The 57671-nt window shown below is 45.0% G+C and carries 51 protein-coding genes (1 of these 51 running past the window's edge); 11 read left to right on the forward strand and 40 right to left on the reverse strand.

Features of this window, described 5'->3' with window-relative positions; all coding sequences use genetic code 11:
- Positions 1–241, forward strand: a 241-nt coding sequence (locus GJU40_RS20810; RefSeq protein WP_212029782.1) for a hypothetical protein, incomplete at its 5' end; no start/stop codon positions are given.
- Between the two features lie 27 nt (positions 242–268).
- Here GJU40_RS20810 and GJU40_RS02670 read toward each other — a convergent pair.
- The 9 genes from GJU40_RS02670 to GJU40_RS02710 form a co-directional block, all read right to left on the reverse strand.
- Positions 269–679, reverse strand: coding sequence for a hypothetical protein (locus GJU40_RS02670; RefSeq protein WP_154306208.1), 411 nt, complete (start codon positions 677–679; stop codon positions 269–271).
- A gap of 30 nt (positions 680–709) precedes the next feature.
- Positions 710–2596 carry a hypothetical protein gene (locus GJU40_RS02675; RefSeq protein ID WP_170289308.1) on the reverse strand — a complete coding sequence of 629 codons (1887 nt, stop codon included), beginning with the start codon at positions 2594–2596 and terminating at the stop codon, positions 710–712.
- A 76-nt stretch (positions 2597–2672) separates the two neighbouring features.
- The gene (gene upp, locus GJU40_RS02680; protein ID WP_154306210.1) at positions 2673–3302 is read right to left on the reverse strand and encodes a uracil phosphoribosyltransferase; all 630 of its coding nucleotides are present in this window, start codon (positions 3300–3302) and stop codon (positions 2673–2675) included.
- Between the two features lie 152 nt (positions 3303–3454).
- Positions 3455–3655: a hypothetical protein gene (locus GJU40_RS02685; protein WP_154306211.1), complete on the reverse strand. Its 201-nt coding sequence runs from the start codon at positions 3653–3655 to the stop codon at positions 3455–3457.
- A 53-nt stretch (positions 3656–3708) separates the two neighbouring features.
- Positions 3709–4956: a serine hydroxymethyltransferase gene (locus tag GJU40_RS02690; protein ID WP_154306212.1), complete on the reverse strand. Its 1248-nt coding sequence runs from the start codon at positions 4954–4956 to the stop codon at positions 3709–3711.
- A gap of 118 nt (positions 4957–5074) precedes the next feature.
- Positions 5075–5653: a TIGR01440 family protein gene (locus GJU40_RS02695; RefSeq protein ID WP_154306213.1), complete on the reverse strand. Its 579-nt coding sequence runs from the start codon at positions 5651–5653 to the stop codon at positions 5075–5077.
- On the reverse strand, positions 5646–6092 hold the full coding sequence (gene rpiB / locus GJU40_RS02700; protein WP_154306214.1) for a ribose 5-phosphate isomerase B: 447 nt from the start codon (positions 6090–6092) through the stop codon (positions 5646–5648). Before rpiB ends, GJU40_RS02695 begins: the two co-directional genes overlap by 8 nt.
- 18 nt (positions 6093–6110) lie before the next feature.
- The gene (locus GJU40_RS02705) at positions 6111–6563 is read right to left on the reverse strand and encodes a low molecular weight protein arginine phosphatase (protein ID WP_343031374.1); all 453 of its coding nucleotides are present in this window, start codon (positions 6561–6563) and stop codon (positions 6111–6113) included.
- Positions 6564–6723: 160 nt separating this feature from the next.
- Positions 6724–7284 (reverse strand): manganese efflux pump MntP, encoded by a 561-nt coding sequence (locus tag GJU40_RS02710; protein WP_154306215.1) that lies wholly within the window; start codon positions 7282–7284, stop codon positions 6724–6726.
- Between the two features lie 181 nt (positions 7285–7465).
- On the opposite strand from GJU40_RS02710, the gene lepB reads away from it, so the two are divergent.
- Positions 7466–8053: a signal peptidase I gene (gene lepB, locus GJU40_RS02715; RefSeq protein WP_154306216.1), complete on the forward strand. Its 588-nt coding sequence runs from the start codon at positions 7466–7468 to the stop codon at positions 8051–8053.
- A gap of 1329 nt (positions 8054–9382) precedes the next feature.
- Here the strand turns inward: lepB and GJU40_RS02725 are convergent.
- The 4 genes from GJU40_RS02725 to spoIIR all read right to left on the reverse strand — a co-directional run bounded on the left by GJU40_RS02725 (position 9383) and on the right by spoIIR (position 14076).
- Positions 9383–10825, reverse strand: a complete 1443-nt coding sequence (locus tag GJU40_RS02725) for an LVIVD repeat-containing protein (protein ID WP_154306218.1) — start codon at positions 10823–10825, stop codon at positions 9383–9385.
- 884 nt (positions 10826–11709) lie between these two features.
- The gene (locus GJU40_RS02735) at positions 11710–12768 is read right to left on the reverse strand and encodes an L-threonylcarbamoyladenylate synthase (protein WP_154306220.1); all 1059 of its coding nucleotides are present in this window, start codon (positions 12766–12768) and stop codon (positions 11710–11712) included.
- A gap of 126 nt (positions 12769–12894) precedes the next feature.
- Positions 12895–13362 carry a hypothetical protein gene (locus GJU40_RS02740; protein ID WP_154306221.1) on the reverse strand — a complete coding sequence of 156 codons (468 nt, stop codon included), beginning with the start codon at positions 13360–13362 and terminating at the stop codon, positions 12895–12897.
- A gap of 75 nt (positions 13363–13437) precedes the next feature.
- Positions 13438–14076: a stage II sporulation protein R gene (spoIIR, locus tag GJU40_RS02745; protein ID WP_154306222.1), complete on the reverse strand. Its 639-nt coding sequence runs from the start codon at positions 14074–14076 to the stop codon at positions 13438–13440.
- A gap of 148 nt (positions 14077–14224) precedes the next feature.
- Between spoIIR and GJU40_RS02750 the strand changes: the two genes are divergently transcribed.
- Positions 14225–14470, forward strand: a complete 246-nt coding sequence (locus GJU40_RS02750; protein WP_154306223.1) for a hypothetical protein — start codon at positions 14225–14227, stop codon at positions 14468–14470.
- A gap of 62 nt (positions 14471–14532) precedes the next feature.
- Here GJU40_RS02750 and prmC read toward each other — a convergent pair whose 3' ends face one another.
- A complete protein-coding gene (gene prmC / locus GJU40_RS02755; RefSeq protein WP_154306224.1) occupies positions 14533–15387 on the reverse strand; it encodes a peptide chain release factor N(5)-glutamine methyltransferase in 855 nt (284 codons plus the stop codon).
- A 1-nt stretch (position 15388) separates the two neighbouring features.
- Positions 15389–16459: a peptide chain release factor 1 gene (gene prfA / locus GJU40_RS02760; protein WP_343031355.1), complete on the reverse strand. Its 1071-nt coding sequence runs from the start codon at positions 16457–16459 to the stop codon at positions 15389–15391.
- 93 nt (positions 16460–16552) lie between these two features.
- On the opposite strand from prfA, the gene gloA2 reads away from it, so the two are divergent.
- The gene (gloA2, locus tag GJU40_RS02765; RefSeq protein ID WP_154306225.1) at positions 16553–16939 is read left to right on the forward strand and encodes an SMU1112c/YaeR family gloxylase I-like metalloprotein; all 387 of its coding nucleotides are present in this window, start codon (positions 16553–16555) and stop codon (positions 16937–16939) included.
- A gap of 128 nt (positions 16940–17067) precedes the next feature.
- Positions 17068–17589 carry a MerR family transcriptional regulator gene (locus GJU40_RS02770; RefSeq protein ID WP_154306226.1) on the forward strand — a complete coding sequence of 174 codons (522 nt, stop codon included), beginning with the start codon at positions 17068–17070 and terminating at the stop codon, positions 17587–17589.
- A 397-nt stretch (positions 17590–17986) separates the two neighbouring features.
- Here the strand turns inward: GJU40_RS02770 and GJU40_RS02775 are convergent, their stop codons facing one another.
- The 9 genes from GJU40_RS02775 to GJU40_RS02815 all read right to left on the reverse strand — a co-directional run bounded on the left by GJU40_RS02775 (position 17987) and on the right by GJU40_RS02815 (position 25959).
- Entirely contained in the window at positions 17987–18205 is a 219-nt protein-coding gene (locus GJU40_RS02775) for a superinfection immunity protein (protein WP_343031357.1), read from the reverse strand.
- A gap of 219 nt (positions 18206–18424) precedes the next feature.
- Complete coding sequence (locus tag GJU40_RS02780; RefSeq protein ID WP_154306227.1) at positions 18425–19015, reverse strand: thymidine kinase; 591 nt, start codon at positions 19013–19015, stop codon at positions 18425–18427.
- 210 nt (positions 19016–19225) lie between these two features.
- Positions 19226–19426, reverse strand: a complete 201-nt coding sequence (rpmE, locus tag GJU40_RS02785) for a 50S ribosomal protein L31 (protein WP_154306228.1) — start codon at positions 19424–19426, stop codon at positions 19226–19228.
- 133 nt (positions 19427–19559) lie between these two features.
- The gene (gene rho, locus GJU40_RS02790; protein WP_154306229.1) at positions 19560–20849 is read right to left on the reverse strand and encodes a transcription termination factor Rho; all 1290 of its coding nucleotides are present in this window, start codon (positions 20847–20849) and stop codon (positions 19560–19562) included.
- Between the two features lie 298 nt (positions 20850–21147).
- On the reverse strand, positions 21148–22110 hold the full coding sequence (gene glpX, locus GJU40_RS02795; protein WP_154306230.1) for a class II fructose-bisphosphatase: 963 nt from the start codon (positions 22108–22110) through the stop codon (positions 21148–21150).
- A 78-nt stretch (positions 22111–22188) separates the two neighbouring features.
- A complete protein-coding gene (locus GJU40_RS02800) occupies positions 22189–23478 on the reverse strand; it encodes a UDP-N-acetylglucosamine 1-carboxyvinyltransferase (protein ID WP_154306231.1) in 1290 nt (429 codons plus the stop codon).
- Between the two features lie 312 nt (positions 23479–23790).
- Positions 23791–24438: a fructose-6-phosphate aldolase gene (gene fsa, locus GJU40_RS02805; RefSeq protein ID WP_154306232.1), complete on the reverse strand. Its 648-nt coding sequence runs from the start codon at positions 24436–24438 to the stop codon at positions 23791–23793.
- 106 nt (positions 24439–24544) lie between these two features.
- Positions 24545–25402, reverse strand: a complete 858-nt coding sequence (locus GJU40_RS02810) for a class II fructose-bisphosphate aldolase (protein ID WP_154306233.1) — start codon at positions 25400–25402, stop codon at positions 24545–24547.
- A 185-nt stretch (positions 25403–25587) separates the two neighbouring features.
- On the reverse strand, positions 25588–25959 hold the full coding sequence (locus GJU40_RS02815) for a response regulator (protein WP_154306234.1): 372 nt from the start codon (positions 25957–25959) through the stop codon (positions 25588–25590).
- 152 nt (positions 25960–26111) lie between these two features.
- On the opposite strand from GJU40_RS02815, the gene GJU40_RS02820 reads away from it, so the two are divergent.
- Positions 26112–26648, forward strand: coding sequence for a DUF2529 domain-containing protein (locus GJU40_RS02820; protein ID WP_154306235.1), 537 nt, complete (start codon positions 26112–26114; stop codon positions 26646–26648).
- Positions 26649–27713: 1065 nt separating this feature from the next.
- Here GJU40_RS02820 and pyrG read toward each other — a convergent pair.
- From pyrG to GJU40_RS02835, 3 genes are all read right to left on the reverse strand, one after another.
- Positions 27714–29321 (reverse strand): CTP synthase, encoded by a 1608-nt coding sequence (gene pyrG / locus GJU40_RS02825; RefSeq protein WP_154306236.1) that lies wholly within the window; start codon positions 29319–29321, stop codon positions 27714–27716.
- A 476-nt stretch (positions 29322–29797) separates the two neighbouring features.
- A complete protein-coding gene (gene rpoE, locus GJU40_RS02830) occupies positions 29798–30355 on the reverse strand; it encodes a DNA-directed RNA polymerase subunit delta (RefSeq protein WP_154306237.1) in 558 nt (185 codons plus the stop codon).
- A 251-nt stretch (positions 30356–30606) separates the two neighbouring features.
- Positions 30607–32211 carry a YceG family protein gene (locus tag GJU40_RS02835; RefSeq protein ID WP_246188262.1) on the reverse strand — a complete coding sequence of 535 codons (1605 nt, stop codon included), beginning with the start codon at positions 32209–32211 and terminating at the stop codon, positions 30607–30609.
- Between the two features lie 107 nt (positions 32212–32318).
- Here GJU40_RS02835 and GJU40_RS02840 point away from each other — a divergent pair, with 107 nt between their 5' ends.
- Positions 32319–32555, forward strand: coding sequence for a hypothetical protein (locus GJU40_RS02840; protein ID WP_154306239.1), 237 nt, complete (start codon positions 32319–32321; stop codon positions 32553–32555).
- 637 nt (positions 32556–33192) lie between these two features.
- Here the strand turns inward: GJU40_RS02840 and icmF are convergent.
- The 7 genes from icmF to GJU40_RS02875 all read right to left on the reverse strand — a co-directional run bounded on the left by icmF (position 33193) and on the right by GJU40_RS02875 (position 43840).
- Positions 33193–36447, reverse strand: coding sequence for a fused isobutyryl-CoA mutase/GTPase IcmF (gene icmF, locus GJU40_RS02845; RefSeq protein WP_154306240.1), 3255 nt, complete (start codon positions 36445–36447; stop codon positions 33193–33195).
- Positions 36448–36487: 40 nt separating this feature from the next.
- Positions 36488–37114: a TetR/AcrR family transcriptional regulator gene (locus GJU40_RS02850; RefSeq protein ID WP_154306241.1), complete on the reverse strand. Its 627-nt coding sequence runs from the start codon at positions 37112–37114 to the stop codon at positions 36488–36490.
- Positions 37115–37159: 45 nt separating this feature from the next.
- Positions 37160–38299 carry an acyl-CoA dehydrogenase gene (locus GJU40_RS02855; protein ID WP_154306242.1) on the reverse strand — a complete coding sequence of 380 codons (1140 nt, stop codon included), beginning with the start codon at positions 38297–38299 and terminating at the stop codon, positions 37160–37162.
- Positions 38300–38313: 14 nt separating this feature from the next.
- Complete coding sequence (locus GJU40_RS02860; RefSeq protein ID WP_154306243.1) at positions 38314–39459, reverse strand: acyl-CoA dehydrogenase; 1146 nt, start codon at positions 39457–39459, stop codon at positions 38314–38316.
- A gap of 30 nt (positions 39460–39489) precedes the next feature.
- The gene (locus GJU40_RS02865; RefSeq protein WP_154306244.1) at positions 39490–40344 is read right to left on the reverse strand and encodes a 3-hydroxybutyryl-CoA dehydrogenase; all 855 of its coding nucleotides are present in this window, start codon (positions 40342–40344) and stop codon (positions 39490–39492) included.
- A gap of 24 nt (positions 40345–40368) precedes the next feature.
- On the reverse strand, positions 40369–41553 hold the full coding sequence (locus GJU40_RS02870) for an acetyl-CoA C-acetyltransferase (RefSeq protein WP_154306401.1): 1185 nt from the start codon (positions 41551–41553) through the stop codon (positions 40369–40371).
- 172 nt (positions 41554–41725) lie between these two features.
- Complete coding sequence (locus GJU40_RS02875; RefSeq protein ID WP_343031360.1) at positions 41726–43840, reverse strand: (Fe-S)-binding protein; 2115 nt, start codon at positions 43838–43840, stop codon at positions 41726–41728.
- Between the two features lie 206 nt (positions 43841–44046).
- Here GJU40_RS02875 and cls point away from each other — a divergent pair, with 206 nt between their 5' ends.
- From cls to uvsE, 3 genes are all read left to right on the forward strand, one after another.
- Positions 44047–45252 (forward strand): cardiolipin synthase, encoded by a 1206-nt coding sequence (cls, locus tag GJU40_RS02880; protein ID WP_154306402.1) that lies wholly within the window; start codon positions 44047–44049, stop codon positions 45250–45252.
- Positions 45253–45793: 541 nt separating this feature from the next.
- Complete coding sequence (locus tag GJU40_RS02885) at positions 45794–46960, forward strand: IS256 family transposase (protein WP_154306403.1); 1167 nt, start codon at positions 45794–45796, stop codon at positions 46958–46960.
- Positions 46961–47280: 320 nt separating this feature from the next.
- Entirely contained in the window at positions 47281–48237 is a 957-nt protein-coding gene (uvsE, locus tag GJU40_RS02890; RefSeq protein WP_154306246.1) for a UV DNA damage repair endonuclease UvsE, read from the forward strand.
- Positions 48238–48245: 8 nt separating this feature from the next.
- Here the strand turns inward: uvsE and GJU40_RS02895 are convergent, their stop codons facing one another.
- The 5 genes from GJU40_RS02895 to speE all read right to left on the reverse strand — a co-directional run bounded on the left by GJU40_RS02895 (position 48246) and on the right by speE (position 53706).
- Positions 48246–49157 carry a DMT family transporter gene (locus GJU40_RS02895; RefSeq protein WP_154306247.1) on the reverse strand — a complete coding sequence of 304 codons (912 nt, stop codon included), beginning with the start codon at positions 49155–49157 and terminating at the stop codon, positions 48246–48248.
- A gap of 559 nt (positions 49158–49716) precedes the next feature.
- Positions 49717–51387, reverse strand: a complete 1671-nt coding sequence (gene argS, locus GJU40_RS02900) for an arginine--tRNA ligase (RefSeq protein WP_154306248.1) — start codon at positions 51385–51387, stop codon at positions 49717–49719.
- Positions 51387–51815 carry a YwiB family protein gene (locus GJU40_RS02905; RefSeq protein ID WP_343031361.1) on the reverse strand — a complete coding sequence of 143 codons (429 nt, stop codon included), beginning with the start codon at positions 51813–51815 and terminating at the stop codon, positions 51387–51389. The genes argS and GJU40_RS02905 overlap by 1 nt, the downstream gene beginning before the upstream one ends.
- Before the next feature lie 160 nt (positions 51816–51975).
- On the reverse strand, positions 51976–52857 hold the full coding sequence (gene speB / locus GJU40_RS02910) for an agmatinase (RefSeq protein ID WP_154306249.1): 882 nt from the start codon (positions 52855–52857) through the stop codon (positions 51976–51978).
- Positions 52858–52875: 18 nt separating this feature from the next.
- Positions 52876–53706 carry a spermidine synthase gene (gene speE, locus GJU40_RS02915; protein WP_154306250.1) on the reverse strand — a complete coding sequence of 277 codons (831 nt, stop codon included), beginning with the start codon at positions 53704–53706 and terminating at the stop codon, positions 52876–52878.
- A gap of 231 nt (positions 53707–53937) precedes the next feature.
- Here speE and GJU40_RS02920 point away from each other — a divergent pair, with 231 nt between their 5' ends.
- Positions 53938–56028, forward strand: a complete 2091-nt coding sequence (locus GJU40_RS02920) for a transglycosylase domain-containing protein (protein WP_154306251.1) — start codon at positions 53938–53940, stop codon at positions 56026–56028.
- 927 nt (positions 56029–56955) lie between these two features.
- Here the strand turns inward: GJU40_RS02920 and GJU40_RS02925 are convergent.
- A protein-coding gene (locus tag GJU40_RS02925) for a methyl-accepting chemotaxis protein (RefSeq protein ID WP_170289309.1) crosses the window boundary here: on the reverse strand, positions 56956–57671 show its 3' end. The gene runs 988 nt beyond the window's last position; 716 of the gene's 1704 nt are visible here — the last part of the coding sequence; its start codon lies beyond the right edge, outside the window; it ends in the stop codon at positions 56956–56958.

Genomic DNA, 57671 nt, shown 5'->3' on the forward strand with positions numbered 1-57671 from the left:
CAAATATAATTCTTTTGTGGCACAAGAATCAAACCAATTTTCATTCCTGGCGGTGACCAGTAGGTCATGTTTGATTCTTCCGCTTATCTCGTCCCATATAAAACCCCATTTTGAATACAACCGGAAATCTTCCGCTTATCTCGAACCAATGGGGGAGCTTAACCGGAATACGTCTGCATATCTTCGCACAGCTGCTCCAGCACCCACCTCCAAAAAACCAAAAAAACACCCAGAAGTGTAACATTCCTGGGCGTTTTCCTTCTCTCCTCTAGGAGTAGAGCTCTTTATATGCAACTACTTTTAGTGCAAGCAGTTCATCTTCAGTTAAGTTGTTTTCCAGGGTACTCACGATTTCCTGCTGTGAGAGGGTTCCCTGCTGCGCTCTGTTTTGGATGTCCATCAGCTTTGCGGGGCCGAGCTTGCGGATGAGCAGCCCCGTTGCTTCTTCCTTTGATGAGAAGGGAAGCTGACTCCTGTCGGCGTTTTTTGCCTCAGCAAGATACGCGCTCAGCTGTGGGTCATTTTCTATATAATCTTTGATTGCGCCTGTTTGTCCTGTTTCCATTGGAACAGCTTCCGTCATCTTTTCAGCGGCAAGGTTTGTTCCAAACATATACAGCGCATATCCGCCTATGGCCAGAATCAGTGTAAGGACTGTTAGAAATTTAATGATTTTCATATAATCCTCCTTATCCAGCAGTGTGCTGATCTACAGCTTTTGGTGGAAGCGGTTATACTGATCAAACATCATCGTTTCTATTATAACATGTCCGTCATTTTGCACGGGCAGGCTTACTTCTGTTTCAGTTATTTTGCCGTTGGCTTCTACAGCTTTAATCACAACGCTGTACTGTCCTTTTCCAAGCAGAATTGTTCTTGATTGATCTTTCATGGAATAAAGCTCAACTGGCGGTACATTGTCATCAAGTTTATGAATGTTAATAGATACTGCATGTAGACTTTCGCCGATTGCCCGGATAGAGACTTTTCCGCCAGAAAGATTTTCCGCATACAACTGCGGCGGCAGCTGATTTTGCACGATCAGCCTATCATTTAACATAGTTCTTGGAACAGATTGATAGGAGTACCATCTTTCAAGCATGTATTTGCCGTCACGGGGAAATCTTTCTTCCGCATAGCGCAGCCAGTCCTTTACCGCTGCATCACTAATACCGGCAGAGTAAAAAGGCAGAACTCTGGCAATCAAATTGAAATTTTCATAGCGGGCCACTCTGAAGTTCGGAAAATCTTCCGGCGTATTCCATGGGCGCTCTTTTGAATACTCCCTGAACAGCCAATGTCCGATGTCGTTGGTCGCCTTCATCCAGCTTTTACTGCCCCACACCTGGGCAAGATGGTAGAGCATATTGGCTGAGTAACCGCCATAGTTGGTATCTTCAACGAGCGGCAGTTCCTGGCGGACAGGCAGTGAGCCATTTTTCTTCTGCAGTGTTAGTACCGCTTCTGTTTCATGCATGACAATTTCTTTTATCAGCGGATTTTTATAAAACTTGGAAGCAGGCTCCCAATATAAATGAGAAAACAGGGATGCAACCTGAATATTCTGGTTGGGATTGATTTCAGCAGAGCCTATCAAATTACCGGCATTTGAAATACCATACGGATATACTTTATAACCCTGATTGCTGAATCTTGGAACACTATTAATCCAGAGATCAGCCTGCTGGTCAACGAGTGACAGCAGTTCAGGCAAATTTGTATATTTATAAGCTTCATAGATTAATCTATTATCTCTGGCGAACTGATCACGGTACCACCAGCCCAGATCTCTTGAAATAGGTGCCTGCAGCTTTTGATCAGTCATATAATATTTTTGATATAGAGGAATTATTTCTTTCACAATTGTGCGGTATGCTTCATCATTGGTTTGATGATAGAGAAAACCGAGATGCATTGGAAGATAGCCGATATACTTTGCATCAGCAGCCAGATTCCAGCCATCTTTCTGAATGAGGTTCTTTTTTTGCTGCTCTGTTAATTTTGGCCAGCTGTTCTTCAAGTCAACTAGTTTTGGAAAAACATTCTCCGGCTTGTTTGGATCTGTCGCATGAAGCTGATTGCTGTATAGATTCTTAACGTCAGCATGCCTGTTTTTCAAAAATACGTTTATTTTGGCAGGAATGGCTTTGTAGCTCCCCGCTTCTTTTATGGCAATTGCTCTTTTTTCAAGCCGCCCCATAACCGGAAGCTCTGCAGCTGCGGAGGCCAGTCTGCCTTCATGTATAATTCCCTCGATCTTATTCAGCAGCCGGTACTGGGAAATTTCATAAATCACCCGCTCTTTTTCAATTTTGGCAGGTTTTACGAAAGTTTCATTCAGCTTTTTACGATTATCCGGGCCTGCTACTCTGCCAATCTTTAATTCTGTTTGTCTAATCGTTTTTGTAAAATCGTCATATTGAGAGTGTAAGAGATGAATGTCGCCTTGAATGATGAGCTGCTGATATTGGAGGGTCTTTTTCTTTAGTATATCGCCTTGAAGAGTTGCTTCTCGCTGGGCTGGTGTCATAGCATTTGCTTCAGGAAAAAGGAGCATTAGAAATGAGAGTACTAGCAGAATGCGAAGTGTTTTCAATAGTGGTATGATCCTTTCTACATGTCATTTTTCAAAAAAGTGCCTTCTGCCCTGGCCGGCAGAAGGCTTGTCCTGCTTATTTCGTGCCAAACATACGGTCGCCGGCATCTCCCAATCCTGGGATGATGTAGCCTTTTTCGTTCAGCTTTTCATCGAGTGCTGCAATATAAATATCTACGTCAGGATGAGCTGTTTTGATTTCTTCTACCCCTTCAGGAGCAGCAATCAGGCACATGAATTTGATGCTTACAGCGCCGCGCTTTTTTATGCTGTTGATGGCTTCCACTGCGGAACCGCCAGTTGCAAGCATCGGATCAACTACAATAAAATCACGCTCTTCAACATCAGATGGCAATTTTACATAATACTCTACAGGCTTTAATGTTTCTGGATCGCGGTACAAGCCGACATGGCCGACCTTTGCAGCTGGAATCAGTTTTAAAATGCCGTCTACCATGCCAAGTCCTGCACGCAGGATCGGAACGATTCCAAGCTTTTTGCCTGCTAGTGCTTTCGCAGTCGCCGGGCATACCGGTGTTTCAATCTGAACCTCTTGAAGAGGCAGATCGCGCGTTATTTCAAAAGCCATTAAAGAAGCCACTTCGTCAACAAGTTCCCGAAATTCTTTTGTACCGGTATTTTTGTCACGAATATATGTAAGCTTGTGCTGAATTAATGGGTGATCAAATACATACACTTTTCCCAAAGAAGCTCATCTCCTTTTTATCACACTTCAATAGATTCTACAGAAAAAACAACCCTGTTTCAAGGCTAAATACCTCTTTAAGAGGTCTGACTTCTCCAAAATATGATTTTATATGTGAAAACTCGACAATTATCGAGTATCAGCCGGGAAGTTTACCGGATTTTGAACAGAATTGCAGCAGCGACCGCAGAAAGTCCTGCAACTATGCTTAATGAAAGAGCCCGCGGCTGCATCACCTCTGGTATATAATCTGCTTGAAACACAGCAATCAGGCTGATTGATGAGAAAATGAGTACAGATACCACCGCCACTTTTGCTGCCACTTCCAGCCATCCGTTGATTTCCTGGAGCATCTTCTTTCCCCTTTCCCCTTCAAAAAACGCCCCCGAAAAGGAGGCGCAGCAGATTATGAATTCAGTTCTTTATAAAGCTCAAAACCGGCAGTCAGCTTTTCTACTCTGTCTGCAGCTTCCTTCAGCTTTTCTTCATTATCATGGTTTTTCAAAGCGAAAGCCATGATAGATGCGATTTCATCCATTTCTTTCTCGGCAAAGCCGCGGCTTGTCACTGCAGCCGTACCAATACGGATGCCGCTCGTCACAAATGGACTTTCAGGATCAAAAGGAATAGTGTTTTTATTCACGGTAATGCCGATATCATCAAGCACCTTTTCAGCAATTTTACCTGTCAGCTCCAAGCTGCGGGTGTCAATTAGAATCAGATGGTTGTCCGTGCCGCCCGATACAAGCGTCAGCCCTTCATTTGAAAGTGCTTCAGCCAGGCGTTTGGCATTGCTTATAATATTTTGGGCATATTGTTTAAAATCATCCTGTAGAGCTTCGCCAAATGCTACAGCTTTAGCTGCAATCACATGCATAAGCGGCCCGCCCTGAATGCCGGGGAAAATGGCTTTATCGATTTTCTTGGCAAACTCTTCTTTGCACAAAATCATTCCGCCGCGAGGCCCGCGAAGTGTTTTGTGCGTGGTTGTTGTAACAAAGTCTGCATAAGGAACAGGGTTTGAATGCAGTCCTGCTGCCACGAGGCCGGCAATATGCGCCATGTCCACCATAAAGTAAGCCCCAACTTCATCGGCAATTTCTCTGAATCTCTTAAAATCAATTTCACGGGGATACGCACTGGCTCCCGCTACAATTAGTTTCGGTTTGTGTTCACGCGCTTTTTCAAGAACATCATCATAGTTGATTATATGGTTTTCAGCGTCGACTCCGTATTCAACAAAGTTGTACTGAATTCCACTGAAGTTTACGGAGCTTCCGTGAGTCAAATGTCCGCCATGGGACAAATTCATACCAAGCACGGTGTCGCCCTGCTCAAGAATCGTAAAATATACAGCCATGTTTGCCTGTGCTCCGGAGTGCGGCTGCACGTTGGCATGCTCAGCTCCAAAGATTTCCTTGGCTCGGTCTCTTGCGATATCTTCCACTACATCCACATGCTCACACCCGCCATAATATCTGCGGCCCGGATATCCTTCAGCATATTTATTGGTCAGCACAGAGCCTTGCGCTTCCATGACTGCCTCACTGACAAAGTTTTCAGATGCAATCAATTCAATCTTTGTTTGCTGGCGTTTCAGTTCATCCTGAATTGCAGAAAAGACACGTTCATCCTGATTTGGTAAATGCTTCATTTTTTTGTCCCCCTTCAGCCACTATCAACTTTTTTGAGTTCTCTTTCACTCCTATATTGTACACATTTTCAGCGCCTATGGGAAAAGAAAAAAAATAACTGTCCCATGCTGGGGACAGTTATGTGCATGCTCTATTTTCAGAATTGTCTTCATACACAGCCCGGCTTCCGCCGATCAGCTTCGGCCTGGTTTTGGCAAGGGTCACATGGGCATTTCCGATGGAAGAAAGAGACGCTCTTACCGGTACGGCAACATGCTTTAAATGCATGCCGATAAAGGTATCTCCAATATCAATTCCATAATCTGCGCTGATATGTTCAACGACTGCCGGGTTTTTCATTCTGCTGTAAGCCATGGTTGCCATGGAACCGCCGGCCTGGCGGACAGGAATGACAGAAACGTGTTCAAGTCCGCGTTTATCCGCTGTTTCTGATTCTACGACGAGCGCCCTGTTCAAGTGCTCGCAGCATTGAAAAGCCAGCTCCACATCATGCTTTTGCTGAAATTGAAGAAGTTCTTGGTAAATTGCTTCCGCTATATCCAGCGTGCCTGAGGTTCCAATGACTTGCCCGGCTACCTCACTTGTGCTGCAGCCGACTACGAGCATCTGCCCGCTGCGAATGTCAGCCTGCTTTTCAAAATCACCCAGAATGGTCCCAAGCTCCTTAGAGATATGCTGAATGTTGGGATCAGCCATTGCTTTCCTCTATTTCATGCATTTTTTTCAGCCTTGTGGCATGCCTGCCTCCTTCAAATTCTGTAGTCAGCCAGGTTTCAGCGATTTCCCGGGCCAGCCCCGGACCGATGACGCGTTCACCCATTGCAAGAACATTGGAGTCATTATGCTTTCTGGTTTCTTTTGCGCTGAATACATCGTGAACAAGCGCGCAGCGGATGCCTTTTACCTTATTCGCGGAAATGCTCATGCCAATTCCAGTGCCGCAGATGAGAATACCGCGGTCAACTTCGCCGCCAGCCACTTTTTTTGCAACTGGCAGTGCATAATCAGGATAATCTACAGAATTGCCGCACTCGCAGCCAAAATCCTCATACTCAATCCCAAGCTCGTCCAGCAAATTCTTAATTTCTTCGCGAATATTGATTCCTCCGTGATCTGATGCAATTGCCACTTTCATCTCTATCAGCTCCTGTTATTAGTTTGCATGCAGCTTTTTCAGCAAGTTTTCTATCAGTGTTTCCAGCTCATCTCTTGTATAACGATAATCTTCTATCGAACCGCCAAACGGGTCAGCTACATCCCTGAATCCCGCCGGCCCATGTACAAACTCGTTCAGCGTGTATAATTTATCCGCAGCGTCAGGAAAGCGCTCCAGGACCAGCTGTTTATGGCTTCCTGTCATGGTGAGAATCAGCGTAGCCCAGTCTATTTGCTCTCTTGATAGCAGGGATGATGCGTGCTGAATATCTATTTCTCTTTCCTTGAGAGCGCTTTGCGCATGGAGAGAAGCAGCACTGCCATCGTTTGCATATACACCTGCCGAACGCGCCTGCAAGAATTCCGAAGATTTTTTCTGGTTAAAGATGGCCTCTGCCATTGGGCTTCTGCAAGTATTTCCTGTACAAACGAACAGAACTTGTTCCACTATGCCTTCACTCCTTTTTAAACGTTCAATACCTTTCCCTATTCATTACCATTATAATGCAAGATTTCAGGAGAATATAGTCAGGCACCTTCAAAAAAATTTCCCTATTGACTGAATCAATAGGGAAAGAGTTTGTTTCCTATACATTGTGCTGTATATGCGGTTAAAAGGGCAGAATCAGTTTCAGTCCAAAGGCGAGCAGAATACTGCCTCCAAGCACTTCGCTGTACATGCCGAGCCAGCCCTGAACACGATTTCCAATCAGCAGCCCCATCCAGGTGAGCACCATGCTGACCACACCGAAAATCAAAATCGTGAGCAGCGTTCTCGCTCCGTAAATGCCGAGGCTGAGGCCTACTGAAAAGCTGTCGAGGCTGACGCTGAGCGCAAAGACTATGAGGCCAAAGCCAACCGGAGAAAGCGCCGGTCCTTCCTCTTTTTTAAATGAGGAAAGAATCATTTGAAGGCCAAGCAAAACAAGCAGCACACCCCCAATTACGGTGGCAATTGTGCCAAATGTATCGGACAGCACCCTTCCAATCAGTATACCCATCAGCGGCATCCCGATATGAAAAGCGCCGATTGTTAGTCCTATGTAGAAAATCTGCCGAAGCCTCAGCTTGATCAATCCCATGCCCATTCCGACTGAGAAGGCATCCATTCCTAGTGCGAACGCCATCATCAACAATGTAAACAGTTCTCCAAGAATATTTTCTATGTTCATTTTCTACCTCCTCGGACACGCCTAGTTCAAGATATGCCTGACCACACTTGAATAGAACCCGTCACATGCCAGGAGAGATGATCCTATCAAACCTTAAATAATAATAGCCTTCCGCTATTTTCCAAACTATAATGAATGTATCTTTTACTAATCGGAAGCAGAAAGGAATACGAAAAATATTATGACCACACAAACCTTCTTAAAAGAAGCACTCAGCTGGGGAAAAACACTGTTAATTGGCTTTACGCTGGCTCTATTGATCAGCATCTTCCTGGTTCAGCCTTTTACAGTCAGCGGAAGCTCCATGGAACCCACATTTCAAGGGAGCGATCCTGCTATCCCCGGGACAGCCGGAGACAGAGTTTTCGTCTATAAAAGTGCCTACCTTTTTGAAAAAACACCGCAATATGGAGATATGGTCATTGTCGACAGCCGCCTCGGACAGGAAAGAAACCTCGGACATTCCCTGCGTGAGAGTCCGCTGATTAACTGGATGACAAAAGAAGACCAAGAACACTTTTGGATCAAGCGGGTCATCGGAAGGCCGGGAGATACAATTGGAAGCAAAAACCACGAAGTATACCGAAATGGAGAATTGCTGCACGAGGACTATATAAAGGAAGCAATGAATGTCCCATTTGAAGCTGTCACCGTCCCTGAAGGACACGTCTTTATCATGGGCGATAACAGAAACCATAGCATCGACAGCAGGGTCATTGGCCCTGTCCCCCTCGATCATTTGCTGGGGAAAGTGTTTTTTAAGTTTTAGGTTGGTTTGGGGAGAGAGATATCAAAAGGATGATGGAAAATAAGGACTGAGGTTTTCCTGTTTTCAATATGCTGTTATGAAGTTTTTTCTACTCAAAGATGTCCTTCATCCCGCTGATGAAGGACATTTTTGATGCTTTTCATTCGGATTTGTCCTTCATCGGCCTTATGAAGGACATTTCCGGTGCTTTTCCACTCGGTTTTGTCCTTCATCGGCCTTATGAAGGACATTTCCGATGCTTTTCCACTCAGTTTTGTCCTTCATCGGCCTTATGAAGGACATTTCCGATGCTTTTCCTCTCACTTTTGTCCTTCATCGCCCTTATGAAGGACATTTGCGGTGCTTTTCCACTCAGTTTTGTCCTTCATCGGCCTTATGAAGGACATTTGCGGTGCTTTTCCACTCAGTTTTGTCCTTCATCGGCCTTATGAAGGACATTTCCGATGCTTTTCCTCTCAGTTTTGTCCTTCATCGGCCTTATGAAGGACATTTGCGGTGCTTTTCGACTCAGAATTGTCCTTCATCGGGCCCAAGAAAGACTTTTCTGGAAAAATAAGCGGAGATATTCCGGTTAAGTAAAAAATGAGGCTAATTTCAGGCAATATAAGGGAAGCTTTTCCGGTTATGAGGATAAAAAGGGCTCATTTTCAGCACTGCTACCCAATTAGACGGAATTCCTACTCCTATTTCAGCCGATTTTCGCTGTTTTTTCCAGATAAGCGGAATCTTTACGCCTATTCCATTACGATCCTCCCTCTCCACTGGGTGATGGGCAACATAAACGGAGGAATTCCGGTTAAGTCAAAAATGAGGCTAATTTCAGGCAATATAAGGGAAGCTTTTCCGGTTATGAGGATAAAAAGTGCTCATTTTCAGTACTGCTACCCAATTAGACGGAATTCTTACTTCTATTTCAGCCGATTTTCGCTGCTTTTTCCAGATAAGCGGAATCTCTACGCCTATTCAAATATGATTATCCTCTCTCAAATGGGGTGCTGGATAAATAAACGGAGGTATTCCGTTTAAATTAAAATCGAGGCTAAGATTGAAGACCTAGAAACTGAGGATTGGGACCAGAAACTTGAAAGGAATTTTCCTCACACCGAAATATGCTGTTCCCATCTAAAGGAGAAGGGGTGGTGAAATTGTTATCAGTTCGATCATCGGAAAGAGGATTTATAAAAACTTTGAGATACCTCCTACAGTAGACCAAAAATTGGGCAGACAGGGTTGGGTTAGCAGACTTGCACCGCCAAGTTAATGAACAGGTCGGGCGCATTCCAAAAAAAACAGGCGGCCACGGCACACCTGTTTTTAAATATAATAATGTTATTTTACTTCCAAGTTTCTTGTGCTGTTTCCGCCACTATTGTTTTTCAATAGCACTTTTAGACCTTGGCCCATGTCAGAAGCGAGGACATAGTTACGGTCTAAGAAGACTCCCCATACATCAGCGCCGTCTGGAGTATAGCGGCCGATTTCTACCGGGTTGGCAGGATCCGTAATATCGACCGATAGGACACCGCCAGAGTAATAAGACAGGTACAGAGTGTTTCCTTGAACTTTAGGGTCATGAACTGTTTTTGCAAATGTTGTCCTTCCAGTTGAAGTTGGAGGGATATCAAATGTTAAGTCGGTGACAAAGTTGCTTAACAATTTTGGGTTAGACTTATCGGAAATATCAAAAATACGTGTATAACCGTATGCACTTTCATATCCAGCACCAACAGGGTTAGATACTTCTCGTGTTTCAATTAAGATGTTCCCGCCTTTCGCAAGAGCGGCAGAGTGCGCTGAGCCTTTTTGGTTTGGAGCATATTCTGTTCTGCCAACAAGCACGGGATTTTCCGGATTTCTAATATCAAAAATGACAGTTCCTAAATCCCACATGGAAACGTAAGCATATTGTCCATTATTATCCGTGATAACGCTGTGGTTGAATACCGGCCTTTGCTTCCCGTCTGGGGCATTCCAATGGTATCCATTAAAGTTTGCTGGTACTTCAGGAAGAATCCTTGGGTCAAAATCCCATAGCTTTTGTGGATTAGCTGGATTCGTGACATCAATGATCTGGAAATCCTTCTCTTTTCCGCCAGTATAGTAATCTGCATAAGGGCTTGAATTTAATAGCAATAAGCGGTTCCCTTGCTGAACCAGATATAATTCATGTGTTCCCGTAATTCTTCTATCAGAGAATTTATAGAACCCTAGCTTTTTGGGGTTATATGGATCAGAGACATCATAAAGCAGCACTCCGCCAAAACTATTAGGCTGAGATGCACTGTTTCTGCTCAGCTGCTGAACACTTACAACCGCTAAGTCCCCTTTAAAACTTGGGGTATTAACCGTTTTTACAATCACCTTTTCCTGCCAGGTATTAGGAATGTCCGTTGCAAATGTTGCTACCTCTTTAGGATTAGCAGGATTTTTTAAATCAAATACACGGACTCCACCAGTTCCGCCCCCGGCCGTATGGGTTCCTGTATAGGCAAAGCCTTTATGGGCATAAACATCAGCCATATTTTTCTGTCTTCCATCTTCACCAGGCTTAATTTGGATGGAAGCAACCTCGGTAAGGTTTTTTACATTTTTATCACCAGAGAATTTGTACCCTATTTTTAAAGCTTCTAATTCTTCTTGTGAAAATACTTCACGATACCCTTTTTGTCCTCCTTCCAAGTCCAACGCATCATGCGCCAGAGCTGCAGGCGCAAATCCGGATAGGGCAATGGCACTAGCTAAAGTAACCCTTAACACGTTCTTCTTTTTCAAAAAAACTCCTCCTAAATATAAAATAATCCTACCTGTACATAGGTTTAATTGTATAATTTTTCAGAATATTTACCATAGTCTGAACTTGCTATTTTTCTCAACCGTTTATTCGGGGAGTTTAATCATATAAAGCATTAAAATATATATCTATATTACTAGTTGCTGTCAAAGGAAAACGATAATATGTAAATAGATATGTGACAATATCCCTGTGAGCAAAAATTTCATCCTTCTAATTAAGAAAAACAGCCTATCATTCAAGGGAAACGGCTTCCTCCTTCTGGGGCTGAAAACATAAACAGAGATATTCCGGTTAAGTGAAAAATGAGGCTAATTTCAGGCAATATAAGGGAAGCTTTTCCGGTTATGAGGATAAAAAGGGCTCATTTTCAGCACTGCTACCCAATTAGACGGAATTGCTACTTCTATTTCAGCCGATTTTCGCTGATTTTTCCAGATAAAGGGAATCTCTACACCTATTCCATTACGATCCTCCCCTGTCCACTGGGTGATGGGCAACATAAACGGAGATATTCCGGTTAAATGAAAAATGAGGCTGATTTCGGCCAATATAAGGGAAGCTTTTCCGGTTATGAGGATAAAAAGGGCTCATTTTCAGCACTGCTACCCAATTAGACGGAATTCCTACTCCTATTTCAGCCGATTTTCGCTGCTTTTTCCAGATAAGAGGAACCTCTACGCCTATTCCATTACGATCCTCCCTCTCCACTGGGTGATGGGCAACATAAGCGGAGGAATTCCGGTTATACGCCTATTCTCATCTGTTTGTTCAGATGAGGTGCGTCCCCTCGCGATTACACTCCATTCCCCCCGCACAAAAAAGGCAGCTCCGCCTAAACGAAACCGCCTTTTCCAACCAATATTCATTTTCCGTTATTACCGCTTTCGCTTACAGTCGAGTGCCCCGCCGCTTTTAGCAGGCGGTTCATGATTGCCTGGCCGACACCTTCTTGCGGGAATGCTTCGCTGTAGATGATATCTACTTCTTTGTTATCAAATTTTCTCAGCGCATCATACAGGCTGGCCGCGACGCTTTCAAGATCTTCCCTTTGCCCGCAGGTGATGACTTGATCAGCTTTGTAGCTCAAGGCCGTTTCTTTCGCAGATAGTACACCGACTCTGCTTCCTTCCAGCTGTTTTTGCTCAACAAGGATTTGGAGAAAGGCCGGCGATCCGTAGACGACCGTCAGCGGGGAGGCCGGCGCATAATGGGTGTATTTCATGCCCGGAGATTTCGGCGCGTGGCCTTCTTCTATTAATGACTGATCTACCTCCACAGAGCCTGCCACTGTTTCCAGCTGCTCTTTTGTCACTCCGCCCGGCCTTAAAATAACCGGCTTCTCCTGGGTGCAGTCCAGCACAGTGGACTCCACTCCCACTCCTGTCGGTCCCCCATCCACAATTCCTGCGATCCGGCCGTCGAGGTCTTCTGCGACATGGCTGGCCAGTGTGGGACTTGGCTTGCCGGATAAATTTGCGCTTGGGGCTGCGATTGGAAGACCCGCACTTTTTATAATTGCAAGTGCCAGCGGATGCTTCGGCATACGGACCGCCACCGTATCGAGCCCTGCCGTCACATAACGCGACAATCCCTCTTTTTTAGGCAGAATCAGCGTTAATGGACCCGGCCAGAAGGCTTTCATCAGTTCCTCTGCATATGGAGGAATATCTGTAACCAGCTCATTCAGCTGGCTGTGATCCGATATGTGGACAATGAGGGGATTATCCCCAGGCCTGCCCTTTGCTTCGTATATTTTTTGAACAGCCTTATCTGAAAATGCATTGGCGCCAAGGCCGTACACAGTCTCGGTAGGAAAGGCCACCACTTCATTTTTTGCAAGCAATTCAGCTGCCTGTGTGATTTGGGGATAACTAGTGGATAACTCTGCATTTCTATCCACAGTCCAAAATTTAGTTTTCATGAAAAACGGCTCCTTCGTTTCTCGTTGTTTTTGTTGATTTTATCTCAATACCTCATGAAAGTATAAAAGATGAACATAAAGAAAACAAGCTTTATCCACAAATTGTGGATAAAGCTTTATTTTCTGTTAATAACTTTGTTGATAATTTTCTTTCACTTCTTTTTTCATGACAATTGAACCAGCCACTTCTGTTGATTTACTTACATGTTTCACTTGAAGCATATGTGACGGCAGATTCTTTGTTGATACAGTGCTGAAACCCAGCATATACAGAAGATCGACAGCCGCCGCTTTGTTGGTAATCAGATACAAATTCCGAACTTCCTTTTGCTTGCAAAGAACCAGTATATTTTGAAAGAGAGACAGTATGTAGGCCTGATCCATATGCTGGGAAACAACCAGCGTTCTCAGAAGTCCGTCTCCCTCTATGATTTCGATACCGAGACAAGCTACAATATTATGATTCCCGTTTTCCAGAATAATAAACTGATCCGGAGACTTCTCTACTCCTTCAGAGCTTACGCCCGCTTTGTTAATAAAGTCGATCAGCCTTCCGCAATCTTTTTCTTCCGCTGCCTTTAATTGATAGTACATACTCTCACCCCGTTTGATTGTTGTTACTAACAATCTATGAAGGGCGTCTACTTTTATGACTTTTTGCTAGAGATTTTACGAGAAAAGATCTTCAAACCATTCTACCAAAAAGAACTTTACTTCCACTTCTTCCTCTTCATCATCAATCACAAGCGCGGATGCACTGCTGCTTCCGCTGCTCTCTTCCTGCGCTGAAGCCTGGACAGCCTCGCTGTTTGAGAAGTCAAGAAAGCACAGCGGCGGGAACAATACACACCACCAGTTTGCACCTTGGCCCTTGCCAAGAGTAATCAGTATGGCTTCGTAATCTCCTGCCGGATAAATAAAGTTTCCGTACAGCTTTGTTGGAAAAGAAACGTTTCCAAAATCTACAGAATAGCTTTGAACACTGTTTTTCTCGGCTAGAATTCTTTCCACAATTTCTTCTATCTTCGGAAGCCTGCTTTGGATCAGCTCTCTCGCTTCTTCCACACTTGTTAATTCTTCTACCCATACAGTAATCTCTTTGTTTACTTCATCTCTTATTATTCTTTTTAGAGACTGATCTTGTTCGGCGTCGCTGTTCGCCAGAATTCTCAAGCGGATTGCTTCCTCTGGAATAACAATCGGCTCCTGATTTGCTCCTGCTGTTAAAGGCTCTTTATATAAACTCAGTAATGCACCTGCCAATAATACGAATAAATATATGATAATCAATTTTTGTTGTTTTTTCATTTTCTCCACCATCCCCTCGTAGTAGAAAGTATGGACAGGGATAAAAATTTCTAAACGGCTATTTTGAAAAATCTAGCAAACTTTTATTCTCTTGTCATCATAAAACACTGGGAGTAAATGTTAAGATAAATAGGAAGGGAGGATTATAATGAAAAATTATCTATCTTTGATTTCATTCACTTCTTTGATTATCACTCTGCTCCTTTTAGTGATCGGTGCTGGAACATTAAGAGGAGATGCAGGAACAGGAATCCTTCTCACTGGAGTTATCGTTTCATTCATAACAGCCTTACTCAGTAACAAAGGCGCCCTGAGAACAATATCGTTGGTGAGTATCTCCGGAATACTTTGTGTGTATGGAATTTGGATTCTTGCTTTTACATCAGGGTTATAAAAGTTACTTTCACTCTCACCCGCTAAAAGTCTGCACACAAAAAGCCGGCCCTCCGGCCAGCTTTATCTGCTTGTTGTATAAACAAATCTGTCTTTCCCGTTGATATCAAACACAACTTCCACTGTTTTACCTGGAAACGCCTGCTCCATGATTGCTTTGACAGCTTCTCCCTGCCCGGCGCCTATTTCAAAACCGATAAGAAAGGGCCCTTCTGCGAGCACGAATGGAATGTCTTTGGCGAGCCTTCTGTAAAAATCAAGCCCGTCCCTGCCTCCCGCAAGTGCACGGCGGGGTTCGTGGTCTTTGACAGTTGGAGACAGCGTGTCCACTTCTTCATCTGGAATATAGGGAGGGTTGGACACAATGATGTTCACAGTGGTGCCCGCTTCCTTAAGCGGCTCCAGCAAATCTCCATGCATAAAGTTGACTGTTGCTCCCAGCTTTTCGGCATTTTCCTCCGCTACTTTCAGAGATGATTCCGCGATATCCACAGCGCTGACTTTCCAGTTCTTCTTCTCTAACATCAGCGTGATGGCAATTGCTCCGCTTCCCGTGCCAATATCGGCTGCAGAGACGGGTTTTTCTGAAAAAAGAGCAGCTGCCCTCTCAAGAATTCCCACAATCAATTCTTCTGTCTCAGGCCTTGGTATCAGCACTTCCTTGTTCACTAGGAATGTTCTTCCGTAAAACTCTTCATAGCCTGTCAGATGCTGTACCGGCACTCCGCTGATATGCTCTTTGACATCCTTTTGAAAAGCTTGCAGAACAGATTCATCCAGATCGCTCCGCAAATCCGCCAGCAGTTTTGTCCGGCTCATATTCGCATGATGGCGAAGCAGGAGTTCACCTGCATTCTGGTCACGTTGAGCTTCCTCTAAAAGAGAAGAAGCCCATTTCAGGGCTTCGTATATTTTCATCTTATGCCTCAGCCTGTTCCAGCCTGCTGGATTGATCCTCAACAATCAGTGCATCAATCACATCATCAAGCTTTCCTTCAAGAATTTGGTCAAGCTTCTGGATTGTCAGCCCGATTCTATGATCAGTTACGCGGTTTTGCGGGAAATTGTACGTGCGAATCCGCTCAGAGCGGTCCCCGGTACCCACAGCAAGTTTGCGGTTTTGGTCATACTCTGCCTGAGCCTCGCGCTGAAACTTATCGTAAACGCGGGCACGAAGCACTTTCATCGCTTTTTCTTTATTTTTGATCTGGGATTTTTCATCCTGGCAGGATACAACAGTTCCTGTCGGCAGATGCGTTAAACGAACTGCTGACATTGTGGTATTTACACTCTGTCCGCCAGGTCCGCTGGAAGCAAATGTGTCAACGCGGATATCTTTATCATGAATTTCCACTTCCACTTCTTCCGCTTCAGGAAGGCACACGACAGTAGCGGTCGACGTATGTATACGGCCGCCTGATTCTGTTTCCGGTACACGCTGAACACGGTGTGCACCGTTTTCAAATTTCATTTTGGAATAAGCGCCTTTGCCGTTAATCATGAAAATGATTTCTTTATAACCGCCTACACCTGTAGAGTTGGCTTCCATCACTTCCGTTTTCCAGCCTTGAGCCTCTGCAAATCTGCTGTACATTCTGTAAAGATTTCCAGCAAACAGCGCGGCTTCATCTCCGCCTGCAGCACCGCGGATTTCCATAATTACGTTTTTATTATCATTCGGATCTTTTGGAACGAGCAATAATTTTAAGCGCTCGGAAAGGGCCGCTTCCTGATCTTGAAGCTCGGAAAGCTCTTCCTTCACCATGTCGCGCATATCAGAATCTAATTTATCATCCAGCATATCCTTGGCATCAGAAAGTTGTTCCTTTACCGTTTTATATTCGCGGTATACTTCTACAGTCTCCTGAATATCTGACTGTTCTTTGGAGTAATCGCGCAATTTATTCGTATCACTAATAATATCGGGATCCATCAGCAGCTGATTCAGCTTATTATAACGGTCCTCAATGGCCTGTAAACGATCTAGCACGTTCTTCACCTCTGTTTCTGTCCATAACGTTATAATTATAGTATAGGTTACACTAACCGTCAAAAGCAAATAGATGAGGGAGTGGCGAGGATTATGAATATTTCAGGCATTCATCACGTTGCCGTTATTTGTTCAAATTATGAAGTTTCAAAAGTGTTTTACACAGACATTTTGGGTTTGGAGGTTGTGAAAGAAACGTACAGACAAGAACGGGACTCTTATAAACTGGACCTGGCAGTCGGAGGAGTTTACCAAATCGAGCTGTTTTCTTTTCCGAATCCGCCTGAAAGGGCTACAAATCCAGAGGCGGCAGGTTTAAGGCACCTGGCATTCAGGGTAGAGAATCTGCAAAAGGAAATCGAACGATTGAAGGAAAAGGGCATACCAGCCGAGCCGGTCAGGATTGATGATCTCACTGGAAAAAGGTTCACTTTTTTCAAAGATCCGGACGGGCTTCCTTTGGAGCTTTATGAGGGATAAATCGACAGCCCCCCATAAAAAAAGGCTCTAAACCACTTTCTTTGGCGAATATAAACTAGTTTTGTCACCCATACAGGAGACGGCGGAAAAAAAGAGAATTTCTTTTTTAAATAAGGGAGGGGATCTTTATGAATACCACTGCAGTAGCTAAGTTACTTGGAGTCTCGCCGAAAACGGTACAGCGCTGGGTTAAGCAGCTGGACCTTCAAATGGAACGGAATGAACTTGGACACTACCTATTTACGAATGAGGACATAGAGATGCTGAAGGGCATTCAGGAGCAGCTTCACAATGGAATTTTGCTTCAGGATATCAGCGTTGCCAAAAAGAAGCCCAGAAAAGCGATTGTACAGGCCGTTCCCAGCAGCAGTGACAAATCTGTAGAAGCTCTTGCTGCAAAAGTGAGTGCACTTGAATTGCGCCTAGATCAAAAGGCTGACTCTGTTGTCTCCTATCAGCTGCTTCAGCACAGGCAGGAAATGGAGGAGCTTCATCACCTCGTCATTTCACTGAACCACAGGCTCGACCAGCTGGAAGCTGCGCACGATTCAGGAAAAGGCCTTGAAAAGGATCATAACGTTCTTCAATTCGATGCAGTTAAGCCTCCTAAAAAGAAGAAAAATTTCATCAGCATGCTGTTCAGCTTCTGATTGGTGCCCCGGCGGTGTTCGCCGGGGTTTTTGTTTTAGCTTATTTCAGCGGGGGCAAGCTTTAATTGAGGTATTGTCGGTTCATCAGTAACCGGTGAAAAAAATAAGCGGACATTTTTCCTTTAAATGAAAAATCCAGCACTTTTTCGGCAACTTAAGAGGAGGATTTCCGGTTATTCTAATATAAAGCCCTTTTTTCAAGCGTTTTTGAGTCTATACCCGGAATTTCTCCGCCTATAAGGGCTTTTTTGGTGCTATTATCCACATAAGCGGAATAATTCCGTTTATTCTTCGCACAAAAGGAGTTTCATCCCCTCCTTCAGTGAAACATGATCTAAAACGTAAAAAAACCGAACCAAAATGGCTCCGGTTTTTTCTTCATAGATTCTCATATGTATTACGCGTTATATTTATTTTCTGCTAACATATTTCGTTTATCCTTTTTAAGTGCCAAATATAAAGCAGCAAGCCATCCAAGAATATTCCATCCTAAGAGGATATTAACGATAAGAACAATAAATTTATTATGTTTGTTTTTTTTAAAAGCTATAAAAGTTGGGATATAGCGAATAAAAAGCGTTATAAGTAACATTATAAAACCTAACACCACTTCCACATTGCTTCCCTCCCTCCGTTTTCAATTCCTTTCTAAGCAAACTGATCTCAATAAAATATCCATTATTTTCAATCTTAACACACGTGGCAGAATCAGGAAATAAATTTGATCATACACTTATATGGTTTCCTAGTCGGACATAACAAAAAAACAGGTCTGATTCGTATGTGAATCAGACCTGCTAGATGCAATACTGTTTATCTATTTTTCTCAAGCTTGTTACAGAGAGCTCGGTTTGCCTGGCAGCTCATGATGGTGGCGGCAGCGCGGTTCGTAGGATTCAGACGCGCCGACGAGAATGATCGGGTCATGGTAGGATGCCGGCTTTCCGTCTATTAATCTTTGTGTCCGGCTCGCAGGCGATCCGCATACTGAGCAGACAGCCTGAAGCTTTGTGACTGATTCCGCAACAGCCATCAGATGCGGGACCACCCCGAAAGGCTCACCGCGGAAGTCCTGGTCCAGCCCTGCCACGATGACGCGGTGGCCTCTGTCTGCAAGCAGGGTTGCGACTTCAGTGATGTTCTCGTCAAAAAATTGAACTTCATCGATTGCAACGACATCTGTTTCTTCATTCACATGCTCTAGGATAGATCTGGATGCAGATACAGGTTTGCAGATAATGGCTGTGCCATTATGGGAAACCACTGCTTCCTCGCTGTATCGATTGTCAATTGCCGGTTTGAATACTGTAACCTCTTGTTTGGCGAACTGAGCTCTGCGTACTCTGCGAATCAGCTCTTCTGATTTACCTGAGAACATACTTCCACATATTACTTCCAGCCAGCCACTATGTTTCATAACGTACATGCAAACGGCCTCTCCCTTCATCGTTCAGAGTCGATTGACCGCATCAATCACTTCAAAAACGGTGTATAAGTCAACAATGATTATGATGTAATCCCATTGCTTTTTTACTCGTTAGTAATCGCCGGCGGATACTGAACCATTGGTTATTTCATAACAAATTGCAAAAAAAACAGGCAAGAACAGTTTCTTGCCTGTTTTTGAAACACTATATTATTTCATGCCGTATTTTTTGTTGAATTTATCTACACGTCCACCAGCTTCAGCGAACTTTTGGCGTCCAGTGTAAAATGGATGGCACTCGGAGCAAACCTCTACGCGCACCTCGTCTTTTACAGAACCACTTTCAAATTCGTTTCCGCAAGCACACTTAACATTAACTGTTTTGTAGTTTGGATGAATTCCAGTTTTCATTCTTTTCATCTCCTTCTGCCCTGAGTCATTTGCTGAAACAGAGTTAATTTTCCCAGGGATGAACAACCTCCCTGAAAAGCACATAAAAAAATTATAACAAGTAACGGGACCAAATGCAAGAATTGAATTTCAATTATAACCGCTTTGGTGCTCCGTTAGCTCCGGCTGCTTTCCACTCTGCATCCAGCATGGCAAAGAAGTCTTCGTTCGACTTGGACTGCCTCAGCTTTTTCAGGAACTTCTCGGCAAAATCATGAGATTCTGACATGGTTTTGCGGATCGTCCACAGCTTTTCAAGCTGCTCTTTTGAAAGCAGAAGCTCTTCCTTACGTGTTCCGGAACGGCGGATATCAATCGCAGGGAAAATGCGTCTCTCAGCAAGCGCACGGTCAAGGTGAAGCTCCATGTTGCCTGTCCCTTTGAACTCTTCATAAATGACATCATCCATGCGGGATCCCGTGTCAATCAATGCTGTTGCCAGGATGGTCAGGCTGCCGCCCTCTTCAATGTTCCTTGCAGCACCGAAGAAGCGTTTTGGCCTGTGAAATGCGGCTGGGTCAATCCCCCCGGAAAGAGTCCGTCCGCTTGGCGGAATCACAAGGTTATAAGCCCGTGCCAGGCGTGTAATGCTGTCCATCAGGATGATTACGTCTTTTTTATGCTCAACAAGCCTCATAGCTCTTTCAAGAACAAGCTCGGCCACTTTAATATGATTTTCCGGAACTTCATCAAACGTTGAGCTGACTACATCTCCTGCAACGGAACGCTCAATGTCTGTTACTTCCTCAGGACGCTCATCAATCAGCAGGACAATTAGTTCTGCTTCAGGATTGTTGGTTGTAATGCTGTTTGCAATTTCCTTTAGCAGCATTGTTTTCCCTGCTTTTGGAGGAGCTACAATCAGTCCGCGCTGCCCAAAGCCTACAGGAGAAATCAAGTCCATAATTCTTGTGGAAAGCTTATGTTGTTCTGTTTCAAGCATAATCTGTCTGTCAGGATAGAGCGCAGTTAATGCCGGAAAGTGAACACGTTCCTTGGCAGATTCAGGGTCATCACCGTTAACCGCTTCCACGTGCAAAAGCCCGTAATAACGTTCGTTTTCTTTAGGCGGTCTTACCTTCCCCGATACCTTATCGCCGTTTCTTAAGTCAAAGCGGCGGATCTGTGATGCAGAAATATAGATATCTTCAGAACTTGGAGAATAATTGATTGGGCGCAGGAAGCCGAAGCCCTCGGACTGAATAATCTCTAAAACTCCTTCCATGAAAAGAAGGTCTTCCTGTTCTGCATTCGCTTTTAAAATAGCAAATATCAGTTCTTTTTTAGTCAGTTTGCTGTAATAGGATACTTTGTACTGGCGTGCCAGCTCGTACAACTCTTTTAACTTCATATGTTCAAGAGTTGATATTGATACTTCACTCATGTAAACACCACACTTTAATTAGTAAAAAACAAAAATAAACGCAAGAAAAATAGTCATTTTCTTCCACCCATATGTACTTTGTATAGAATATGCAAGGAATTTATGGATAAAGAAGGAATAGAAGGTGAGCTCGAAGCAGTTGAAGAATTTTCTTTCAATAGGAGCACTCTTTAGTTTTACCTTATTTCACAAATATAATCAATATCTTTTGAGGCTCGTAACGTATTTGAAACAATTATGAAACGGATCAGACTTATAACGGCCGCACAGTAGATGGCGGCCGCAGATTAACTTTAGTTTATTTGATGACGAGATTCGGCTTCTTTTTCAGGCTGTGCGTTCCTTCTATAAATCTGACAGTGCCGGATTTTGCACGCATAACAACAGAGTGGGTTGTCCCGATAGAGCCTTTGAATTGGACCCCCTTCAGCAATTCCCCGTCTGTCACACCTGTAGCTGCAAAAATTGCATCATCGCCCTTAACCAGATCCTCCATTCGGAGAATTCTGCTGCAATCAAGTCCCATTGTTTCACAGCGGAGCAGCTCCTGGTCGTTTTGCGGAAGCAGCTTGCCCTGTATTTCCCCGCCAAGGCATTTCAGCGCTGCAGCAGCGAGAACGCCCTCAGGCGCACCGCCGGAGCCAAACAGAATATCGACGCCGGTATGTTCGAAAGCCGTATTAATGGCGCCCGCTACATCTCCGTCATTGATCAGCTTGATCCGGGCTCCCGCCTCCCTCAGCTCGCTGATAATCTGTTCATGGCGCTCCCTGTACAGAACTGTGGCAACAAGATCTTCTATATCTTTGTTTTTCGCCTTTGCAACTGCGCGAAGATTATCAATGATCGGCGCGTTAATATCAATGCAGCCGACTGCCTGCGGCCCTACGGCAATTTTGTCCATGTACATGTCAGGCGCATGAAGCATGTTCCCATGATCTGCAATAGCAAGCACGGCAAGTGCATTCCAGCCTCCGGATGCCACAATGTTCGTTCCTTCAAGCGGATCAACTGCCACATCGACTCGCTGTCCGTAGCCTGTGCCCAGCTTTTCCCCTATGTAGAGCATCGGCGCTTCGTCCATTTCCCCTTCGCCGATGACCACTGTCCCTTTCATCGGGACAGTGTCAAACACATCTCTCATTGCCGAAGTGGCTGCATCGTCAGCTTCATCCTTCTTGCCGCGCCCCATCCATCTGGCAGACGCCAGCGCTGCACCCTCGGTTACACGTACCAGTTCCATTGACAAGCTTCTCTCCATACTGTATTCCTCCCCTTTGATCCCCTGGCTGCTCTATTCTACATTTACCCCACAATGTGTTTTGCCTTCACTGCTCTCCTAAGAGTTTTGCAGCTGTTCAATTTCCTGTTCTGTGAGCTTTTCGCGCCAAATTGTCGCTCCAAGCCCTGTCAGTTTTTCTTCCAGATTGCTGTAGCCCCGGTCAATATGTTCAAGGCCTGTTACCTCTGTGATGCCTTCAGCCATTAGACCTGCAGTCACCAGTGCTGCACCGGCACGAAGGTCACTTGCCTTCACCTTCGCTCCTTGAAGCCTGTTTGTCCCGGTTATGATAGCGGAGCGCCCTTCTACTTTAATCTCGGCGCCCATTCTTCTCAGCTCATCAATATGCTTAAAGCGGGCTGAGTAAATGGTATCGGTGACCACACTGGTCCCCTCCGCCAGCGTTAACAGCGATGTGAGCGGCTGCTGCAAATCGGTTGGAAAACCAGGGTACACCAAGGTTTTCACATCGACTGCTTTCAGCTTTTTCTGCCCTCCGACCACAAGAATCTGATCAGGACTCGTTTCAATGTGCAAGCCCATTTCCCTGAGCTTGGCAATCAGCGATTCCAGATGCAGCGGAATGACATTGTCAATCACCACTTCTTTTCCCATGGAAGCGCCGATTGTCAAATAAGTGCCTGCCTCTATCCGGTCAGGAATGATTTGATGTTTGCAGCCATGAAGCCTTTCGACGCCTTCAATCCTGATCACATCGGTTCCTGCTCCTTTGATTCTTGCTCCCATGCTGCTCAATAATGTTGCCACGTCGATAATTTCAGGCTCTTTTGCAGCATTTTCTATAATTGTCCGGCCTTTGGCAAGAACCGCAGCCAGCATAATATTAATGGTTGCTCCTACACTGACAACATCCAAGTAAATTCTTGCACCCTTCAGCTCATCAGCTCTTAAGTAGATCGCTCCCTGTTCATTCGTTACCTGCGCACCAAGCGCTTCAAATCCCTTGATATGCTGATCAATGGGCCTTGGACCGAGGAAACAACCCCCAGGCAGGCCTATTACCGCTTTTTTAAACCGGCCAAGCATCGCACCCATCAAATAATAGGAAGCACGAAGTTTTTTTACTTTTCCATTCGGCAGGGGCATTGAAATCATTTGTGAAGGATCTACTACCATTTCTCCTTCAGAAAACTCAGCTTTGCCGCCGATTTCTTCAAGAAGGTCCTTTAGAATGTGCACATCAGATATATCCGGAAGCCCCTCTATTGTTACTGTGGACTCCGCCAGGATAGTTGCCGGAATCAGTGCCACTGCACTGTTCTTTGCTCCGCTGATGCTGACAGATCCATTTAAAGGATATCCACCGGCGATTTTTAACTTTTCCATGATGATCTCCCTTCCTATGAAGCATGCTTTTCCTGCTTCTGGGCTTGTCCAGCGGCAGGACATATTTCCAACTTACAGTTTCTGAAAGTATAACACAAAATCCTCTGCAACAGTATTTGCCAAAGAAAAAGAGGTCAGAAGTGCCGGGATTGGGCGAGTGGAAGTTCGAGGTCTCACTTGCTTGCTAACCATTCTAGGTTAATTGGATATTTTTATACTGAGCAGGAGTAAAAAACAGGTTAGTGCCTTTACTCCTGCTCTCACAAAAGGCAAGCACTGCGGCTTGCCCATTATCATCGGTTTTTGGAGCTATTATGCTTTCCGTTTCTCCCAGTCTGCTAAAAACTTTTCAATTCCCTGGTCAGTCAGAGGATGCTTAAAGAGCTGCAAAATGACAGAGTAAGGCACTGTCGCAATATGCGCTCCCCTTATGGCTGCTTCCGTCACATGCTGAGGATGACGGATAGATGCCGCAATAATTTCTGTATCAATGCCGTGAACGCTGAATATTTCAGCTATTGTGGAGACGAGTTCCAGCCCATCCTGGCCAATATCATCCAGCCTTCCAATGAAAGGGGAGACATAAGTGGCTCCAGCCCGGGCGGCAAGCAGTGCCTGATTGGCATTAAAGATAAGAGTAACATTGGTTTTAATGCCCAGATCACTGAATGCTTTTACAGCCTTCAAACCATCTGGTGTCATAGGAACCTTTACAGTAATATTAGACGCAATTTCCGCAAGTTCTTTTCCTTCTTGTATCATCTCTTCGGCTTCAAGTGAAATCACTTCTGCGCTGACTGATCCTTCTACGATACTTGTAATCTCACGAAGCCTGTCATGAAAATGCACATTCTTCTCTTTTGCTACCAAGCTCGGATTCGTCGTGACACCAGCAAGAACACCAAGTTCCTGGGCCTGCTTAATTTCATCCAGATTTGCAGTATCAATGAAAAATAACATCTTCTTCAGCTCCTTAAGAATCAGAAAAATTAGTTTTGTTTGCGCTTACTATTACATCCAAAGGAAACCGCCTCACCCAGAAAGGAGGCGGCAGCTTATCCACATCTTATGCTTTGTTAGAAGAACCAAATTCACGCATTTTTCCACTTACTGTTGCTTTGATTGCATCGCGAGCAGGTCCAAGATATTTACGTGGATCATACTCTTCCGGCTTTTCAGCAAGCACTTCGCGAACAGCCTTTGCAGAAGCGATCTGGTTTTCAGTGTTAACGTTGATTTTTGCAGTTCCGAAAGAAACAGCTCTTTGGATGTCCTTTGTAGGAATTCCAGTTCCTCCGTGAAGAACAAGAGGCATACCTGTAAGGTTTGCGATTTCTTCCATTTCTTTAAAGCCAAGGTTTGGTTCACCTTTGTAAGGACCGTGAACAGAACCAAGAGCAGGAGCAAGGCAGTCAATGCCAGTGCGTTTTACAAGCTCATCACACTCTTTTGGATCAGCATAGATAACACCTTCAGCGATGATGTCATCTTCCTGTCCTCCGACAGTTCCAAGCTCAGCTTCTACAGAAACACCTTTGGAGTGAGCATATTCTACAACTTGGGAAGTTGTTTCAATGTTCTCTTCAAACGGATGATGGGAAGCATCGATCATAACAGATGTGAAGCCTGCGTCGATCGCTTCTTTACATTTGTCGTAGCTTGAACCGTGGTCAAGGTGAATGGCAACCGGTACAGTTGTGCCATAGTCTTCCATAAGACCTTTCACCATGGATACTACAGTTTTGAAGCCGCCCATATAACGTGCAGCACCTTCGGAAACTCCAAGAATAACCGGAGATTTTTCCTCTTCGGCAGCTTGAAGGATTGCTTGTGTAAACTCAAGGTTGTTCAAGTTGAACTGGCCAACTGCATAACCCTCATCTTTTGCTTTGTTCAGCATTTCTGTCATTGATACTAAAGGCATCTAAATGTCCTCCTTATGTAACCTGGATTTTCTAACTTCGAAAAGCGATCTTTTTTAGCATGACCAGAACAAATTACGACTATGTGACATAGATGTACTTCGTTCAGCTTTTCTCTCCTTTTAGAATACCAATTTATTAGGAAATCGGCAACAAATCGACATTTGTTGTAAGATTCCGATAGTTTTCAGGACTTAATTGGCAGGTACTTTCTGACAGCTTCCCTGATTTCATCAATGTCAAAAGGCTTTGCAAAGTGAGTAAGCGCCCCTAGATCCTTCGCTTCCTGAATCATGTCCAGCTCACCGTAGGCAGTCATAATAATCACCCTGATATCCTGATCCACTACCTTCATTCTTTTCAGTATTTCAATACCGTCCATACCAGGAATTTTCATATCCAATAGGACTAGATCCGGCGAATGCTGATTCAAAATCTCAAGAGCCTGAATACCGCTTGCCGCTTGAAAAGTCTGATATCCTTCTTTTTGGAAAACTTCATTTAACAGGATGCGGATGCCGTACTGATCATCTACAATTAATATTTTAAAATCTTTCATTGCTCCACCTCTTCTATCTATAATGGCCGTTATTCCCACGTGAAAGTATTCTTGCTAATGCTTCATTCTCCTTCTTCTAAATATCGACAATTTTCTTCCTGGGCCATTTCCCTTTATAATAAAGAAACTATTATGTTTGGGAGTGTTGAAAAATGCTGAAAATATTTACAACTCAATTGGCCGGGCAGCTTCAGTCCATACAGGGAAATGAAGAGTACTCAATAGAAGACGGCGCCAGGCTTCTTGCTCAGGCTGCCGTCAGCCAGGGCACCATCTATATACATGGCTTCAAAGAGCTTCAAGGCGTGTATCTCCAGGCTTCTCAGAGTGATGAGAAGCTTGTTGCAGCCAAGCCCCTCTTTCAGGAGGATGGCCGTATGGCAGATCTCACATCTGCCGACAGAGTATTGCTCTTTACTCACCTTTCCACAGATTCTGAAGCAATTGAACTCGCCGGGGAGCTTGCTGCCAAGGGAGCGTCAGTAGTCGGCGTTTCTGCTCTGGTGAAATCTGAAGAACCCGGGTTGAGTTCAGCTGTTGACATTCATATCGATTCTAAGCTGAAAAAGCCGCTGATCCCCGATGAAGACGGCACCCGCTTTGGTTTCCCTGCGCTGATCACATCGCTGTATGTTTATTTTGCATTGAGCTTTGCCTTGAAAGAGATGCTCGCGGAGTATATGGATTAAATACGGGTTTTATCTCAGAGAACTCAGCAAACCGGGGGTTCTTGCTATCGGTTATCACGCCAATTGTAATTTGGAATCCACCAGGATCAATGATGTACCCAGTATTTTCCCAATAAGCGGAATTGTTACGCCTATTGATCGGGCGGGCTGTTCAACCAGGGTCAATGGGGTACCCAGCTTGAAAATAAACGGAGCTTTTCCGCTTACTTACAGAAATGAGCCTTTTTTTGGGCTAAATAAGGGTAGCTTTTCCGGTTAAGCTCTTGAAAAACCCTCATTTGCCCTGTTTTGGAGGCCATAGACGGAATATCTCCGTCTATCCAGGGCTTTTTTCATGATATTTTCACAATAAGCGGAATTGTTACGCCTATTGATCGGGCGGGCTAGCTCAACCAGGGTCAATGGTGTACCCAGCTTGAAAATAAACGGAGTTTTTCCGCTTACTTTCAGAAATGAGCCTTTTTGTGGCTAAATAAGGGTAGCTTTTCCGGTTAAGCTCTTGAAAAACCCTCATTTGGCCTTGTTTGGGAGGCCATAGACGGAATATCTCCGTCTATCCAGGGCTTTTTTCACGATATTTCCCCAATAAGCGGAATTGTTACGCCTATTGATCGGGCGGGCTAAGCTCAACCAGGGTCACTGGCGTCCCCAGCCTAAAAATAAACGGAGCTTTTCCGCTTACTTACAGAAATGAGCCTTTATTTGGGCTAAATAAGGGTAGCTTTTCCGGTTAAGCTCTTGAAAAACCCTCATTTGCCCTGTTTAGGAGGCCATAGACGGAATATCTCCGTCTATTCACTGCTGTTTTCACGATATTTTCCCAATAAGCGGAATTGTTACGCCTATTGATCGGGAGGGCGGGCTGTTCAACCAGGGTCCTCAGCATGATCAATGACATACCCAGCCTGATCGAAAAAACTGCCCAACCAGGGTCCTCAGCATGATCAAAGACGTATCCAGCTCGATCGAAAAAACTGCCCAACCAGGGTCCTCAGCATGTACCCACTAACACAGCCAAAAAAATAAAAAGCCGGGGAAATTCCTCCGGCTTTTGCACTTTATAAATTACATTTTTTCAGAAACCACTAGAGACGCGCGGATAAATTCACGGAACAAGGGCTGCGGTCTTGTTGGACGTGAAGTGAATTCCGGGTGAAATTGTGAAGCAACGAACCATGGGTGGTCCTTGAGTTCAATTATTTCCACTAGTCTGCCGTTCGGGCTTGTTCCTGAGAATATAAAGCCTGCATCTTCCATTTGCTGGCGGAATTCATTGTTGAATTCATAGCGGTGGCGGTGACGCTCATAGATGACTTCATCTGCATAAGCTTCATATGCTTTTGATTTTTCGTCAAGCTTGCACGGATAAATGCCAAGGCGAAGGGTTCCGCCAAGATCTTCAATATCCTTTTGTTCCGGAAGAAGGTCAATAACCGGATAAGGTGTACCCGCATCAATTTCTGCAGAGTGGGCGCCTTCAAGTCCGAGAACATTTCTCGCAAACTCAATGGATGCTACCTGCATTCCAAGACAGATGCCAAGGAAAGGTACTTTGTTTTCGCGGGCAAATTTTGTAGCGATAATTTTCCCTTCCACACCACGGTCGCCGAATCCGCCAGGCACAAGAATGCCGTCCACTCCTCCGAGCAGTTCGTTTACGTTGTCAGCTGTCACTTCTTCAGCGTTCACCCATTTTATGTCGATGTCTGCGTCAAAGGCATAGCCTGCATGCTTCATTGCCTCTACAACGGAAATATAGGCATCCTGAAGTTCAACGTATTTTCCTACCAGGGCAATGGAGGTTGTTTTGCTGAGGTTCGTAACCTTTTGGACAAGCTCTTTCCACTCCGCCATATCAGGTTCCTGGCAGTTCAGCTTCAGGTGCTCGCATGTAATGCTGTCCAGATTCTGTTCCTGCAGTGCAAGAGGCACAGAGTAAAGCGTTTCGGCATCGCGTGCTTCAATTACAGCTTTTGTATCAATATCACAAAATAGTGCAATTTTGTCTTTCATGTCTTGTGAAATCGGGCTTTCTGTACGAACAACAATGACATTCGGCTGAATTCCAAGGCTTCTCAGTTCTTTTACACTATGCTGAGTCGGCTTTGTTTTCATCTCTCCTGCAGCTTTAATATAAGGAACGAGTGTACAGTGGATGTACATGACATTGTCCCGGCCAATGTCGCTCTTGATTTGGCGGATTGCCTCAAGGAAAGGCAGAGATTCAATATCTCCTACCGTTCCGCCGATTTCAGTGATGACCACATCGGCATTTGTTTCTTTTCCTGCGCGGAACACACGCTCTTTGATTTCATTTGTGATATGAGGAATGACCTGAACTGTTCCGCCAAGATAATCTCCGCGGCGCTCTTTTCTAAGAACTGTGGAATAAATTTTCCCTGTTGTTACATTGCTGTATTTGTTCAGGTTAATATCAATAAAACGTTCATAGTGCCCCAGATCCAAATCTGTTTCAGCACCGTCATCTGTTACGAATACTTCACCATGCTGATAAGGGCTCATTGTGCCCGGGTCCACGTTAATGTATGGGTCAAACTTTTGGATCGTCACATTCAGGCCGCGATTTTTTAACAATCTCCCCAGAGAGGCTGCTGTAATCCCTTTACCTAACGATGAAACAACTCCGCCTGTTACAAAAATATACTTAGTCATGTACTGATACTTCCCCCTCTAATATAATTGCGTAATCTTAATGTGCGCCAAAGCACATGAAAACATTTGTCATGGGTGACCGGGAAACAAAGAAAGGCCTGCTCTTTCACAGGAAAGAGTGCCCTTTGCTCTGATTCCATTGCTCAAAATAAGAAGCCTATTGCATCTTAGAGACACAATAAGCTTGATTGCATTCCGGAAAATGCGCAGTACAGCTGCAGCCGGTCACTGAGACATGCCAGAGCGTCTGCCTGAAAGTTGTAAGGCAGACCGCCCTATCATACAGCAGCGATGCCTGCCCGGCGAACTGCTGGACAGCGGCTGCCCGATTCCTGGTTAACTCCGGAAAAAATAAGAAAGCTCCCTTTCAAAAGTTTCATTGAAAGGGAGCTTATTGTTTATAATAAGACGAACAATTGCTTTTTTAAGAGCCCAAATAAAATACTACATATTTCGGCACAGAAAGTCAAGGAGAATTATAATTCCTCTTCCTCGTCTTCTTCCACTTCTTCTTCATCATCTTCTTCGTCTTCGATATCGTAATCTTCATCTTCAATTTCAAGATCTTCGTCGATGTCCTCATCTTCATCTTCATCATCTTCTACAAGGTCATCATCATCGAGTGCATCGTCTTCCTCAAATACATCCAGATCGTCATCAAAGTCAAGATCTTCTTCTTCAACTTCGTCAAAGTCCTCGAGCTCTTCATCATCAACAGCTTTTTTGCTCTTTTTCTTCTTAGCTTTTGCCACAGGCTGTGCTTCTTCTTCCATCTGGTCATAAGGGTACCAGTTGCGAAGGCCCCAGTTGTTTTCCTGAAGGATGATAAAGCGGCCGTCAATGTTTAGATCAGTATAAAATTGTGCAATTTTTTCTGCAACCTGCTCTTTGGAAAGACCAAGCAAACTGGAAATACGGTCTACCAGCTCGGAAAATGGGATCGGCTGCTTGTTATTGTCCTTCAGCAGATCGTATGCTACTTCAACCATTGCCATTTCTTTTAGTTGTTCTGGTGAGTATTGCTTTAAACTCAATTTCAGGCACTCCTTTTCTATGTGAATCATCTATTTGGATCTCATATGAATAAGATTGCTAGACAAACAGATCGATTTCAGCAAATTTTCCCATATGTACGATCTTTATGCAGTCATACCATTCATTATAAACAATTCCAGGCACTTTATGCCACATTAATCTGTTCAAAAACAAAATATCTCACAGACCTTTTCTTCTCACACCCTGCCGCTCCGTGAATCCACCCTGTTCAGCCCTTCCGCAGGCTTTCCTAAAACCATTTCCGTAAAAGCCTCTTGACTGCTGACGGCTCGCGAAAGCCTTCGCCATAGCTCATCTCCTCAAGCCAGTGATTGTCGAAATATTGTTCTTCAATATACTTTTCAAGGTCGAGCCGGCCAGGCGGGTTGAACAGAATCAGATCTATGCCAAACTCATTTAACAGCAGCAGCAGGGCAGCATCCGACCGGGTGAGATAGCCGTTGTTTTCATTATGATACAAAATTAATTTCGGTACGTCATGCGGGAGATCAAAATTTTGAAGCAGAATCAACATATCTTTCGGAATCTGCAGGGCCTGATGAAACAGGTAAAGCTGCAGCTCAAAAAGCGTCTCGTCCTTCAGCTGCTTCAGTCTCGGACGTTCACAATGACGCGAAATGGCAGAAGCAAGCGCAAGCTGAAATCCTTTAGGCAGGCTGGTGTATTTCCACCACTCTCCAAGGACCATTTTTTCAGGATCCAGCACCGTACTGTCCTCAGCCAGTGAAGCTGAATAATGGAGGGGGTTGATGCTGCTTGTTTTTCTTGTAAAAGGAAAGCTTTTGATGGTGGAGGCCTGCGGCTGCTGCATGAGCTCCTGTACCGCTCTCCAGTACCTTCTCCTATTCTTTGAAACGCCGAGCACCTTTGAAAACAAGACCGGTATCCTGACAGAGTCCTCTCCTGCCTGAAAGCCTGGGCGGATGCTCCCCGGCTGTTTGCCAATCATAAACATTTCTTCATATGTCGTTTTCAAGGTGAGGGAACTGGTTCTATGTTCTCTGAACTGCCACGGCCTGTAGTACAGGCTGTTTTTTTCAGAAAGCAGCTCTTCAATTTCCTTTGAGGCCCTGTAGGCGGGAGTTGCGGTGCGTTTCTCTTCCACTGCAGCTGAGGCAGGAGTGCTTTTGCTGCTCTCGCTGATTTGATGGTGGTAGGAAAGCATCTGCATGGACTCTGAGCTGAGAGGCACATCAGTGAACACAAGCTCTTCATCCTGCCCGAAACAGACCACATCAAAGCCGAACTTCATCAGCAGCAGCAAAAAATACTGCTCGCTTTGCGAAGCCTTGCCCCTCCACATAATTTTAGGCAGTTGCTTTAAATCAAAATCTGCTTCCTCCACCCATATTTGCAGATGGTTGTGCGACCATTTTATCAAGTCGATGCACACCCGCTTGAACACCAGATAAGGAAGCTTCCCACTGTGAATTCTCTGAAAAATTTCCTCTGTGCATTGATGAAAATGCTCTTTCAGCGAAGGATGGAGCTGAGGAAGAAGTGATAACATGATCTCTTTTGCAGCATGTTCTCTGCCCATATTCTTTTTTCTGCTGTATCTTAATATTTTTTCCGTGCTGCTCAGCATGTCAGAAGAAATGGTATTATCCATAAAACTGCTTAGCACATGCACAGACAGTTTCTTGTCGTAAACCAGACTGTCTATTTTTTGCTGAGGCGCGTTCTTCACAAACACAGACAGTGCAGGCAGCGAAAGCATGCCTCCGGTTTCCAGAAAACCCTTCCGTTCCACGGGGCTTTTACTCAGCTGAATAAGCCAGTTGTCAATATTCATCTCTGCCTGCAGTATTTCTATTTTTCTATCCCCTTCCATCGGCAAACTCCCTCCTCCTTCGCTGTATACATTTGTCTTTTTTAGAATAAATTAAGGTAAGAACCTTCTTTCCGTGGGGAAATTCTATATAAAGGGGCTTACCGTCCATGAGAGTATCTATCAAACAGTTAAAAGACAAACGGACTCAAGCCGCATTGAATGAACTGTTTTCTCTGTCAGATTATTTCCGTTTTCCTCTGCTGATCATTATTTTTCTGGCCTTGCCGCTCGCCAGCCTGTTTTTCTCGCCAAACAGGGAGCTCATTGCTTTCTTTTGCCTTCTTTCCGTAATCGGAACTCTTATCACCGCTGTTCTGCTGTGCACGCACAAACGGTTTTTATAGGCTCCTTCCTTTTAACAGGAGATACCTATTTTTTCCGCCTACTCCTTTATTACCACTATTTCATGTTTATAGTCTTCTCTGTCTGCAAATTTATCTGCGAAACAATGGCAGAAATGGTTTCAGGGTGAAGGGAGCTGTAGACAAAGTCTTTGAAAATAGGGCTTTGTTTACAGTTTTTTTAGTTTGGCGGCCGATACAGGGTTGTCCTTTTCGGGCGCTCGGCTATCCGCAGGGCATGCAGGCGGAAATCTCTCTTGTCACAGCTGGCCCACCTTCCACTTTAACAGCAAGGTTCGAAAAAATAGACTGGCAGTGGTATCTTGATGAACCAAGGAAAAAATAAACGGAGCATTTCCGGTTACATGAAAAAAATAGCACTTTTTAGAAAAAATAAGGGAAGCATTTCCGGCTATGCCCCCAAAAACTCTCTATTTCAGGCTTTCTGGAGGTGATAGCCGGAATTTCTCCGGCTATTAGGGGCTTTTTTCACGATATTTTTTACTTAAGCGGAAAACTTACGTCTATTTATTACTGGGTATGCTCTCTATTGCGGCAGGGTGTGCAAGCCAAACAGTCTGCCTAAGTAAAAAGAACTGCCGGGGTTACCGGCAGCCCTGTGGCTCTTAAAACGAAGCAACTACATATTTCTTCTGTACTGACCGCCTACCGTGTAGAGCGCTTTTGTGATTTGGCCGAGGCTCGCATATTTGACGGTTTCCATCAGTTCCGCAAAGAGATTTTCGTTTGAAATTGCTGCTTCCTGCAGGGACTGCAGCGCCTGCTCGCATTTCTCCTTGTTTTCCTCTTGAAATTCTTTTAAATGCTGTATTTGCATCTCTTTTTCTTCTTTAGAGGCACGAGCCAGCTCCATGTTGTCCATGGCATCCTCAGAAGGAGGATTCGGATTCAGGTACGTGTTGACCCCTATAATCGGCAGCTCGCCGGAATGCTTTTTCATTTCATAGTACATGGATTCTTCCTGAATCTTGCCCCGCTGATACTGCGTTTCCATCGCACCGAGCACTCCGCCGCGCTCATTGATACGGTCAAATTCCTGCAGCACTGCCTGCTCCACAAGATCTGTCAGTTCTTCAATCATGAAAGAGCCTTGAAGCGGGTTTTCATTTTTTGTTAAACCGTGTTCTTTTGTGATAATCATTTGAATGGCCATTGCTCTGCGCACAGATTCTTCCGTCGGAGTTGTAATTGCCTCATCGTATGCATTTGTGTGAAGCGAGTTACAGTTGTCATGCAGCGCCATCAGGGCCTGAAGTGTTGTTCTGATATCGTTAAAGTCAATTTCCTGCGCGTGCAAAGAACGTCCCGACGTTTGAACATGGTACTTCAGCTTTTGGCTCCGTTCATTTGCCCCGTACTTTTCACGCATAACAACAGCCCAGATTCTTCTTGCCACTCTTCCAATAACGGTATATTCAGGATCCAGCCCGTTTGAAAAGAAAAATGAAAGATTTGGCGCAAAGTCATCAATATTCATTCCCCGGCTCAAATAATATTCCACATACGTGAAGCCATTTGCCAAAGTAAAGGCAAGCTGCGAAATTGGGTTCGCGCCGGCTTCCGCAATATGATATCCCGATATGGAGACAGAATAATAGTTTCTGACTTTTTGATTGATAAAGTATTCCTGAATGTCGCCCATCAGCTTTAGTGCAAACTCTGTTGAAAAGATACAGGTGTTCTGCCCCTGATCTTCTTTCAAAATATCCGCCTGCACCGTTCCCCTTACCGTGCTGAGAGTGGTTCTTTTTACTTGATCGTACTCTTCCTCTGTCAGCTGCCTGCCAAGCTCTTCCTCCCGCTTATCAACCTGCTGCTGAATGGCTGTGTTCATGAACATTGCCAGCATGATCGGCGCAGGGCCGTTAATGGTCATTGATACAGATGTTGACGGCGCACAAAGATCAAATCCAGCGTAAAGCTTTTTCATATCATCCAGTGTACAGATGCTGACACCGCTCTCTCCGATTTTTCCGTAAATATCAGGACGGTACGCCGGATCTTCGCCATAAAGGGTGACAGAATCAAAAGCAGTGCTCAGCCGCTTCGCCGAGTCATCCTTGGAAAGATAATGAAAGCGCCTGTTCGTGCGGTCTGGAGTTCCCTCTCCTGCAAACTGCCGCTTTGGATCCTCGCCTTCCCGCTTGAATGGAAATACGCCTGCTGTATAAGGATAATAGCCGGGCAGATTTTCTCTGTACACCCACTGAAGTATCTCGCCATAGTCCTTGTATTTCGGAAGCATGACCTTTGGAATGGAAATGCCCGATAATGACACTGTTCTCAGCTTGGTAACAAGCTCTTTGTCTCTGATTTTTGTAACAAACTGCTCGCCTGCATATTTTTCCTTTGTCTGCTGCCAGCTTGCAAGAATCTGTCTACTTTCTCTGGACAGTTGTTCCTCCAGATCTTTTTTTATGTTACTCAAGGTTTCTGTCACTTCAGCAGAGCTGCCGCTTTCCTCTGCGCATTCCAGGGCACCTTCCACCTGAAACAGCCTTCTCGCCAGTGAAGCCTGAATTTCTGACTGCTTATGATAATTTCTGATCGTTTCACTAAGCTCTCTTAAGTAGTAGCGGCGCTCCGGCGGAATAATCACATTTTGCTTTTCCACTTTCTTGACGCCTATCAACTTAGATTCCCAGTTTTTCTGAGCTTTTTGATTGATTACTTTCAGCAGAGCCAGAAACAGCGTATTTGTGCCGGGGTCATTGAACTGGCTTGCGATGGTGCCGTAAACAGGCATCTCGTCAAGATCCTTTTCAAACAGCATATGGCTGCGCTGATATTGCTTTTGCACCTGTCGCCTTGCATCCTCTGAACCCTTCCGCTCAAATTTATTGATCACGATCAAATCTGCATAATCGATCATATCTATTTTTTCAAGCTGAGTAGGTGCACCAAATTCGCTCGTCATCACATACATAGACAGATCGCAGATTTCAGTGATAGCTGCGTCTCCCTGCCCGATGCCGCTCGTCTCGACAATCACCAGGTCATAGCCGGCAGCTTTTACAACTGAAATGGCATCCTTTATTGCCAGCGACAGCTCTGATCTGGACTGCCTTGTTGCAAGGCTTCTCATATAAACGTTGGGATGAAAGATGGCATTCATCCGAATTCTGTCCCCGAGCAGCGCCCCGCCGGTTTTCTGTTTGGTCGGATCGACAGACAGCACCGCTATTTTTATTTGAGGAATTTCATTCAAAAACCGGCGGATCAATTCATCTGTGAGCGAGCTTTTCCCTGCGCCCCCTGTCCCCGTGATCCCCAGTACAGGGGCATCAACATGAATGGATTTGATTTTTTCCAGCACTTCTTCTGCTGCAGCTGCCGTCTCCCTTGACGCAGACACCTGCGTTTCCGCAGCAGTGATCAGCTTTGCAACAGCCCTCACCTCACCCTTTTGAAGCTCTTCAACCTCTTTTTCAAGGGAGGTGATTGTGGAAAAGTCGCATTCCTCTATCATCAGGTTAATCATGCCCTGAAGCCCCAGCTTGCGCCCGTCTTCCGGAGAAAAAATTCTGGCTATGCCGTATTCATGAAGCTCTTTTATTTCCTTGGGAATGATGACGCCTCCGCCTCCGCCGTAAACACGGATATGAGACGCCCCTTTTTCCTTCAAAAGATCGCACATATATTTAAAAAACTCTACATGTCCGCCTTGATAGGATGAAATGGCAATTCCCTGGGCATCTTCCTGAATGGCAGCATTGACTATTTCCTCAACAGATCTGTTGTGGCCAAGGTGAATTACTTCCGCCCCCGTTGCCTGAAGAATTCTTCTCATAATATTGATGGAAGCATCGTGTCCGTCAAATAAGCTCGATGCCGTTACAAACCTGACCGGATTCACCGGCTGGTATACATGCATATCTCTTCCCCCTTTTGTTCAGCCGCTTTCCCCGCAGCTATTATTTCTCCCTGAGCATTCCCCTTAAAATCAGCTCTGTCTGAAGCTCTATATACTCATCCAGAGAGTAGACATTCTGCAGTGCCCACCTTCTGAATGCCCACATCTGGCCCTGAACAAAGATATTGTGTGCAAGCATCTTCTGCTCCCGTTCATGAAGCAGAAGTTCCCCAGCCCTCACACAGTTTAAGATTACCTTTTCAAACATGCCCACCATCTCGATTTCTTTTTGCAGAACATACGGAAGTGCATCTTTTGAAAGAGACTTGGCCTCCTGATACATGACCAGCACTTCATCCTGCATTTCATCCACCACTCTGAAATAATCGGCAATTGCCCGTCTTAAGCATTCAACAGAGCCCTGCTTCATGTCGAGTTCTCTTTCAAGCCTTTCTCTTACTCCGTCATAGATGGTATCGCATACAAGGTAGAGGACGTCTTCCTTTTGACGGATATATTCATACAGCGTTCCAATGCTGAACCCTGCCGCTTTTGCAATTTCCCTTGTTGTTGTCCGGTGAAAGCCCTTTTGCTTGAACAGACTCACCGCGCCCTTCACCATCTGATCCCGTCTCATTTGAATCAGCCGCTCATCTTTCACAGAAGCCGGCACTTCTCTTTTGCTCATGTCTTTTCACCACTTTATGAGGGCAGCCTGAGAGGCTGAACCATCTTATTTCGTTAGCATCCTGGAAATGACGAGCCTCTGAATCTCTTGGGTGCCTTCATAAATTTGAGTGATTTTTGCATCGCGCATGTAGCGTTCCACAGGATAGTCCTTTGTATAGCCGTATCCGCCAAACACCTGTACCGCCTCTGTCGTTACCTTCATGGCGGCATCACCCGCAAACAGCTTCGACATCGCTGATTCTTTTCCATAAGGAAGGCCTTCAGATTCCAGCCATGCCGCCTGATAAGTCAGCAGCCTTGCCGCCTCCACACTTGTTGCCATATCTGCAAGCTTAAAGCCGATGCCCTGCTGCGCGGCAATTGGTTTTCCAAACTGCACCCGCTCTTTTGCGTAATCCACCGAAGCATCCAGCGCCCCCTGAGCAATGCCCACAGCTTGTGCAGCAATGCCGTTTCTTCCGCCGTCAAGGGTCATCATGGCAATTTTGAATCCGTCTCCCTCATTGCCAAGCAGGTTCTCTTTCGGCACTTTGCAGTCTTCGAATATGATTTCAGTGGTAGGAGATGACCGAATGCCCAGCTTGCTTTCTTTTTTGCCCACGCTGAAGCCTGGAAAGCTGCTTTCCACTATGAACGCGCTGGTTCCTTTATGTTTGTTCTCTGGATCTGTCAGTGCAAAAACGATGTAAATATCAGCGATGCCGCCATTCGTAATAAAGATCTTTGAACCGTTAAGAATGTAGGAATCACCGTCAAGTTTCGCAGTGGTTTTCATCCCCCCGGCATCAGAGCCGGAGCCAGGCTCGGTAAGGCCGTAGCCGCCGATTTTCTCGCCCTGCGCCATCGGTCTTAAATAGGTCTGTTTTTGCTCTTCAGTCCCGAATTTGTACACCGGCCAGCCTGCAAGCGACGTGTGGGCTGACAGCGTCACCCCGGTTGAGGCGCACACTCTTGACAGCTCTTCAACAGCAATAACATAGGCAAGATAGTCGCTGCCGATTCCGCCGTATTCTTCAGGCCACGGAATACCCGTGAGTCCAAGCTCCGCCATCTTTTTAAATAGGTCCATATCAAAGCGCTCTTCTTCATCACGCTCCGCTGCTGTTGGCTCTACTTCATTTTTTGCAAAATCGCGGACCATTTTCCGAATCATTTCATGTTCTTCTGATAATTTAAAATACATGTCCCATCCCCCGTTTAAGAATTCATTTTAGCCAGATGTTTGCTGATGACGATTCGCTGAATTTCACTCGTTCCCTCATAAATCTCGCAAACTTTCGCATCCCTGAAAAAGCGCTCTGCCGGATAATCCTTTGTATAGCCGTAGCCGCCGTAAACTTGAATGGCTTCTGTTGACACTTCCATTGCCGTTTTGGAAGAGAACAGCTTTGCCATCGAAGCTTCCTTTCCGCAAGAGGCCCCTTTGTTTCTCAAAAAAGCAGCCTGATAGGTTAAGAGGCGCGCCGCTTCCACATTTGTCGCCATGTCTGCGAGCTTGAATGCAATCCCCTGCTGAGCTGCTATCGGCTTTCCGAACTGATGCCTCTCCCTGGCATAGGCCGCTGCATGCTGAAGGGCTGCTTCCGCGATTCCAAGCGATTGCGCTGCGATTCCAATCCTGCCCGAGTCGAGATTTGCCATCGCAATTTTGAAGCCTTCCCCCTCCTTACCAAGCAGATTTTCTGCTGGCACAAGCGCGTCTTCGAAGGAGAGTTGAACAGTTCTTGATCCATGAAGGCCCATCTTATGCTCATCTTTTCCGATTAGGAAGCCCGGGGTTTCTTTTTCCACTATAAAGGCCGATACTCCCTTTGATCCCTCTGCAGGATTTGTAGAGGCGAACACAATATATGTATCTGCCTCGCCCCCGTTTGTAATGAAGACTTTGGAACCGTTCAGCCTGTAGAAGTCTCCCTCCTTCACAGCCTTTGTTTTCAAACTTCCCGCATCAGATCCCGCACCAGGCTCTGTGAGGCAGAATGCGCCAAGATACTCTCCCCCTGCCAGTCTGGGAACATATTTCTGCTTTTGCTCCTCTGTTCCAAAATACAGAATCGGATAGGTTCCGACAGAAGTATGGACCGACAGGATTACTCCTACAGTTGCACTAACTCTCGACAATTCATTGATTGCGATAATATAAGATGTAAAATCCATGCCGGATCCGCCGTATTCTTCAGGTACAGGAATGCCCATTAAACCCAGTTCGCCCATTTTGCGAAGTATCTCCCTTGGAAACTCCCCCTGCTCCATCCGTTCCACAAAAGGGGCAATTTCCTCCTGAGCAAACTCCCGCACCATTTTTCTCATCATTTCCTGTTCTTCAGTGAACACAATATCCATGCCGCTCTCCCCTTTGCTGCCTTTTGCCGATCAGGTTTCGTATGTGTAAAAGCCCCTGCCTGATTTTTTTCCGAGCCAGCCGGCTTTCACATATTTTCTTAACAGCGGGCAGGGCCGGTACTTGTCATCCCCAAAGCCATCGTGCAGTGTTTCCATGATGTACAGGCAGGTATCCAGTCCGATAAAATCTGCAAGTGTCAGCGGTCCCATTGGATGATTCATCCCAAGCTTCATGACCTCGTCCACCGCCTCGGGAGCTGCTACTCCTTCATACACCGTATAAATCGCTTCATTGATCATCGGCATCAGAATTCTGTTAGATACAAATCCCGGAAAATCATTTACTTCCACAGGAACTTTGCCGAGCTTTTCCGTCATTTCTTCTACAGCCTTATAAACACTGTCTTCTGTCGCAAGCCCCCTGATGATTTCCACAAGCTTCATGACAGGAACCGGGTTCATAAAATGCATGCCGATCACCTTTTGCGGCCGCTGTGTTGCTGCAGCAATTTCCGTAATGGGCAGAGAAGATGTATTTGTCGCAAGAATGGTTTTCTTCTGTGCAATATTGTCCAGCTCCGCAAACAGCGCTGACTTTACTTCCATATTCTCAACCGCAGCCTCAATGACCAGGTCTGCATTCGCTGCATTTTCAAGATCAGTCGACAAGGACATGCGTGCGAGAATGTCCTCCTTTTCCCCGTCTTCCATGCGTCCCTTATCAACCTGGCGCTGCAGGTTTTTCCTGATGCCGCTCATACCTCTCTCTGTAAATTCTGGCTTCAAATCATGCAGCACGACTGTATAGCCTGCCTGCGCACATACTTGGGCGATGCCTGAACCCATCTGGCCTGCCCCAATGACCATTACGTTTTCAATACTCATTTTCTTCTCCCCTTTGCCGCTTGATTAGCTGCCTACCTCAATCATGATGGCGTCTCCCTGTCCTCCGCCGCTGCAAATCGCCGCAATGCCAATTCCGCCGCCCTGGCGCTTTAATTCATGTATGAGCGTGATGATAATTCTTGCTCCACTAGCCCCGATTGGATGACCAAGCGCCACAGCTCCTCCGTTCACATTCACTTTTTCCGCATCCAGCCCCGAGATCTGGCTGCTTGCCAATGCAACAGCAGCAAATGCTTCGTTAATCTCAAACAAATCAATTTCATCCGCAGACTTTCCTGTTTTCTTCAGCAGTTCATTGATAACAAGACCTGGTGTTTTCGGAAAATCCTTTGCTTCCACAGAGACAGCAGCATGGCCAAGAATAACAGCGAGCGGCTCGCGGCCTTCTTTCTCCGCACGTTCTTCACTCATCAAGACAAGTGCAGCTGCGCCGTCATTGATGCCGGGTGCATTTCCTGCCGTAATGGTCCCATCATGGTTAAAAACAGGGGACAGCTTTGAAAGGCGTTCAAGGGACGTGTCTTTTCGAGGACCCTCATCTTCTGTCACCACAATGGGATCTCCTTTCCGCTGCGGAACCTCCACACCTGTTATTTCATCTCGAAAAAGACCGGACTCAACAGCCTTTACCGCCCGCTGATGGCTTCTCAGCGCCCACTCATCCTGTGCCTCCCTTGAAATATCCAGCTCTTTTGCAGTGCCATTGCCGTAGGTACCCATGTGAACGTTTGTAAAGCTGCAGGTCAGTCCGTCATGCACCATCAAATCCTTCACAGCACCGTCACCCATTCTCAGCCCCCATCTTGCTTTTGGAAGCAGATAAGGCGCGTTAGACATAGACTCCATTCCTCCGGCTACAATGACTTCTTCGTCGCCTGCCCTGATAATCTGGTCGCCAAGCGTGACGCTGCGCAGTCCTGATGCACATACTTTGTTAATGGTTTCTGTTTTTACCTCCCAGGGAATGTCGGCGAATCTGGCAGCCTGGCGCGATGGAATCTGCCCCTGACCTCCCTGCAGTACAGATCCCATAATCACCTCATCCACTGAATCCGCTGAAACGCCTGCTCTTGAAAGAGCCTCTTTAATGGCTGTTCCTCCGAGCTGCGCGGCAGTTAACGTACTGAGCGCTCCGCCAAATTTTCCAAAAGGTGTTCTCACTCCGCTTAAAATCACTGTTCTCCCCATTTTGACCGCCCCTTTTTGATTTTCTCCGCTTTGCTGCAAAGCTGCATTAGCAGTAATAGTAAACGCTTTCAATTACTCCCGATTGAACGCTCGCTCAGCACTGCTGCACAGCAATGCTGCTAACTAAGCGGGGGAGGAAGCTGCATTCACAGCTCTCCCTCCAGCCTGTTATTTATGAAACGAGTTCCGTCTTTTCTTCCCCTAATACTGCTCTTTCCAGCAGCTCAGCTACATCATAGGTACCAACTTCTTCTTCTACTTCCTTCGCCTTGGTACCATCGCTCAGCATGGTCAGGCAGTACGGACAGCCGGAGCTGATGACACTCGGCTGAACAGCCAATGCCTGGTCAGTTCTGGCCACATTGATCCGTGAGCCCGTATCTTCCTCCATCCACATCAGGCCGCCGCCTGCTCCGCAGCACATTCCATTTTCCCTGTTGCGCTGCATCTCTACAAGCTTTACTCCCGGAATCGCTTTTAAAATGTCACGCGGAGGCTCATACACTTCATTGTACCGGCCCAAATAGCAGGAATCATGGAACGTAATCGTCTCATTTACTTCGTGCTGAGGCTTTAATTTTCCTTCCTTCACAAGCATCGCAAGCAGTTCTGTATGATGATACACTTCTGCCTCCAGCCCGAAATCAGGATATTCGTTCTTAAAGATGTTATAGGCATGAGGATCAATTGTCACAATCTTTTTAATGCCGTTTTTCTCGAATTCCTCCACATTTTTCACTGCCAGTTCCTGAAAAAGAAATTCATTGCCAAGACGGCGAGGCGTATCTCCCGAGTTTTTCTCTTTGTTGCCGAGAATCGCGAATTTGACACCCGCTGTATTAAGAAGCTTTGCAAATGAAAGAGCAATCTTCTGGCTTCTATTATCGAAAGAGCCCATGGAGCCCACCCAGAACAAATACTCAAATTCTTCTCCCTGCTTAGAAAGCTCCTTCACTGTCGGAATCTCAACATCTTCACGCGCTTCTCTCCAGGTTTCACGTTCCTTGCGGTTCAGCCCCCAAGGATTTCCCTGTCTTTCAATGTTGGTCATGGCTCTTTGCGCATCTGCGTCAAGCTTTCCTTCTGTCAGAACCAAATAACGTCTCATATCGATGATTTTGTCTACATGCTCGTTCATCACAGGACATTGATCCTCACAGTTTCTGCAGGTAGTACAAGCCCAGATTTCCTCTTCTGTGATGACTTCTCCGATCAGGCTCGGGTTATAGACCAGTGCTGCAGCAGACTCCTGTGCGCCCTGCCCGGCAGCAGCAAGTGCAAGCTGATTTCCTTTCGTATGATTGAAAGCAAATCCAGGCACCCATGGAGATTTTTGCGTAACGACCGCACCTTTATCCGTTAAATGATCGCGAAGCTTCAAAATCAAATCCATCGGCGACAGCATCTTTCCAGTTCCTGTCGCAGGACACATATTTGTGCATCGTCCGCATTCTACACAGGCATAAAGATCAATCAGCTGCGGCTGTGTAAAATCTTCAATCTTTCCTGCTCCAAAGCTTTCCTGTGTTTCATCCTCAAAATCAATTTTCCCAAGCTTCCCAGGAGGGGACAGCCTGTTGAAAAAGACGTTGGCAGGCCCTGCAATCAAGTGGGCATGCTTGGATTGAGGCACATACACAAGGAATGTGAGAAGAATCAGCAGGTGAATCCACCATGCAATGTAAAAGATGACAATCGCTCCGGTTTCCCCGGCAAACCCAAGCAGATATGCAAATGATGAGGCAATCGGCTCTGACCACGTTAAGTCATGATTATGCCAGATAAGATTCATTCCGTTCCCAAGCAGAACTGTCAGCATAAGCCCGCCAATAAACAGAAGAACCAGGCCGGCCTTGAAATTTCTTTTCAGACGGACAAGCTTTTCAATATAGCGGCGGTAAAATGCCCAGACAACTGCTATCAAAATGACAAATGTGACAATCTCCTGGAAAAATGTAAATGCAGGATACAGCGGCCCCAGCGGAAGATGTGCATCCGGCACAATTCCCTTAATAATGAAATCAAGCGCTCCGAACTGCACCAATATGAAGCCGTAAAAAAACATCACGTGTATAATGCCGCTCTTTTTATCCTTCAGCAGCTTTTTCTGGCCAAATACATTGACCCATACCTTTTCAAGACGTGCTTTTAAGTCCTTATCAAACTCCACTTTTTTACCAAGCCTGATATAGGCCAGCCTTGTCCTGATAAGATACACAAACAGGCTAAGTCCGTAAGCGGTTACAATTAAAAAAGCGATTAAATTGATCCAAAGCAGTGCATTCACTTTATCAGCCCCCATTCTAACGATGTTTCATTGCAAATCCCTTTGTCGTGAATATTGACAATGAAAAAATTTTCTGATTATTACTGCTTACTTTCATGATAATAATGAATGAGCATTCAGTCAATCTTTTTGTTAAAATCTTCTTTTCATATTTTTTCCTTCCACCGGCTATGCTAATAACTACTATAACAGGGGGTGAATAAGTGATGGTATGGATTGTGGCCGCCCTGATTTTGCTTGTGCTGATCGTGATGATCAGGCTCGATTTTGTTTACGGGCGAGAGCATCTTCTAAAAAGCTCCATTAACCGAACTTACCCCATACGAAAAAGCGATCTCTCACTTTTTATAGATGGAACAGATTTGTATGCTGACTTATTTGATGAAATTCGAAGAAGCACGCATTCCGTTCATGTTCTTTTTTATATCATGCGAAACGATGAAGAAAGCCGGGAATTTCTTTATTTGCTGAAGCAGAAAGCGGCCGAAGGTGTTAAGGTGCGTTTGCTGCTGGATTATGTGGGTAGTTTTACATTAAAGAGAAAGTATATCAGCCAATTAAAAGAAAGCGGCGTCCAGTTTCAGTTTGCGCACAAGCCCCGCCTTCCTTTCTTTTTTTACACGCTGCAGGCAAGAAACCACCGGAAAATCACCGTGATTGACGGAAAAATCGGTTACCTCGGCGGCTTTAATATTGGAAAGGAATATCTTGGAAAGGATCCCAAGCTCGGGTACTGGCGCGATTATCATTTAAAGGTAACCGGCGAAGCTGCCTCTGACCTTCAGGATCTTTTTCTCAAAGATTGGTTTCATGCAGTTGGTACAGAGAACACTATCGCCAATCACCCGCTGTACTTCCCATCTCTGGAGGAGGGCAGCAGCAAGGTAAGGGTGGTCCCCACCTTTGCACATCACCTTGAAGCTCTGTTCTTATCATTTATCAAAGAGGCAAAATCCGAAATCCATATTTGCACACCATACTTTATTCCAAGTCACACCCTTCATGAAGCGCTGATTACAGCATTAAGAAAAGGCATCAGTGTGAAAATCATGGTGCCAATGCGCTCTGATCATCCCGGTGTAAAGGAAGCTTCTTTTCCTTACTATGAAAAGCTACTTGAGGAAGGCTGCGAAATATACCGTTACTACTACGGCTTTTACCATGGCAAGGTTATGGTGATTGATGATTCTTTTTGTGATATCGGAACGGCCAATTTTGATAAGCACAGCCTCTACCTGAACGCAGAGGTCAATTTATTGATCTTTGACAGAGAATTTATCAGATCTGTGAAAGCAACTATTTTTGAAGACATCAACCGGTCTGAAAGGCTGACGCTGGAATTTTATCATAAAAGATCCTTATTAGAACGGCTGAAGGAAAGGGCTGCCGCTGCCATTTCACACTTTTTATAGTGTTCTGTCCAAATAAATTCCTGGGATTCTTTACGGTGGGCAAGAAAGCTCAGCCGTTTCATTCTGAGATTACAGGGTACAACTTAGAACATGCTGTGAAATTTGGTTGACAGTTGAGGGTTACACCCTAAAACACACCGTGAAATCTGGCTGACAGTTGAGGGGTTCAACCTAAAACCGTGAAAGCTGGCTGACAATTGAGGGGTTCAACCTAAAACCGTGAAAGCTGGCTGACAATTGAGGGGTTCAACCTAAAACACACCTTGAGATCGGATTAGGCATCCTTTTTGACAGCAGTTGGTCGCCTATCTGATAAATAGGCGTAACATTTCCTCTTATCTTAAAAATTTCATAAAAAAAGCCTTATATAACCGGAGACATTCCGCTTATGAGACTGAATTCACAGGAAATGAGGGTATTTCATCAGCTTAACCGGAAAAGTTCGATTAAGTCCATATAATTGTGTAAAAACAAAAAGGGTATCATCATCCCCATGTTACAATGTTTTCGACCAAGAAAAATTGTACTGGAGGAAATGATGATGACCCAACTTAATCTTACCGTAAATCTTGAGGATTTAAAAGACCAGCTAATGAATGCTGAGTTAGACTCCGTCTTAAAATCCTCACTCATACTTATCTTGAATCAAGTGATGGAACAAGAGCGAGATGATCATTTAAATGCTAGCTGGTATGAAAGAACTGAAGGTCGTTCCGATTACAGAAACGGCTATTATGAGCGTGATTTCTTGATTTCTATCGGGAAAATTAAATTAAAGGTCCCTCGTACGAGGAGTGGTAAGTTTTCCACTTCTGTTTTTGAGAAGTATCAGCGTATCGATCAGGCCTTTGTCCTTTCTATGATGGAAATGGTAGTCAATGGCGTTTCATCCCGTAACGTAACGAAAATCATAGAACAACTTTGTGGGGAAAGTGTATCTAAATCCCTGGTTTCAAATATCACAAAAAACCTGGATCCGGTTGTAAATGAGTGGGCTAATCGTCCGCTAAATGTAATGTACTATAAGTATTTATTTGTTGATGCGATGTACATTAAAGTACGAGAACATCAACGTGTTGTTTCAAAAGCGGTTTATATCGCAATGGGGATAAATGACCAAAACAAACGAGAAATTATCGGATTACGTGTCGACCACTCTGAATCTAAAGCCAGCTGGACAAAATTTTTTGATATGCTCAAATCTAGAGGACTTCAATCACCTAAGATGATTATTTCAGATGCACATGAAGGACTCAAAAAGGCCATCCAAGGATCGTTTATAGGTGCAAGCTGGCAACGTTGCACATTTCATTTTAAGCGGAACATCTATGACAGTATGCCTAAGAAAAATAGTTCGGATGCCAAACACTTACTATTACGGATCTTTGATGCAGCTACACCAGAGGAAGCTCGTGTGTTAAAAAATGTGTTTATTGAAACCTATGAAAGTCAGAAAGCTTATCAAAAAGCTATTTCCATTCTGGATGATGGCTTTGAAGACGCTATTCAATACATGAATGAGCCGTATAGTTATCATCAGAAGCTTCGAACCACGAACAACCTGGAACGGTTAAATTCTGAGATTCGGAGAAGAGAAAGGGTTATTAGAATCTTCCCCAATACCCAATCTGCTTTTCGACTAATTGGAGCTGTATTAATGGACCATGACAAAGCGTTAGATTCAGGAAATAGAAAGTATCTTTATTGAGCGCTAGGGGGTAGGTGTGGCCTTAAGGCCACACCTACCCCCTAGCAAAGAGAACCATACTTATCCTGATTAATTTATGTCGAATACATGTAACTAAGTTTTTACACAATATTATGGACTTGACTAAAAGTTCCGCTTATTTTCCCTAAAAATAGCTGTTTTTTGCAATTAACCGAAATAGTTCCGCTTATTTTTCCCTTGTTTTCTAAATAAGGCCAATGCCCGCCGCCTTCAGAAACGTAACCGTTATGGGAAAAGTGAGAGTGGACTGGTCATTTTATTTTATTCTGAATGGTCAACAACTTATAAAGGAGCTTACTATGATTATTCGCTTTGGATATGTAGCAAATGCCCTGTCGCTGTGGGAGTGCTCGCCCGCAAAAACAATGACCTTTGCACGATATGAGAAGCTTGAAAGCATCGAGCGCGAAGCAGCATTGCTTCATGTAACAAAACAAAATCTGGATCATACCCTGCGCATTATTCATTATAATATTGCCCATGAGATTCCTTTATACCGTTTTTCATCCTCCATTGTCCCCCTCGCCACCCATCCGGAGGTTCTTTGGGATTGGAAAACGCCTTTTAAAAAGGAGTTCAGGGAAATAGGGAATCTTGTGAAAAAGCATGGATTGCGGACAAGCTTTCATCCCAATCAATTTACGCTTTTTACAAGTTCTAAAAAGCATATAACAGACAATGCAGTGATGGATATGGTTTACCACTATGATATGCTTGCGGAAATGGGGCTGGAGAAAGAAGGCATGATCAACATTCATGTTGGCGGCGCCTATGGGGACAAACAATCCTCTATTGAAAAATTTTATGAAAACAGCAAGAAAATCCCTCGGGAAGTGTATCAGCGGATGACGCTTGAGAATGATGACAAAACCTATACAACTGAGGAAACGTTGGAGGTTTGTGAAAAAGCCGGCGTTCCCTGCATGTTTGATTATCATCATAAGATTGCCAATAAAGATGATCATGCAGAGCTTCAGGACCTGCTGCCCCGCTTTTTTGCCACATGGGATCATACAGGACTGCTGCCTAAAATTCATATTTCTTCACCTAAATCAGAAAAAGAGATTCGCAGCCATGCAGATTATGTGGATCTCGATTTTATCCTCCCTCTGTTTAAAGCTCTTAAGGAAACAGGGCAGGATGTGGATATGATGATTGAGGCCAAGCAAAAAGACAAATCTCTCCTGAAGCTTGTTGAAGAGATTTCAAAGATTAGAGGTGTCAAGCGGATTTCGGGAGGCAGCATAGAGTGGTGAGGCCCGCCTCAGCCGGCGGCCTTGTCGCTGCCGGCCTGCAATTTGCGAGGCTGCAAGTTTGCCAGATAAATGCCTGCAGCAATCAGTGCTCCTCCAGCCAGAAAGTTCAGGTTCAGCGGCTCATTCAACAGAGCAAACCCGAGCAGCGTGCCGACAATCGGCTGCAGAAAAAAGAACAGTGAGCCTGTTGCAGCGTCCATATACTCAAACCCTTTGTTCCACAAATAAAATGCCCCCGCTGTTGAAACAACCCCCAAATATAGGATTCCAAGTATTAAAGAAGCGCTCCAGTCAATGCTTGCCGGAGTGAGCACCGCCTCTCCAGCTGCCAGAGGCAAGGTGAAAATTACGCCGTACAGCGACACCCACATTGTTACTGTGAGAGAGCTGTACTTTTTCGTCTGCACTCTGCTCAGAACCGTATATAATGCCCAGGTCACTGCTGCTCCCAAAAGAACAACATTTCCGGTAAATGCAGATTCTGATCCGCCGGCATCCCCCGGCAGGCCGATCACAATAAACACGCCTATCGTTGCAAGCAGGAGGGCAAATCCTTTGGTACCCGTAAGCTTTTCTCTCAGCACCCAAACAGCGAATAGCGAAATAAATGCAGGAGATGCTGAGGTAATCAGCGAGCCCATTGACGCGTTGGACAGATGCGTTCCGATAAACTGCATCCCGATCGAACCTGTGTAGCCCACAATCGCAATCATGGCAAAGTATGTATGATCACTTTTCTCAACAGCTGTTTCCCTCCGTAACGCTGCCAAAGCAAACAGCACAAGAAAGCCAAGCAGAAACCGCATCTCCAGCAGTACCCACGGCGTCACCTGCTCCAGCACCACCTTGCTCACAACATACATGCCTCCCCAAATCGAAGCGGCAGCCGAGAGGCACAGGGCCCCGTACAATTTATTCAAGAGTATTCCTCCGTTCTTTGTTTATAGTGATTTTAGCATATTTTTGCGGGGGTGAGCGGGGAGGGGCATTTTATTTAAGGGCGACACATGTTCATTCGAAATACGGGGTTATTTGGGAAAGTCAATAGACGGAGTAATACTGGTTGATTAGCATGAACAGGGTAAGTTTTAGTGGTGGGTTAAGATGAGGAATTTTAAAGAAGACTTTTTTATAGCTCGTTTAGTTTGTAGAACAAACGGGGCTGCTTTGTTATAGTATCGCGGAGATAGTATAACAAACGGGACTACTTTGTTATACTATCTTGGCTTTTCAGCATGATAGTATAACAAAAGAGGCCGCTTTGTTATAGCATCACGAAGATAGTAGAACAAACGGAGCTGCTTTGTTATACTATCTTGGCTTTTCAACGAGATAGTATAACAAAAACACTCACTTTGTTATAGCATCGCGGAGATAGTAGAACAAACGGACAGCTTTGTTAGACTATATTGGCTTTTCAGCGAGATAGTCTTAACAAAAACCAAAAAAGAGAGCATCCGCCAGGATACTCTCTCATTGTTACATTTTTTCAGGGGATGATACGCCAATTAGGGCGAGCGCATTTTTCATGGTGATTTGCGTTGCTTTCATAAGGCCGAGGCGCGCACGGCTTTTTTCTTCGTTTTCTGGATCCAGCACTTTTTCGGCATTGTAGAAGCTGTGAAGTGTTGATGCCAGTTCGAATATATAGTTGGTTACGCGGTGAGGAATGCGCTTGGCAGCCGCCTCTCCTACAGCCTGCGGGAATTCACCTAGCTTTTTCAGAAGATCGATTTCTTTTTCGCTGGAGAGTTCATCAAGCTTGAGGCTTCCCTCATAGGATAGTCCCTGCTCTTCTCCCTGGCGCAGCATGCTGCAGATACGCGCGTGCGCATATTGTGCATAGTACACAGGGTTTTCATTTGATTGTGACAGAGCAAGATCCAGGTCAAAGTCCATGTGCGTGTCGGCACTGCGCATGGCGAAGAAGTAGCGTACTGCGTCAAGGCCTACCTCTTCCATCAGGTCTCTCATTGTTACAGCTTTCCCGGTCCGCTTGCTCATTTTCATTTTTTCGCCGTTTTTGTACAGGTGAACCAGCTGGATGATTTCCACTTCCAGTGTATCTTTTCCATAGCCAAGTGCCTCAATTGCAGCTTTCATACGCGGAATGTAGCCGTGATGATCTGCTCCCCACACGTTAATCAGCTTTGTAAAACCGCGGTCCAGCTTGTCTTTGTGATAAGCAATGTCAGGTGTTAAGTACGTATAGGAGCCGTCTTTTTTAATCAGGACACGGTCCTTGTCATCGCCAAACGTTGTGGAGCGGAACCAAGTTGCTCCATCTTCCTCAAAGATGTGGCCTTTTTCACGCAGAGCCTCCAAAGCGTTGTCGATTTTTCCGTTTTCATATAATGAAGTTTCTGAATACCAAACATCAAATGGCACACGGAAGGCTTCAAGATCGCTGCGAAGTTTATCCATTTCAAATTTTAGTCCGTACTCACGGAAAAATGCAATCCGCTCTTCTCTTTCTTCTTTTGCAAACCGGTCTCCATAATCATCAGCAAGCTTTTTGCCAATATCAATAATGTCCTGGCCATGATAGCCGTCTTCCGGCATTTGCGCGTCCTGCCCAAGCGCCTGCAGATAGCGTGCCTCAATGGAGTATGACAGATTGTTGATTTGATTTCCGGCATCATTGATGTAGTATTCACGGGATACATCATAGCCCGCTTTAGCCAGGATGCTGCACAGCGAATCGCCTACTGCCGCACCGCGTGCATGGCCAAGGTGCAGTGTTCCGGTAGGGTTGGCAGACACAAATTCTACCTGAAGCTTTTCACCTTTTCCAATATTCGTTTCACCGTATTGATCCTGTGCTTTTAAAATCGCCGGGACAAGGTCTGTTAAATATGAATTGTTCATGTAGAAATTGATAAAGCCCGGACCTGCCACCTCTATTTTTTCTATAGAAGCTTTGTCCTTATCAAGATTTGCCGAAATTTCCTCTGCGATTGCACGCGGCGCCTTTTTGGCCACGCGTGCCAGCTGCATCGCCATGTTCGTGGAGTAATCTCCATTTGCTTTATCCTTTGGAAGCTCCAGAATCAAATCCGGCAGCTGACTTTCCTCTGCAAGTCCAGCCTTCAAAACCGCTGCTTTTATTTCTTCTTTTAACTGTTCTTTCATCTGCTCAACTACGTTCATCACTCTTCCTCCTTATATGAGATGGTTAATGTATGTAAATGCTTCTCCGCTTCGCCGATTTCCAGCTCATATGTTAATTTCAGCCGGCCTTGCAGGGGCTTTATGCTGTGGTCGTACGCTAGACCCAGGGTCCTGGTAGTCAGCTGAAGCTGTCCGATGGGAGTTTTATAGTCTGTAATGGTATCTTCATTGGGGATAAACCTTTGCCTCATTCTAAGTGCTTCACTTCTCATGATAAAAACTTCTTCCTCATTCATCTTTACCACAGTAGAAACATTTCCAAAGTCGTGTTCTTCTTTATACGACAAATACGAGGAGGATTCCTTTTGATAGTACTCTCCGGTTGTTTTAAACTCAATGATTTCTTCAGTTTCGCCGCTTTTTATAACAGAATGCACATGAATTTGTACAGGCGATGAATTCTTCACAGCAAACACATCCTTTCGCTGTCCTTATAACTTAAATAGTATAAAGACTTCTTTGGAAAAGTTCAATAGCAGCCATCATTTTTGGGCACAGGCAAGGAGGATGGAAAAGAAAAAGCCCTGGCATATCCAAGGCTTTCCTTTACATTCTGGGGTTATACAATTACGGGCGCTTTGAAACCCAGCCGAGCAGCATTTCACGAAGCAGCTTGCTGGCTGTGTTTGCAGTCTGGTCTGAATGGTCGTAAATCGGTGCAACTTCGACCAGATCAGCTCCCACAATGGAGATGTCAGATTCTGCAATCGCATGTATGGAAGCAAGCAGTTCACGGGAGGTAATGCCTCCGGCGTCAACTGTCCCAGTTCCAGGTGCATGGGCCGGATCCAGCACGTCAATGTCAATTGTGATATATACAGGGCGTCCGGCAAGCTTTGGCAGGATTTCCTTTAGGGGCTCCAGCACTTGAAACTTTGAGATGTGCATGCCAGCTTCCTTCGCCCACTGAAATTCTTCCCTCATGCCGGAGCGGATTCCAAATGAGTACACATTTTCCGGTCCGATCAGATTGGCAATTTTACGGATTGGAGTTGAGTGGGAGAGCGGCTCCCCTTCATATTCCTCTCTCAGGTCGGTATGCGCGTCCATATGAATAACTGCAAGATCAGGATATTTTTTGTAAACAGATTTCATGACCGGCCAGGATACAAGATGCTCACCGCCGATACCAAGCGGGAATTTTCCCTGATCCATCAGGCTGTCGATATACTCTTCAATGATATCCAGGCTGCGCTGTGCGTTACCGAAAGGCAGCGGGATATCTCCTGCGTCAAAGTATTTCACGTCATCAAGATGACGGTCCAGATACGGGCTGTATTCCTCAAGGCCGATGCTCACCTCGCGGATGCGGGCGGGGCCGAACCTTGATCCCGGACGGTAGCTCACTGTCCAGTCCATCGGCATGCCGTATATGACTGCTTCGCTTTCCTCAAAGGAAGGATGGCTTTTGATAAATACGTTGCCTGAATATGCTTCTTCAAATCGCATGTTCACAGTCCTCCCGGTTTACTTCGTAAGATCTTCCACAAATTTCGGCAGCACGAAAGCTGCTTTGTGAAGCTCTTTTGAGTAGTACTTTGTATCGATATCATGGAAACGCTCTTCACTCACTTCAAGCGGATCATGCTTTTTGGAACCAATTGTGAACGTCCAAAGGCCGCTTGGGTATGTTGGAATGTTTGCAATATAAAGGCGCGTAATCGGGAAAATCTCTTTCACATCGCGCTGTACGTTGCGGATCAGGTCAGGTGTAAACCAAGGATTGTCAGATTGGGCTACAAAAATGCCGTCTTCCTTCAATGCCTTTGAAATTCCTGCGTAAAAGCCTTTTGTAAAGAGATTCACTGCAGGGCCAACAGGCTCTGTAGAATCTACCATAATTACATCGTATACATTTTCACTTTCAGCAATATGCAGGAATCCGTCTGCCACTTTTACTTCCACGCGGGAATTCTCAAGCTGGCCTGCAATCTCCGGAAGGTACTTTTTCGAATACTCAATTACCTTGCCGTCAATTTCCACAAGCGTTGCTTTTTTTACGCTGGGATGCTTCAGTACTTCACGGATAACGCCTCCGTCTCCGCCGCCCACTACAAGCACGTTCTCAGGGTTAGGATGGGTAAACAAAGGTACGTGCGCCACCATTTCATGGTAAACAAACTCGTCCTTTTGGGATGTCATCACCATGCCGTCAAGAAACAGCATGTTTCCAAATTCCTCCGTTTCCGCCATTTCAAGCTTTTGAAATTCTGTTTGCTCTGTATGTAAAGTTTTGTTGATTTTCAATGTGATGCCGAAGCTGTCAGTCTGCTTCTCTGTGTACCATAATCCTCCCATGTTACAACATCCTTTCCTAGTCTATTTTTTAAAGTATTTCATCCATTGGTATGATTCCCTAAACCATGGATTACAATCCTATTATTTTGTTTCCAAACCTAAAAAAAGTATAGAGGAATCTAGCAAAAATGCAAGAACAATTTCATTTTTTCATAGAGACAGGTTTAAAAAGGCCATTTTCTTCTCATACTGTTAAAAACTTTTATGGACGATAACAGTGAGGTGGACAAAATGGGGGATATCCTTGCAGACCGCAGAATAAAATATACGCTGAAAACCATCAGGGCACTGTTGTTTTTGGGACTGCTGGCAGCCTTGTTTCTATCGACTGTTTTGTTCGGCATGATTTATTATTTGTCTCAGCAGGGTGCTCCGTCACTCACAGTCCCTCAGTCAACTATTGTTTATGCCGGAGACGGAAGTGTGATTGGAGAAACCCATAATGGCGAAAAAAGATACTGGGTGAAGCTCGGCGACATTTCTCCGTATTTGCAAAAAGCGACGATTAGTATTGAAGACCGGAGCTTTTATAAACATCACGGTTTTGATTATAAAAGAATTGCGGGTGCAGCCATCGCTGATATTAAGGCAATGGCAAAGGTTCAGGGAGCCAGCACCATTACTCAGCAATACGCACGCAACCTGTTTCTTGTTCATGAAAAAACATGGAAACGAAAAATGGATGAAGCACTGTACACTTTACGGCTTGAGATGAATTACAGCAAAGAACAGATCCTTGAAGGCTATTTAAATACCATTTACTATGGCCATGGCGCTTATGGAATTGAAGCAGCAGCCTCCTATTATTTTGACAAGCATGCAAGCGAACTGACGCTCAGCGAGGCTTCCATGCTGGCCGGAATTCCAAAGGGGCCAGGCTCATACTCGCCGCTGATTCAGCCGGAAAAAGCCAGGCAGCGCCAGCAGGTAATCCTTCAGATGATGGTTAAAGAAGGCTATATCACAGCAAAAGAAGCAGACAGCGCTTTTGCCGCTGAGCTTCAGTACCGCAAACGGGATCAGTTGGAACAGCAGCACCCTGCTCCCTATTTTCAAGATGCTGCAATGAAGAGCCTTTCCTCACTACTCGGGTTGGACGAAAAAGAACTGTCTGCAAAGGGACTCAGAATATACACCACGCTGAATCCGAGGCTTCAGACAACTGCAGAAAACATCATCCGCAGTACTATTCCGGAAGGGACAGAGCTTCAGGCAGGCTTTGTAGCGATGAATCCAAAAAATGGGCATGTGGAAGCCCTGGTCGGCGGCCGCGATTACCAGGAAAGCCCGTTTAACAGGGTCACGCAGGCGGAAAGGCAGCCCGGCTCAACGATGAAACCCTTCCTCTATTATGCCGCAGTAAAGGAAGGCTTTACTCCTGCAACTGAAATGAAGAGTGCACCAACGGTTTTTACGTATGATGAGGGAAAATCGACGTATCAGCCCAGTAATTACAACGGCTATTATGCGGAAAAACCCATTACCCTTGCACAGGCCATGGCACTTTCCGATAACATTTACGCTGTTAAAACACATTTGTTTCTGGGGATGGAAAAGCTGATTTTCACTGCAAAAACCTTTGGCATTACAAGCAAGCTCGCCCATGTTCCTTCATTGGCGCTCGGCACCTCTCCCGTACATCTGCTTGATATGACGGCAGGCTACAGCATGCTGGCGAATGGCGGCTACGCAGCAGACCCTGTATTTATCACAAAGGTGGAAGACAGCCAAGGCAATGAAATATACAGCGCAGACTACTCAAAAGAAAGAAAGCTGGATGAGCAGGCTGCTTTTGTGACGGTCCATATGATGAAGGGCATGTTTGACAAAAGTCTGAACGGCTACACAAAAGTGACGGGAAGCAGCATCAGCGAACAGCTTACCAGAAGCTATGCCGGAAAGTCTGGCACCACAGAAACCGACAGCTGGATGATCGGCTTTTCACCTGATCTGAACGCAGGAGTATGGACCGGCTATGATAAGAACAGAACCATCGACCATGTACAGGAAAAAAGCTATGCCAAGCAGATTTGGGCTTCATTTATGGAAGAAGCTTTAAAGGATGAACCGATCTCCGCGTTCAAGCCTCCTAAAGGCGTAGAAGGCGTTTATATCAATCCTGAAAACGGAAAGCTCGCCGGAAAAAACTGCCCAGTCAGGCATTTTGCCTACTTTGTAGCAGGAACGCTGCCAGTCGAGCACTGTACGGAGCATTCGCAGGAATCTCCTGGAGACAATTCTCCTCCACAGCAGGAAGAAGCGAAAAAAAGCTGGTGGCAGAGGATTTTCCCATGGAAAAAAGACACAAAAAACCCCGGGTAGCCTTCCCGGGGTTTTTCGTGTCCTAGCTTTATATCTTTATATTCAGTCTACTCATTTTATGAAATAACCACAAGTTCTTCACAGTTTATTCACAAAATGGACAAATTCTGGCGTTTTTTGCTAACTGTTATATGTAAGTGGAGCTCCATCGTTTCAGAAATTAACCGGAGGTATTCCACTACATTGCATATGTATCCACAGGCCAAAAATAAATTTAATTTCCTACTACTAAATTGAAGTGATAGGGGGCTTTTTTATGGAAGAATGCAGAAAAAAATCTCCTGAAGTAGCAGCTAAACCCACGTTATCCGTGACTGCTAATAAAGGAGACTCTCATGGATACTCATTATATCAAATCAGACCGTATTTTGTAAATGCCTTTTTTTGAAACTTTTAAGTGTTCGTTCTTGGACACGGTGTAAAAATTTGAACACCTGCTAGTGTAGGTTTAATATGGCACTTCTTTTTAGAACTACTTAGTTATTAGGGCGGGGAGGCGCCCCGTGAAAGCCGCTATATATAGATAACCGGAGGAACTCCGCCTATTAAGAAAAAACAGCGAAAATGGACTGAAATAAACGGAAGATTTCCGCCTATGCATCTAAAAAACCTTCAAATGGAGCAATTTCAGCAGCTTAAGCGGAATTCATTCCCTTATTTCCTCTAAAGAACGGCCTATTCTGAATGTAACCGGAAATCTTACGCTTATTTTTTCTTTAGTGGGAGGTGTCATCCAGGTTACACTGTTAGGTCGCTGAAAACAGTGTTGCCAAGATTGCATAAAATGACTCTTTCTGGTTTACATTGAGGGAAATCCTTTATTCATTGAATGAATAGACAGAAACCCACCGTCTATCATATGGGGTATTGAGACTCAAACAAGCGGAACTTCTAATAACCAAATTCCCAGTCATTTTTTCTTACTTGTTAAAATTTAAACTTGCTCAGCTCATTTTGAAGCTCATCTGACAAGCTGCTCAGTGCATTCACCGAAGCGCTTACTTGCTGCATCGTGGCAAGTTGTTCCTCTGATGCAGCCGCTACATTTTGGGAATTTTCAGATGTGTTATGAGCAATGTCAGCCAAGGAAACTATGGTCGCATTCACTTGTTGTGCCGAGGCTGCCATTTGTTCTGTTGACGTTGACACCTCATCGATCTTTTCTGAAACAAGCTTAATGGATTCTTGTATTTTTCCAAATGCCTGTCCTGCTTCATTGATGACATTTGTTCCAATGTTTACTTCCTTCGTTCCACTGTCCATGGACGCGATGGCTGCATGTGTATCTTGTTGAATTTCATTAATCAGCTGCGCAATTTGATCTGCTGAATTCTTCGACTGCTCCGCTAATTTACGCACTTCGTCTGCTACGACTGCAAACCCCAGACCCTGCTCACCCGCTCTCGCAGCTTCTATCGCTGCATTTAAAGCTAAAAGATTTGTTTGGCTTGCAATTCCGGTTATAACTTCGACGATCTGGCCTATTTCGTTCGAGCGGACACCAAGTTCACTAATAAGATCTGCTGTTGTGCCCACCGACACTTCAATTGAATGCATCTGAGTTACTGCTTTTTGAATCAGTGCACGGCCTTCCACTGCTTGTTGATTGGAACTTTGAGATTCCTGAGATACATCTGAAGAAG

It is taken from the genome of Metabacillus lacus (assembly GCF_009674805.1).
In the GTDB taxonomy this organism is placed as follows: Bacteria; Bacillota; Bacilli; order Bacillales; family Bacillaceae; genus Metabacillus_C; species Metabacillus_C lacus.

What these genes read in the sequence shown, in the direction of transcription:
- GJU40_RS02865 (WP_154306244.1), bottom strand. Translation starts at nt 40,344, where the DNA reads ATGAGTATTGAAAACGTAATGGTCATTGGGGCAGGCCAGATGGGTTCA.
- GJU40_RS02800 (WP_154306231.1), bottom strand. Translation starts at nt 23,478, where the DNA reads ATGGAAAAGTTAAAAATCGCCGGTGGATATCCTTTAAATGGATCTGTC.
- GJU40_RS02840 (WP_154306239.1), top strand. Translation starts at nt 32,319, where the DNA reads ATGAGAGTATCTATCAAACAGTTAAAAGACAAACGGACTCAAGCCGCA.
- GJU40_RS02690 (WP_154306212.1), bottom strand. Translation starts at nt 4,956, where the DNA reads ATGAAGCATTTACCAAATCAGGATGAACGTGTCTTTTCTGCAATTCAG.
- GJU40_RS02685 (WP_154306211.1), bottom strand. Translation starts at nt 3,655, where the DNA reads ATGCTCCAGGAAATCAACGGATGGCTGGAAGTGGCAGCAAAAGTGGCG.
- cls (WP_154306402.1), top strand. Translation starts at nt 44,047, where the DNA reads ATGGTATGGATTGTGGCCGCCCTGATTTTGCTTGTGCTGATCGTGATG.
- GJU40_RS02670 (WP_154306208.1), bottom strand. Translation starts at nt 679, where the DNA reads ATGAAAATCATTAAATTTCTAACAGTCCTTACACTGATTCTGGCCATA.
- glpX (WP_154306230.1), bottom strand. Translation starts at nt 22,110, where the DNA reads ATGGAGAGAAGCTTGTCAATGGAACTGGTACGTGTAACCGAGGGTGCA.
- rpmE (WP_154306228.1), bottom strand. Translation starts at nt 19,426, where the DNA reads ATGAAAACTGGAATTCATCCAAACTACAAAACAGTTAATGTTAAGTGT.
- lepB (WP_154306216.1), top strand. Translation starts at nt 7,466, where the DNA reads ATGACCACACAAACCTTCTTAAAAGAAGCACTCAGCTGGGGAAAAACA.
- GJU40_RS02835 (WP_246188262.1), bottom strand. Translation starts at nt 32,211, where the DNA reads ATGGAAGGGGATAGAAAAATAGAAATACTGCAGGCAGAGATGAATATT.
- GJU40_RS02735 (WP_154306220.1), bottom strand. Translation starts at nt 12,768, where the DNA reads ATGAAAACTAAATTTTGGACTGTGGATAGAAATGCAGAGTTATCCACT.
- pyrG (WP_154306236.1), bottom strand. Translation starts at nt 29,321, where the DNA reads ATGACTAAGTATATTTTTGTAACAGGCGGAGTTGTTTCATCGTTAGGT.
- GJU40_RS02710 (WP_154306215.1), bottom strand. Translation starts at nt 7,284, where the DNA reads ATGAACATAGAAAATATTCTTGGAGAACTGTTTACATTGTTGATGATG.
- speE (WP_154306250.1), bottom strand. Translation starts at nt 53,706, where the DNA reads ATGGGAGGATTATGGTACACAGAGAAGCAGACTGACAGCTTCGGCATC.
- GJU40_RS02860 (WP_154306243.1), bottom strand. Translation starts at nt 39,459, where the DNA reads ATGGATATTGTGTTCACTGAAGAACAGGAAATGATGAGAAAAATGGTG.
- uvsE (WP_154306246.1), top strand. Translation starts at nt 47,281, where the DNA reads ATGATTATTCGCTTTGGATATGTAGCAAATGCCCTGTCGCTGTGGGAG.
- GJU40_RS02740 (WP_154306221.1), bottom strand. Translation starts at nt 13,362, where the DNA reads ATGTACTATCAATTAAAGGCAGCGGAAGAAAAAGATTGCGGAAGGCTG.
- gloA2 (WP_154306225.1), top strand. Translation starts at nt 16,553, where the DNA reads ATGAATATTTCAGGCATTCATCACGTTGCCGTTATTTGTTCAAATTAT.
- GJU40_RS02820 (WP_154306235.1), top strand. Translation starts at nt 26,112, where the DNA reads ATGCTGAAAATATTTACAACTCAATTGGCCGGGCAGCTTCAGTCCATA.
- rho (WP_154306229.1), bottom strand. Translation starts at nt 20,849, where the DNA reads ATGAGTGAAGTATCAATATCAACTCTTGAACATATGAAGTTAAAAGAG.
- spoIIR (WP_154306222.1), bottom strand. Translation starts at nt 14,076, where the DNA reads ATGAAAAAACAACAAAAATTGATTATCATATATTTATTCGTATTATTG.
- GJU40_RS02780 (WP_154306227.1), bottom strand. Translation starts at nt 19,015, where the DNA reads ATGTACGTTATGAAACATAGTGGCTGGCTGGAAGTAATATGTGGAAGT.
- GJU40_RS02815 (WP_154306234.1), bottom strand. Translation starts at nt 25,959, where the DNA reads ATGAAAGATTTTAAAATATTAATTGTAGATGATCAGTACGGCATCCGC.
- GJU40_RS02870 (WP_154306401.1), bottom strand. Translation starts at nt 41,553, where the DNA reads ATGGGGAGAACAGTGATTTTAAGCGGAGTGAGAACACCTTTTGGAAAA.
- GJU40_RS02750 (WP_154306223.1), top strand. Translation starts at nt 14,225, where the DNA reads ATGAAAAATTATCTATCTTTGATTTCATTCACTTCTTTGATTATCACT.
- GJU40_RS02920 (WP_154306251.1), top strand. Translation starts at nt 53,938, where the DNA reads ATGGGGGATATCCTTGCAGACCGCAGAATAAAATATACGCTGAAAACC.
- icmF (WP_154306240.1), bottom strand. Translation starts at nt 36,447, where the DNA reads ATGCATGTATACCAGCCGGTGAATCCGGTCAGGTTTGTAACGGCATCG.
- speB (WP_154306249.1), bottom strand. Translation starts at nt 52,857, where the DNA reads ATGCGATTTGAAGAAGCATATTCAGGCAACGTATTTATCAAAAGCCAT.
- GJU40_RS02850 (WP_154306241.1), bottom strand. Translation starts at nt 37,114, where the DNA reads ATGAGCAAAAGAGAAGTGCCGGCTTCTGTGAAAGATGAGCGGCTGATT.
- GJU40_RS02885 (WP_154306403.1), top strand. Translation starts at nt 45,794, where the DNA reads ATGACCCAACTTAATCTTACCGTAAATCTTGAGGATTTAAAAGACCAG.
- GJU40_RS02855 (WP_154306242.1), bottom strand. Translation starts at nt 38,299, where the DNA reads ATGTATTTTAAATTATCAGAAGAACATGAAATGATTCGGAAAATGGTC.
- rpiB (WP_154306214.1), bottom strand. Translation starts at nt 6,092, where the DNA reads ATGAAAGTGGCAATTGCATCAGATCACGGAGGAATCAATATTCGCGAA.
- GJU40_RS02695 (WP_154306213.1), bottom strand. Translation starts at nt 5,653, where the DNA reads ATGGCTGATCCCAACATTCAGCATATCTCTAAGGAGCTTGGGACCATT.
- GJU40_RS02770 (WP_154306226.1), top strand. Translation starts at nt 17,068, where the DNA reads ATGAATACCACTGCAGTAGCTAAGTTACTTGGAGTCTCGCCGAAAACG.
- GJU40_RS02810 (WP_154306233.1), bottom strand. Translation starts at nt 25,402, where the DNA reads ATGCCTTTAGTATCAATGACAGAAATGCTGAACAAAGCAAAAGATGAG.
- prmC (WP_154306224.1), bottom strand. Translation starts at nt 15,387, where the DNA reads ATGAAAATATACGAAGCCCTGAAATGGGCTTCTTCTCTTTTAGAGGAA.
- fsa (WP_154306232.1), bottom strand. Translation starts at nt 24,438, where the DNA reads ATGTTATTTTTCATTGATACTGCAAATCTGGATGAAATTAAGCAGGCC.
- argS (WP_154306248.1), bottom strand. Translation starts at nt 51,387, where the DNA reads ATGAACGTAGTTGAGCAGATGAAAGAACAGTTAAAAGAAGAAATAAAA.